Source organism: Streptomyces sp. SID13031, from assembly GCF_010548305.1.
Classification (GTDB): Bacteria; Actinomycetota; Actinomycetes; order Propionibacteriales; family Kribbellaceae; genus Kribbella.
This window is the reverse complement of the sequence record NZ_JAAGLV010000015.1, coordinates 115,344-172,131: the sequence shown is the minus strand read 5'-3', so window position 1 is coordinate 172,131 and position 56,788 is coordinate 115,344. Positions and strand designations below refer to the sequence as shown.

Below are 56,788 nucleotides of genomic sequence, written 5' to 3'. Positions count from 1 at the left end.
GTGTGCTCGTCGTCCAGGTCGAATGCAGTGTGCGCCGCGGTCACGGCGACGTCCACCAGGTTCTCGTCGATGACGACCGAGATCCGGATTTCGGATGTCGAGATCATCTCGATGTTGACGCCGACCTCGGCCAGCGCGGAGAAGAACTTCGCCGAAACACCCGGGTGCGAGCGCATTCCGACACCGACCACCGAGATCTTGCCGATCTGGTCGTCGTACAGCAACTGCTCGTAGCCCACCTCGTCCTTCAGCCGGGCGAGCGCGGACATCGCCCGGGCGCCGTCGACGCGGGGCAGCGTGAAGGAGATGTCGGTGCGGTTGGTGGCGACCGCCGACACGTTCTGCACGATCATGTCGATGTTGGTCTCGGCACCGGCCACCGTCTCGAAGATCCGGGCCGCCTCTCCGGGCTTGTCCGGTACGCCGACGACGGTGATCTTGGCCTCGTTGCGGTCCTGGACCACGCCGGAGATGATCGCCTGTTCCATGTTGTTCAATTCCTTCGCATCGACGACCCAGGTGCCTTCCTTCTGCGAGAAGGAGGAGCGCACGTGGACGGGGACGTTGTAGCGCCGCGCGTACTCGACGCAGCGCAGGTGCAGGACTTTCGCACCGCAGGCAGCCATCTCGAGCATCTCCTCGTAGGAGATCTTCGGGATCTGCCGAGCGGCCGGCACGATCCGCGGGTCCGCGGTGTAGATGCCGTCCACGTCGGTGTAGATCTCGCAGTAGTCGGCCTCCAGCGCGGCGGCCAGCGCGACCGCCGTGGTGTCGGACGCGCCCCGGCCCATCGTGGTGATGTCCTTGGTGTCCTGCGCGACCCCCTGGAAACCGGCGACGATCGCGACGTGCCCCTTGCCGAGGGCTTCCTCGATCCGGCCCGGCGTGATGTCGATGATCCGGGCGTTGCCGTGCCGCGAGGTGGTGATCACACCGGCCTGCGAGCCGGTGAACGACCGGGCCTCGTAGCCCAGGTTCGCGATCGCCATCGCCAGCAGGGCGGCGGAGATCCGCTCACCCGAGGTGAGCAGCATGTCCAGCTCACGCGGTGGCGGCAGCGGTGAGACCTGCTTGGCCAGGTCCATCAGTTCATCGGTGGTGTCGCCCATCGCGGAGATCACCACGACGACGTCGTTCCCGGCCTTCTTAGTCGCGACGATCCGTTGGGCCACGCGCTTGATGCAATCGGCGTCAGCGACCGAAGAACCGCCGTACTTGTGCACGACGCGTCCCACAGAGTCTCCTCATAGCTTGAATCCCCAGCGATACTGCGCTGGTTGCGGTACGCCGTGCAGCGCTGCACGGGGCGTAGTCGTTCGCCTCATTCTAGCCGTGATCTCCCCGTTGCCTACGGCCCGACCACCGACTGGTCCACCCGTTCGGCGGCTCGCCGAGCCGCCGAGAGGAACACCAGCCCCCCGCCCTGCCAACCGCAGACCTTCCGCCCGATCCCCCCGACGACGAGTTCGCCGTCAGCCGGCCTCAACCGCTCTGGGAGGCGGCTGCCGCCTACAGGGCCTCCTGAGGCACCGGTTGTAGGTCGAGCGACTCCGGCTCGTCGACCGGGAGGTGTGGCGGGATGTGCAGGAGGGAGACGGCGGCGGCGAGGGTGAGGAGTGCCGCCATCACCCACACGTAGCGGACGCCGAAGGCTTCGACCACGAGCCCTGCGACCGCAGAGCCGACAGCGCCGCCCGCCATGCCCGCACTGCCCATCCACCCGAACACCTCGGTCTTGACCGAGGACGGAGTCATCGCACCGAGCCGCTCGTACAGGGCACCGACAGTAGGCGCCAGTGCGAGCCCCGAGAGCAGCAACGCGATCCCGAGCGAGACAGGCGACGAGGTCGCGAAGACACAGAGCAGCATGCCGGCCGAGACCAGCACTGCCCGCCGCCACACGTACGACCTGCGACGGCCGGGCAGGGCACCCACCAGTACGCCGCCGGCGAGGCTGCCGATCGCCCAGACCGTCTCCAGCACGCCAGCGATCAGCCGGTTGCCGTGTGCGTCGGCGAAGGCGACGATGCCGAGCGAGACGGAGGCGAAAGCCGTTACACAGAAGGCGAAAGACAGGATCATCGGAAACCTGTACCGATGCCAGAGCAGCTGCGGAGCCGTCAGCCGCGCACCTCGCGACTCGTCATGCGGAACGGCAGGCGACTGCAGCAGACCGAACCACCAAACAGTAATCGCAGCCCCCACCGCAGCACCCAGTACTCCGGCCCGCGGGCTGGCGAAGCTGACCACCAGCGCACCCAGCATCGGGCCGATCGCGAACAGCACCTCTTGCGCGGTCGCGTCCAGCGCGTAGACCGCCCGCAGGCGCGAGCCCTGGACCACGCGCGGCCAGGAGGCTCGCAGGATCGCAGTGACGGGCGAGACGAACGCCCCGGCGAGACCGGAGATCACTGGCATCAGGCGGTACTGGTCTGACGGCAGCAGAGCGAGGACAGCCATCGCCACGCTCCAGGCCATACCCGTAGCTATCAAGACCCTCTTGCCGCCACGGCGGTCGGCCAGCCGCGACCACAGCGGTCCCCCGACGGCCATACCGACGGAGTACGCGCCGGCGACGACGCCGGCCCAGCCGAAGTTGCCCGCTGCGTCCTTGGCCAGGAATGCGACCGGCACCATCGAGGCGATCACCGGGATCCGGGCGAGGACAGCCGAGGTCAGCAGGGCGAAAACGCCCCGCGTCTGCCAGAGCGCGCGGTATGCCGACAGGTCCATAAGCCACATTCTGTCCTGTCAGACCACTGGAGCGCCTCGGGAATTCTCCCTATTCGCCTGCTGTCCGCCGGCCCGAGAGTATGCGAACATATGTTCGTGCCCGACGGCGAAGCGACCATCCTGCATGCCGACCTGGACGCTTTCTACGCGTCGGTCGAGCAGCGGGACGACCCGCGCCTGCGCGGCCGGCCGGTGATCGTCGGCGCCGGCGTCGTGCTCGCCTGCAGCTACGAGGCCAAGGCATACGGCGTCCGGACGGCGATGAACGGCGGCCAGGCGTATCGGCAGTGTCCCCAGGCGATCGTGGTCCAGCCGCGGATGTCGGCGTACTCCGAAGCGTCAAAGGCCGTTTTCGCCGTCTTCGAGAACACCACGCCACTGGTCGAGGGGTTGTCGATCGACGAGGCGTTCCTGGACGTCGGCGGGCTGCGCAAGATCGCCGGTACGCCGGTGGCGATCGCCCGGCGGCTGCGTACCGAAGTACTGGCCGAGGTCGGGTTGCCGATCACGGTCGGGATCGCCCGGACGAAGTTCCTGGCGAAGGTGGCGAGCGGGGTCGCCAAGCCCGACGGGCTGCTGCTGGTACCACCGGATCGCGAGCTGGAATTTCTGCATCCGCTGGCGGTCGAGCGGCTCTGGGGCGTCGGCGCGGTGACCGCCGAGAAGTTGCGCAATCGCGGGCTGACGACGGTCGGGGATGTCGCGATCCTGCCGGAGGCGGCGTTGGTCGCGATGCTCGGGCGGGCGTCGGGGCGGCACCTGCACGCCCTGGCGCACAACCGCGATCCACGGCCGATCGAGGTCGGCCGACGACGGCGGTCGATCGGGTCGCAGCGCGCGCTGGGCCGATCGCCCAAGTCGGCGGAGACGCTCGACGCGATCCTCGCCGGGCTGGTCGATCGGGTGACCCGGCGGATGCGGTCGGCTGGGCGGGCCGGGCGGACCGTCACGCTGAGGCTCCGGTTCGACGACTTCACCCGGGCGACCCGGTCACACACGTTGCCTCAGGCAACTGGTCAGACGCGGGCGATCCTGGTCACCGCGCGCTCGCTGATGGCCACGGCGCGACCGCTGATCGAGAAGCAGGGCATCACCCTGGTCGGTATCTCGGTCGGCAATCTGGAGAACGAGTCGACCGTCCAGCTCGCCCTGCCCTTCGACAAGGCCGCCAACAACGAGCTCGACTCGGCCCTGGACGGCGTCCGCGACAAGTTCGGCAGCAACGCCATCACCCGCGGAGTCCTGCTCGGCCGCGACCAGGGCCTCACCGTCCCAATGCTGCCGGACTGAGTTGGTCTCTGCCGGGCTCGATGCGTGGCTTCGGCGGAGTGCGGAGGGCGACGACGACCGTCAGCAGAGCAAGGATGCCGATGCCCGCGCCGATCCAGCCGAGTGAGGCATAGCCCGCGCCCGCGTCGATCGCCAGGCCACCGAGCCATGGTGCGACCGTGATGCCGACGTTGAAAGCAGAGACGTTCACGGCCGCGGCCAGAGTCGGCGCACCCTCGGCCAGGCTGAACACCCGAGTGTTCACCGCCGGGTTCGTGGCGAACCCGAAGCCACCCAGCGAAACGATCAGCACGACGGCCGCGATCGGCTGGCCGGCCCAGAAGACCAGCGCGACCGACAGGATGACCAGGCCGCCGAGCCCCACCAGGAGGGTGCCGAACGGGCGGCTGTCAGAGGTGCGGCCACCGATGGTGATGCCGGCCAGCGCGCCCACGCCGTACAGGGCCAGGACGGCAGGGACCCAGCCTGAGGACAAGCCGGTGACCTCGGTCAGCAACGGTGCGAGGTAGCTGAAGACCACCAGTAGGGCGCCGACCGACAGAGCCGTCGTCGAGTAGGCGAGCCACAGTCGCGGGTTCGCCATAGCGCGAAGTTCGGCGGATATGCGTGGCCTGGCCGCCGGATCCGGCCGCGTTCCGGGGATCGTCACGAATACCGCGGCCATGACGCTGATCGACATGGCCGCGACGGCCCAGAAGGGTGCCCGCCAGCCGAACTGCTGGCCGAGCAGGGTGCCGGCCGGTAGACCGACGATGGTGGCCAGGCTCAGTCCTCCCGCCACGATGCTCATCGCCCGGCCCCGTCGGTCGGCCGGGACCAGGCTCAGGGCGGTGACCGCGGCCACAGCCCAGAATCCGGCGTAGACGAAGGCGCCGGCGATTCTTGTTGCCACGAGCAACTGATAGTTCGGCGTCAGCGCTCCGATCACGTGGGTGAAGGCGAAGATCGCGAGGAAGACGAGTAGCGCGGTACGGCGTCTCCAGCGCAGGGTGACGACTGCCAGCACCGGGGCTCCGACCAGCATCCCGACCGCGAAGGCCGAGATCAGCAGGCCCGCGTCCGGAATGGTGACTCCCAGGTCCGATGACAGCTCCGGCAGCAGGCCGGCCAGCATCAGCTCCGAGGTCCCCTGGGCGAAGATGGCAAGGCCCAGCACATAGATGGCAGCCGGCATCGGGGCTTGTCTCCTTGACGGTAGGCGGCGAGTCAGAGGGCGGTCAGGGCAGTAGTCGCGATCGCTTCCAGGGCAGGCCGATCGGCGCCGCCGCGAGCCATTACCCGCATCCCACTGATGGTGGCGACGACGAACTGGGCCAAGGTCTCCGCGTCCTTGTCCGCGGCGACCTCCCCGGTACTCCGGCCGGCTTCGATCGCGGCCACCAGCGCGACCAGCCGGATCTCCTGGTCGCGGCGCAACTGGTCGGCGGCTACCGGGTCGTGCGGACCGAGCTCGACCATGGAATTGACCACCAGGCAGCCGATCGGGTCAGCGGGATCCGAGTCCACCACCCACCACAGCAGGGTGCGAACCTTCTCCCGCACCGGCTTGTCGCCGGCCAGCAACTCCAGGGCGGCGGCGGTCTTCCGGTCGATGTAGCGAGCGAGCGCCTTCTCGAAGAGGTCCCGCTTGCCGGCGAAGGTGTTGTAGATGCTGCTGCGTCCCAGCCCCGTGGCCTCACACAGGTCCTGAGTGGAGGTTCCTTCGTAGCCGTTGGCCCAGAACGCGCGCATGGCGGCGTCGATCGCGGTGTCCTCGACGAAACTCCTCGGCCGGCCCATGGCACGACCGTAACACGTTTTGGAACGATTGATGCAAAATGATTTCCGGGTGGCCGCTCAGGGGCGCGGGTAGCCGATCTCGGCGATGTCGTCCTTGAGGTCCTTGAGCAGGACTTCCGGGTTCAGCGCCGTGACGAGCTCCTCGGTGAGAGGCATCAGCGCGTAGACGTGACGGATGGCGTCAAGCTCCAGCGCGATGTCGTAGTAGTGCTCGGCGAAGGTCAGGTAGGCCTCGGGGCGCCCGTCGGCGATCAGATTGAACAGCCAGTCGGCGCCATCCTTCTCGACTCCTTCGACCGGCCCGCACTGCCAGCGCTCGTCCACCGGAGTGCGCCAGAAGCAAACGGTCACGTTGCGATTGCCCTGGTCGTCGGTGAAGGCTGACTCGTCCAGCGCCGGCGCCAGCTCGTCGGGAACGCCGATGAAGAGGCCCGGCCAGGTGCCACTCAACTGGGGTTGCCAGGGTGAGATCGGCGACTCGTGATCGAACCCCTGGCCGATGGCGCCGGCGGGCGAGAAGACGATCGAGTAGTCGTCCCCCATGCCGCTGCGCATCAGCGCCGCCTCATCGGTCGGCGACCAGCGTGAATCGAAGGTGTAGACGCGATACTCGGGCTCCGGGCTGAGCACGGCGTCGAGCATGGCGAGGGCGCGACTGGTCCGGCGGACCTGGTCGATATCGGGCAGTTTGCCGAGCAACTCGTAAACGGACACCCCGACATTCAACCGGTTTGCGGCTCCGACCGCGAGCCCGGTCGCCGCTCCCTGTGGACAACTTCGCGGCGGCGACTCGCCTTCCGTACTTCGTTGCCGGAGGCCCCTGATCCCGAGTACGCGAAGCTGCCGTTATAGCCGCAACCTTCAAGCTGGTAGCGAAAACCTTTCAGCAAGTTCGGAATACCCGCCCCGGTCGACATGCTGAGCTGAAGCGATTGGTCGTTTCACGCGAAAGGGAAGACGCGAGATGGGTACGAGTAAAGCATTTCCATTCCCCCTGTTCGGGATCGCGTTCGGTCTGTCCGGACTGGCCGGCACCTGGACGGTGGCGAGCGAAAGCCTCGGCATCACTGCAGGCGTGGCGAATGCCTTGTGGATCCTCGCGGCCGTCGCCTGGGTGATCAGCCTGGTCCGCTATGGATTGGGAGCCCGTACTGCGCGGCAGGTGCGCTCGGATGTGAACCATCCCGTGCTCGGGGTGTTCGTGGCGTTGATCCCGGCCAGCGGCCTGTTGCTCGGGGCACACTTGAGTCAGTACTCAGCGATCGCCGGCAAGACGGTCGTGGTGATCATGATCGTGATCACCGCCGCACTCGCCACGTTCTTCGTGCGCAGGCTGATGCTCGGTGGTCTCGAACTCGACCAGCTCCACCCGGCCTATCTGCTGCCGACGGTCGCGATCACCTTCATCGGCGGCCAGGCCCTGGCGACGGTCGGGCTGCGCGAGCTCGGCTTCGCGTCGTTCGGGATCGGGCTACTGCTGTGGCTGCTGATCGGCGCCGGGGTCACCGTCAGGCTCGCTACCCGGCCGGCCCTTCCGGACGCGCTGATCGCGACGTTCGCGATCTACGCCGCGCCACCGGCGGTCGCCGGCAACGCGTACTTCGCGCTGAACGGGCACCCCGACGTCTTCCAGCACACGTGGCTGGGCACGTTCATCCTGTTCCTGCTGGTCCAGGTGGCACTGATCCCGACCATCGCGAAGCTGCCGTTCGCCTTGACCTTCTGGACCATGACCTTCACCACGGCAGCCGCCGGCACCTACGGCATCCACTGGCTGACGGCGACCCAGGCTCCGCTGCTTGACCTGTGGACGATCGCGATCCTCGCCGTCGTCACCCTGTGGATCGGCTGGGTCGCGGTTCGCTCAATCCTGCTCGTCGCAGCCAACCACCGCAGCCAAGCCGAGCCAACGCCCGTACACCGGTAACCACCCGGCCGACCCGCACCGCCCGGGCCTACCCGGCATCGCCCGGCTTGCCCGCCAGTCGCAGTACGGCGGGGGCCGGGCGGTCGTCGTACGGGAGATCAGCGGCGCTGGACGGCTTCCTCGGCGACCTCGACGAGCTCGCGGTCGGTGGCCTCGGTCTCCGCGTCGTGGGCCGGCTCCAGCCGGTCGTGCGCGATCAGCGACTGGATGGCCCGCAGTACCGCGCTCGCCGCCGCGCCCCAGGTGGACACGTAGGAGAACTGCCACCACCACAGCGCCTCGACGACACGACCCTCTTCGTAGTGCGCGAGTCCGTGCACCAGATCGGTCGCGATCGCGGTCAGGTCGTCGGAGAGCCGGTTGACGGTGATCTCCGGCGGCGCGGCATACGGGTCGAAGACCTCGGCGTACTCGTCGAGGCCCTCGAACAGGATCGCCAGCCGGTCGCGCATCGCGTCCAGGTCCGGATCCGGACCCGCGTCGCTCTCGAACCGCTCCTCGGGGACGAAGTCCTCGAAGGCACCCAGCCGCCCGCCGGCCAGCAGCAGCTGGCTGACCTCGAGCAGCAGGTACGGCAGCGAGGCGAGACCCTCGTCGACGCCGTCCTCATCGGGCTGTGCGGCGATATCGCGCACGGAGATGAGGAAGCTCTGCACCTGGTCGGCGATCTGTTCGGCGAATTCCAGCAGGTCCTCAGAATCCGTCGCCAGAGCGCGCTCTGCAATATCGGTTGATTCAGTCATCGATCGATCGTCGCCCTTCAAACGCCCGTCCGAGTGTGACCTCGTCGGCGTACTCGAGGTCACCGCCTACTGGAAGTCCACTAGCCAAACGGGTGACGCGCAACCCCATGGGCCGTAACAACCGGCTCAGATAGGTCGCTGTCGCCTCACCCTCGAGGTTCGGATCGGTGGCCAGAATGATCTCGGTCACCTCTCCGTCGGCCAGCCGCAGCATCAGTTCCCTGATCCGCAGCTCGTCCGGCCCGATCCCCTCGATCGGCGAGATCGCGCCGCCGAGGACGTGATAACGGCCGCGGAACTCGCGGGTCCGCTCGACCGCCACGACGTCCTTGGCTTCCTCGACCACGCAGATCAGCGCGAGGTCGCGACGCGGGTCGCGGCAGATCCGGCACAACGTCTCCTCCGAGACGTTGCCGCAGATCTCGCAGAACTTGACCTTCTCCTTCACCTGCACGAGCACGTGCGCGAGCCGGCGAACGTCGGTCTCGTCGGCCGCGAGCAGGTGGAAAGCGATCCGCTGCGCGGACTTCGGACCGACGCCGGGCAGCCGGCCGAGCTCGTCGATGAGGTCCTGGACGGCCCCTTCGTACACGTCAGCCCGGGTTCTGACCGGGCGAACCGGTCCCGTCGGGCTTGCCGAAGCCGATGCTGGGCCTGCTGGAACCGTCGTTCAGGCCGTCGATCGCGTCGTCGTCCGCGTCGGTGTCGGCGCCGCCGAACATCCCGTCGAGGCCGGGCAGACCGCCACCGAGCCCACCGGCCAGCGGGCCCATCGCGGTGGCCGCGACCTGCTTGGCATTCTCCGAGGCGTCCCGGACGGCAGCCACGATCAGGTCGGCCAGCGTCTCGGTGTCGTCGGGATCCACGGCCTGCGGCTTGATGGTCAGGCTGAGCAGCTCACCGGTACCGGACACGAGCGCGGTCACCAGCCCACCGCCGGCACTGCCCTCGACCTCCTGGCTCTCCAGGTTGGCCTGAGCCTCCATCAACTGGCTCTGCATCGCCTGCGCCTGGGCCAGCAGATTGGACATGTCGAAGCCACCAGCGCCCTGCGAACCGCCACCGTCGAACACCGAGATCTCCCGTCCGAACTGCTTCCCAGTTTCCACTTGCTCCCCGAGCCTAGCCGGTCACCCGGACAACCCACCCCTGCGGGAGCACAGACCAGGAAACCGATAAGTCTCCCAAGCCCCCTCCACAAGTTGTGGACACCTTTATCCACAGCCTGTGGACGACCCACCCCCACCCCCAAGCCCCCCGCCTACAACCCCTCCCCCGCCACCCCGACCGTCAGACGCAGGCACAGGCACTGCACCTGGCACTAGGCCTGGCACCGTCGTCAGGCGCGGAATCGGTCGCCCAGCCGTCAGGCGCAGGCCCGTCTCGGTCGCCCAGTCGCCGGGCGCAGGCCCAGTCACCAAGTCGTCGCGTACTGGCTCGACTGCGCGGTTGACCAGGCGCGGGGCGATCACCCAACCTCAGGCCCGCACTCGACCGCCCGACAGCCCGGTTGTCAGGTACGGGCCCGCCATCCAACCCTCAGGCACGGGCTGAGCGCCCGGTTGGTGGGCGCGGCTCGGTGGCTCGGTGCTGGCGTTGGGTGTCGCGATCGGACGGGGCGGGCGGCTGTTGGGTGGGTTAGTTGGGTTCTTCGCTGATGATCTGGGCGCCGAGGGTTTCGCTGAGGAGGTCGGTGTGGCTGCGGGAGTCCTCTTCGAGGATCACGTCGTCCTCGGCGACCGCTTCGGCTTCCTCCTCGGGAGTGAGGGGGGCTTCGTCGACCTGGACCTGGGCGGCACGCAGGCTCTGCTCAGCCGCGACCGCAGCTTCAGCGGCGCGACGCTTGCTCGCCGTCTGCTCTGGGCGATCCTGCGTACCCTGCTCGGGGTTCGCGGCCGGCGCCGGTGGTCCTCCGGCCTGCTGATCCGACTGCATCCCGGTCTGGCCGGTCTGGTCGGCCTGCTGAGTCACTGCCGCGGTTTCCTGTACTACGACGGCTTGCCCGCCGGGCGTTGTCTCCGGCTCGCGCACCGCGGTGGCCACCGCGCCACCACCCGTATCTCCGCCGGCAGAAGCGTTCGCAACGCCGGGGGCTGAATAGTTGCCCGTCTGGCCTGAGGGCTGCGCATTGCCCGTCGGGGCACCCATGCCGTCGCCGGTCGGAGCGTTGCTCGTCGGGGCGCCCGTGCCGTCGCCGGTCGGAGCATTGCCATTGCCGGTCGGCGCGTTGCCGGGCGAAGCGTTGTCATTGCCGGTCTGAGCATTGCCAGTCGGAGCGTTGCTGCCGCTGGACGGGGAGTTGCCGTCGCTGGTCGGGCCGTTGCCGGCCTTTCCGGAGCTGGGCTGGGCGTTGCCGGGGTTGGCTGGGGCGGTGCCGGTGCTGGGTGGGGCGGACGGGGGCTGGGCGTCCCAGGACGACGCGGGCGGCGCACTCGGTGGCGGCGATGCCAGGGGGCGTGCCCCGCCCGGCGCGGCCGGCGCGGTCGCGCTGGGATCGCTGGACGGGTCGACGACCGCTTCGACGCGGCGGTCGATCCCGATCGTGGCGACCATCGCCTCCCGCAGGATCTCGTCGCTGCCGGATCGCGCGAAGCTCTCCCGCGCACCGGCGTTCACCAGACCGAGCGTCAGCGTCTGCTCGTCGATCGCGATCACCTGAGCGTTCTGGCTCAGCATGATCCACGCGAACCGCCGCTTCGCCTTCACCGCCTCGAGAATCTCCGGCCACAACCGCCGGACATCAATCAGTCCCATCGACCCCGAAGACGTCCCAGCCACCGCAGGCCCCCGACCAGGAGCACTCTGAGCAGCCACACCTCCGGCAGATCCACCCACAGCAGCATTCGTGCCAGCCGGACTCCCGGCCGGTCCACCCGCTGTAGGCGCATTCGTGGCAGGCGCGCTTCCAGCAGGCGCACCGGCAGCACCACCTGGGGCCGTCTGCGAGTTCCAACCACCCTGTACCGCCCCAGCGGCAGGCTCGTCGCCCCACGCACCGGAGCGCGATCCAGAGTTGTCCACCGCAGCCGCCTGCGCAGGCACGGCAGTGGACGCGGCCGCAACCGCCTGCGTCGCCGCAGGCTGCGAGCCTGCTTGCTGCGAGGGTGCGGACTGCGACGCTGCCCGGTCCTGGCCCTGAGCATTCGCCGGAGCTGCCGACCGCGGAGCGCCCGGATCCTGCACTTGAGCGCCCTCGTCGGGCTGCGCCTGCACCGACAACTGAGTCTGCCCAGGAACCTCACCCTGGCCCTGGCCTGCAGCCGGGTTCGACGCCGCACCCTGCGACTGGTCTGAAGCCCCCGACTGTCCGGCGCCGTGCGACTGACCCGATGCCTGCGGCTCTCCGGACCTTTGCGGCTGTCCAGCACCCTGCAGTTGGCCCTGTACCTGCGGCTGTCCCTGCGCCTGGGCGGGGGCCGGGCCCGACGCCTCGGGAGGCGACGGCGGGGCACCGGCGGGCGCAGTACCGGCGGCTGGGGTATAGGCACCGGCGTTCGAAGTACTGGCTGGGGCGTAGGCGCCAGCGTTCGTTGTACCGGGTGGGCCGGCTGGTGCTGTGCCGACTCCGCCGGTGATGGTTAGGCGGCGTTCCATTCGGTCGAGGCGGGCCTGGATGCCGTTGGTGGAGTCGTCGGCGCCGGGGAGGAGGACCTTGGCGCAGATCAGCTCCAGCTGAAGGCGGGGGGCCGTCGCGCCGCGCATCTCCAGCAGGCCGGCGGCGACGATGTCTGCCGCGCGGGTCAGCTCGGCTGGACCGATCCCCGCGGCCTGCGTCTGCAGCCGCTGGCCTTGGTCTTCGGAGGCCTCGATCAGCCCGGAGGCGACCGCGTTCGGCACCGCGGACAGGATCACCAGGTCGCGCAACCGGCGGAGCAGGTCTTCGGCGAAGCGCTTCGGGTCCTGCCCGGTCTCGATCACCTTCTCGATCGTCTCGAAGACCGTCTTGCTGTCGTGCGCCGCGAACCCGTCGACACAGGCGTCGAGCAACGAGTCAGGCGTGAAGCCGAGCAACTGGACGGCGAGCCGATACGTCACGCCCTCGGCATCGGCGCCACCGATCAGCTGGTCGAGGACGCTCAGCGAGTCACGCACCGACCCGGCGCCCGCGCGGACCACCAACGGCAGCGCGGCCGACTCGATCGTGACGGCCTCCGCCTCGCACAGGGTCGCCATGTAATCGGCGAGCGCCTTCGGTGGTACCAGCCGGAAGGGGTAGTGGTGGGTGCGCGACCGGATCGTGCCGATCACTTTTTCGGGCTCGGTCGTCGCGAAGATGAACTTCAGGTGCGGCGGCGGCTCCTCGACCAGCTTCAGCAGGGCGTTGAAGCCCTGCGTCGTGACCATGTGCGCCTCGTCGATGATGTAGATCTTGTAGCGACTCTCGACCGGCGAGAAGAAGGCCCGCTCACGCAGGTCGCGCGCGTCGTCGACACCACCGTGGGAGGCGGCGTCGATCTCGATCACGTCGATGCTGCCAGGGCCGCCGCGGGCCAGGTCAGTACAGGACTTGCAGACCCCGCACGGCTCGGCGATCGGGCCCTTCTCGCAGTTGATCGCGCGAGCCAGGATCCGGGCGCTGGTGGTCTTGCCGCAGCCGCGTGGACCGGAGAACAGGTAGGCGTGGTTCACCCGGTTGTTGCTCAGCGCGTTCCGCAGCGGAACGGTGACATGGTCCTGCCCGATCACCTCGGAGAAGTTCTCCGGGCGATACCGGCGGTACAACGCAAGGGGTGCTTCCACGACGGCAACCCTAGCGCCGCGCTCGGACATTTCCTCCCCGCCCATCCGCGGGGTCAGTGCAGACCCTCCTCCAGGAGGCCGAGGAGGTAGTCGCCGTAACCGGACTTGGGCAGCGCGTCGGCGCACCGCTGGAGCCCGGCGTCGTCGATGAACCCGCGCCGCCAGGCGATCTCCTCCGGGCAGCTGATCTTCTGCCCCTGCCGCGTCTCGACCGCGCGGACGAACTCGCCGGCCGCCATCAACGCGTCGAAGGTCCCGGTGTCGAGCCACGCCGTACCGCGCGGGAGCACCTCGACCTGCAACCGCTTGTCCTCCAGGTAGCTGGCGTTGACGGCGGTGATCTCCAACTCGCCGCGCGCCGAGGGCTTGATCTCCTTGGCGACCTCGACGACGTCGCTGGAGTAGAAGTACAGCCCTGGTACGGCGTACTTGCTCTTCGGCCGCTCCGGCTTCTCCTCGATGCTCAATGCCCGCCCGTCCGCATCGAACTCGACCACCCCGTACGCCGAGGGGTCCGCGACGCGATACGCGAAGATGACGCCGCCATCCACCTCGTTGAACCGCTGCAGGTGCAAACCCAGACCCGGCCCGTAGAAGATGTTGTCGCCGAGCGCCAGCGCGACCGGATCCGAGCCGATGAACGACTCCCCGATCAGGAACGCCTGGGCCAGACCATCCGGGCTGGGCTGTTCGGCGTACGAGATCTCCATCCCGAACTGTGAACCGTCCCCCAGCAACCGCTGGAACTGCGCAGTGTCGTCCGGCCGGGTGATCACCAATACCTCGCGGATGTTCGCCAGGATCAGCGTCGACAACGGGTAATAGATCATCGGCTTGTCGTACACCGGCAACAACTGCTTGCTGGCACCCATCGTCAACGGATGCAGCCGGGTCCCGTTCCCGCCGGCCAGGATGATCCCTCGCACCCCGGCCACGATACCGACGCCCGCACCCTCCGGCGGCGCCCGGGCGATTCGCCCGGCCACCCCATCGACCGGCCGGTGAGGCGGAGCCGCCTCACCGGGCGCGGGTCAGCTGAGGTGGTAGTCGGCGAAGCGCGTCCTCAGGTCCTTCTTCGAGAACTTGCCGACGCTGGTCTTGGGGACCTCGTCGATGAATTCGACGGCGTCGGGGAGCCACCATTTGGCGACCAAGGGCGCCAGGTAGGCGAGGATTTCCTCCGAGGTGGCTGAGGCGCCTTCCAGCAGTACTACGCAGGCCAGCGGTCGTTCGTCCCACTTCGGGTGCGGGACCCCGATCACGGCCGCCTCCTTGATCGCGGGGTGCGCCATCAGGAGGTTCTCGAGCTCTACCGAGCTGATCCATTCGCCACCGGACTTCACCAGGTCCTTGGTCCGGTCGACTAGTCGCACTGAGCCGTACTGGTCGATGGCGGCGACGTCGCCCGTCTTCATCCAGCCGTCTTCGGTGTTCAGCTCGACGCCTTCGTCGGGGCGGTAGTACTCCGCGGCGATCCACGGCCCGCGCACCTGCAGCTCGCCTGTCGCCTCGTCGTTCCAGGGCAGCGGTTCGATGGATCCGGGCTCGACGATCCGGACCTCGACCCCCGGCAGCGGCAGTCCTTGCCGGGCGCGCAGCTTGGCTTGCTCCTCCTCGGGCAAGCCTTGGTCGCGCGTCGGGACGTGCGATGACGTCGCCACCGGGCTCGTCTCGGTCATGCCCCAGGCCTGCAGGATCGGCTTGCCCAGCTTCGCCCGGAAGGCTTCGGACAGCGCGAGCGGCACAGCCGAGCCACCACACGGAATCCGCCGCAGCTTGGGCAGCTCCACCCCGTCCAGCAACGGCAGCAGGCCCTGCCAGATCGTCGGGACACCTGCGGCGAGCGTGACGTCCTGCTCCTTCAGCAGCTTCAGAATGCCTTGTGGCGACATGTCCGGCCCCGGGAAGACCAGGCTCGCCCCGGCCATCGGCGCCGCGTGCGCGAGACCCCACGCGTTGGCGTGGAACATCGGCACCACCGGCAGCACCGTGTCGGTCTCGTGCAGCCCGATACCGGCGTTGGTGAGCACCCCGATCGAGTGCAGCCAGGTCGAGCGGTGCGAGTAGACGACGCCCTTGGGGTTGCCCGTCGTCCCGCTCGTGTAGCACATCGCCGCGGCCTGGTTCTCGTCTTCGACGTGGAACTCGACCGGCGACGCGGCGGCGAGCAGCTCCTCGTAGTCGTGGAAGCGCGGGTCGTCCGGCACCTCGACGCTCGGGGCGCCGTCCGGCAGGTCGTTCATCACCACGACGTGCCGAACCAGCGGCATCCGGTCGAGCAGCGGCAGGAACAACCCGAGCAACGACCGGTCGACGAAGACGACCTCGTCCTCGGCATGGTTCGCGATGTAGACGACCTGGTCGGGGAAGAGCCGGATGTTGAGCGTGTGCAGGACGCGACCGGTGCACGGCGCCGCGAAGTACAGCTCGAGGTGGCGGCCCGAGTTCCAGGCGAAGGTGCCGACCCGGCCGTCCGAGCTGATGCCCAGCGTGTCGAAGACACCGCCCAGCCGTCTGGTCCGCGCGGCCCACTCCGCGTACGTAGTACTGGTTGGGGCGGGGCCGCCGGTGTAGACGGTCTTGTCCGGGAAGAACTGCTCAGCCCGGCGGAAGATCGTGTCCAGGGACAGCTGGGAATCCTGCATCAGACCCTTCATGGACACACTGTGCCAGTACCGGTGTCAGCTTGACCATGACCGCAGACTGACCTGCAACTGCACTGAGAAGGAACTCACACCCCCTCCGACCACGCCTCCGAGGTGGTTTTCACCGCCGCGCCGGAAGCGACAGACTCGGAGATCGCCAGCGCGATCAGGTGATCCTGACTAGCAGCAGCGAGCGGATACGGCGGCTCCCCCTCGCCCCGGCACCACTCGATCATCCGAGCCAGCAATGACCCGATCGCAATATCCTCGTCCGCCAGCCGAACCCCCGGGAACGGATTCCGGTAGACCACCTCACCGTCGAGGCTGAGATGGTCGAGCGCAAACCCCTCGAGGTTCGCCCCAAGCCCCGTCTGCCGCCGAACCAACCGCGACTCGACCGCGGTCGACGGATCGACGAGTCGTACCAACCGATCGTCGACCAGCTCGCCATGACTGCCACGGATGACGATCCGGCTGCCACGCAACGGGTTGTGCCACTGGTTGTCGGTGAAGTCGTACAGCCCGACCAGCCCGCCGAAATCCAGCGTCGCCAGCGTGGTGACGGCATCACGCACCGAACCATCGCCAGTCCAGCCGTCACGGGTCATCGGATCGACCAGCGGCGCCACGAACTCCCTAGCCTCGACGCGAACCGGCGCCATCCCCACACCCAACAGGAGCCGGATCACCGCGACAGCGTGGTACAGGTGCGTCGACGACAACTGCACGGAGCTGACCTGCCCGAGCGCACCGCCCTGGATCACGGACAACTGCGCCGCGCGCGACGGCAAAAACGGATTCTGCTCAGCGACCTGTACCAACCCGCTGTCACCCACCGAGGACCAAAGCCGCCGCAGCCCCTCCACATCCGGCGCCGGCGGCGTCTCGGTCAACACCGGGATGCCCTCGGCAACAAGCTCCGCAGTCACCACCGGCGCGACCTCCCACGGCACCGACACGATGACGAAGTCAGGCAGCCCTGCCGCGAGCAACGAATCCACCCACTACCGACGATCCCGTACCGCCCCGGCCGCGACTGCTGATCAGACATCCACCAAGTGTCCCTCCGAACCTTGAGCGCACTCGACGGGCTGCTCGTCTGCATCTCAAGTACACAGGCGCTCTCGCCGTCAGTTGAAGTGAGCACCCGGCTTCCGATAGCCGCGGAGCAGGTCGCGGGAGATGATCAGCCGCTGCATCTCGTCGGTGCCCTCGAAGATGCGCCAGAGCCGGACCTCGCGGAACCAGCGCTCGATCGGGAGCTCCTTCGTATAGCCCATGCCGCCGTGGATCTGGAGAACCCGGTCGGCGACCCGGTTGACGGTATTGGTCCCGTAGAGCTTGGCGATGGCGCTGTCATGCTGAGGCGGCCGGCCCTGGTCGACCGACCATGCGGCGTACAGGACGAGCCAACGAGCCGCCTCCAGCTCGACCTCGGAGTCGGCGATCATCCACTGGATCGCCTGGTTGTCGCCGATCGGGTTGCCGAAGGTCTGCCGGGTGGTGGCGTGCTCGATCGCCAACTGGAGCAGGCGTTCGCACGCGCCGATGCCGCGCGCCGGGATGATGAACCGGCCCTTCATGATCCAGCGCATCGCCAGCTCGTACCCCTGGCCGATCTCGCCGAGCACATGATCGTGCGGGACCCGGACGTCGTCGAAGTTGAGTGTCGCCGGAACCGCCTGGCCCATCGTGACGATCGGGTCGGACGTCCAGCCGCGATCCCGGTCGACCAGGAACGCCGTGAACCCACCCTTCGAGCCCTTCTCGGCATCCGTGACGGCGATGACGATCGCGAAGTCCGCTTCGTTACCCCCGGTGATGAAGGTCTTCTCGCCCCGGATCACCCACTCGTCACCGTCGCGGCGGGCGGTGGTCCGGATCGCCCGCGTATCGGAGCCGGCGCCCGGCTCGGTGATCGCGAAACACGACCTGCGCTCACCGGAGATCGTCGGCAGCAGATACTCCTTGCGCTGCTCCTCGTTACTCTCGAAGAGGATGTTGTCCGCCTCGCCGCCGAACGAGAACGGCACGAAGGTCCGCCCGAGCTCGCTCGTGATGAGCACCTGGTCGACCGCCGTCAGGTCCATCCCGCCGTACTCCTCGGGCGTGCTCAATCCCCAGAACCCGAACGACTTCGCCTTCAGCCGGAGCGCGTTGACGACGTCGGGCTCGATCCCCGGCAACCCTTCCCGCTCCCGCTTGAGCACCTCGTTCTCCAGCGGCATCAGCTCCTTGCGCACGAACTCCCGCGTCGTCTCGCGAATCGCGCGCTGTTCCTCACTGAGCGAGAAGTCGACCATCAGCCCTCCATCGAATGGGTTTTCAACCACCGTAGGCGTAACTACGCTCGCCCACATGTCGATGGAGATTCGCGGTACCAACCTGTACGTCGATCAGCGCGGTCCCGAGGGCGCGCCGGCACTCCTCTTCATCCATGGCGGCCCGGGCTCCGGTACGTACGACTTCCTCTCCTTCCAGGGCGACGCGCTCGCGAAGCGGCTGCACCTGATCGCCGTCGACCAGCGCGGCGTACAGCACTCCGATCCGCTGGAAGGCGAAGTCACCGATGAGGACCTGATCGCCGACTTCGAGGCGGTCCGGGAAGCTCTGGGCATCACCAGCTGGTCGATTCTCGGACACTCGTACGGCGGCCGGCCGGCTATCCGGTACGCCGTGATGCATCCGTCGGTCGTCGACCGGGTGATCTTCGAGAACCCGGGCTGGGACATCGAGCTCATCACCCGCACTCTGGTCCAGGCAGGGCTGCCGCTGCTGCGTGAACTCGGTCTGGACCAAGGCGTGGAGGAGCTGCTCGAAAATCACGGCCCGGCGACCGTCCAGATGTGGAACGAACGGACCGGCGCGATGCATCGCGCCGGCGACCGCCGGATGGAGATCTACCTCGGGCCTGCCTCCCGGGACCTGAAACTGCCTGCCGACGAACTGCCCGAGGAGATCCAGAGCCGGGCCGGGCGATTCGCCGAGAGCATCATCCAGGCGCCAGGCTTCGTCGAGTCGCTGCTGCCTCTGCTCAGCCAGCTGACGCAGCCCGCGCTGCTGATCAAAGGCGGGTACGACCCGATCACCAGCCCGACGGAGATCGCCCGCTTCCAGTCCGCCGTGCCGGACGGCACCTACCGGTGCTTCGAAGGCGCCGGCCACTTCGTCCACGCGGAGGCCGCCGACGCGTACACCCAACTGGTCACAGACTTCGTCCTGGCCTGATCCTCCGGACCGCCATCACACACCAAGCCCAGTTGAGCGCCGGATAGCCGCCTCACCCAGGCGTGAGCCACGGCGCTACGTGGCCCGCGGCGAGGGTTGGTGTGTGATGGCGGTCCGGGGTGTCAGGGCGCGGTCGGTACTGCGCGCTTGTGGATGGTGCGGCGGTGGAAGGCGATGATCGTCTCGGCGGCCTTGTCGCTGACCTGCTTGCCCTCGAGGAAGTCGTCGATCTCGTCGTACGTCACGCCGAGGACCAGCTCGTCCGGGACACCCGGGTTGGACGTCTCGAGGTCGGCGGTCGGCACCTTGCCGGTGATCAGGTCGGACGCACCGAGCTTCGCGCCGACGGCTCGCACGCGGCGCTTGGTGAGGCCCGCGAGCGGAGTCAGGTCGCAGGCGCCATCGCCGTACTTCGTGAAGAACCCCATCACCGCCTCGGCCGCGTGATCCGTGCCGACGACGAGCCCGCCGCGCGCCCCGGCGACGGCGTACTGCGCGACCATCCGCTGCCGGGCCTTCACGTTGCCGGTGTGGAAGTCGGCGCGATCGCCGAGATCCGAGTGCCGGACCGAGTCGACCAGCGCGTCCGTGGCCGGCTTCACGTCGACCGTGAGCGTCTCGTCCGGGCGGATGAACTCGAGCGCCCGCTGCGCGTCGTCCTCATCGGCCTGTACGCCGTACGGCAGCCGCATTGCGACGAAACTCGCCTGGCCGCCTTCCGCCCGGACCCGCTCGACGGCGAGCTGGCAGAGGCGGCCCGCAGTACTGGAGTCGACGCCGCCGGAGATGCCCAGCACGTACGCCGAGGCACCGGACAGGCGGAGCTGGTCGGCCAGGAAGGCGATCCGGCGCTCGATCTCGACGCCGACGTCGAAGGACGGCGTCACGCCGAGCTCGCCGATGATCAGTTCCTGCAGGTACCGGCGGTCGAGCTCGCTCATCGGACTCCCTTGTAGGCGTGGATCGTTCGATCACAGCCTATTTCGCGGGCCTGAGCGGTGGCGGCGAAGGGGTCCGGACATAAGGATTCCCCGCGCACCCGGAAGAGCTCACTTACCCTTGCTGCCTTCCGGCCCTGGGGGAGTTGGGCGAGATACCGCCACGCGGGGAACCAGCCAAGAGTGTACGGGATCGAGGGCCGCACTCCAGAATCCGGCCCCTCCGCTCCGCCGAAACCCCGACCGCCTCACCCATCACCTCTTCCGCCTCCCGCCTGCTTTCTCGCGCGTCGCCCGTCGCCGGAATGCCGGCGGCCGCTGACCGGTTGGCATCGTTATGACGAGCCTTGACTTCGGTCCCTTCGGGATCGCGACCGGCCTGACCAGCAGCCCCGAATCCCTGTCAGCTGCGAGGGTGGCGGAGGAGCTGGGTTACCCGGCCATCTGGCTGTCCGGCGGACCGCTGCCCGGCCTGCAGACCATCACGGATCTCATCGAGGCGACCTCGACGATCAGGTTCGTGAGCGGGATCCTGTCGGTCGACAACTACAGCGCCGCGGACGTTGCTTCGGCGTACGCCGGTTTGGAGGCCTCCGCGCCCGGGCGATTCACCGTGGGGCTCGGGGGTGCCCACGGCGCTCATCCGATTGCGACGCTGAACGGCTACCTCGACCAACTGGACGCCGTACCAACCGAGGGCGACCCGGCTCGCGGCGTACCGGCTGCCGAAGGCGGGTCGGCCCAGGTCGTACCGGCTGAGCATCGGCTGTTGGCTGCGCTCGGGCCGCGGATGCTGGAGCTGGCTCGCGAGCGGACCGCGGGGGCGTATCCGTTCCTGATCACGCCCGAGTACACCGCCGAGGCGCGCAAGACGCTCGGGCCCGACAAGCTGCTCACCGTCTCCCACCTCGCCGTCCTCGAGACCGACCCGGACCGCGCCCGGGCGATCGCACGGGGAACGATCAGCTTCTTCCCGCGGATCCCCGGCTACGCGGCCTCGCTCAAACGCCAGGGCTTCACCGACGCGGACCTGACCGACCTCCCCGACCACCTGGTCGACTCACTGGCCGCCTGGGGCACCCCCGCCCAGATCGCCGAGAAGCTCCACGCCCACCACACCGCCGGCGCAGACCACGTCGCCGTCAACGTCATCACCGGCGTGACCGGCCCCCAACCGATCGACGAGTGGCGAGCCCTGGCTCCCGCCTTGTTGCCCTAAACAACGACTGGCCGCGATACCTCTACTCGGCGGTCTCCAGGTCGGCGACGGTGCCGGCCATGATGGCGGGGAGGTGCCTGGTCACCTTCTCAGCCGGCCAGTCCCACCAGGCGACCTGTAGCAACCGGGCGATCTCCTCGTCGGGGAAGCGCTTCCGGATCAGCTTGGCCGGGTTGCCGCCGACGATCCCGTACGCCGGTACGTCGTCGACCACCACCGCCTTGGCCGCGATGATCGCCCCGTCGCCGATCCGCACCCCAGGCATCACCGTCGCGCCGTACCCGAACCACACGTCGTTCCCGACGACCGTGTCCCCCCGCCCGGGCAACCCGGTGATCAGCCCGAAATGCTCCGCCCAGGCCCCACCCATGATCGGAAACGGGAACGTCGACGGCCCGTCCATCCGGTGGTTGGCCCCGTTCATCACGAAGGTCGTCCCCTCGGCCAACGCACAGTACTTCCCGATCCGCAGCAGCTCGGGCCCGTAGTGGTAGAGCACGTTCTTCTCGAGAAACCGCTCGGGCTCCACCGGATCGTCGTAGTACGAGTAGTCCCCCACCTCCACCAGCGGCGACTCCACCACCCCCTTGAGCAGCACCACCCGCTCAACCCCCACCATCGGATACACAACCCCCGGATCAGGCACGCTCTCCATCCCCCAACCCTAGGCTCGCGCCCACCCTCCCCACCCCCGATTTTCATCCCCACCCCCTCCTCGCGTATTCTCGCGCCTGGAGGATTCGCCTAGTGGCCTAGGGCGCACGCTTGGAAAGCGTGTTGGGGGCAACCCCTCACGAGTTCGAATCTCGTATCCTCCGCCACTCCGAGCGGCCGACCGACCAGCTTTCCACCTGGTCAGAGCAACATTCGGCCGCGCAGAGAGAATGAAGTGAGAACGACCCGGCCGCATCAGCGACCGGGTCGTTCTCGTTCGTAGTCTCAACGGCAGTCTCAACAGGCTCGCTCAGGCCGGTACTTTGACCCCTGCAGCTCCGCGCCGAGCTGGAGAAGGTCTAAGACCGGCGAGGCGTACGCGCGGAGCCCTGAGAACCGCTTGCGCCTCGCCTAAGCCCCCGGTCAGATGCGCCCGGCCGGGCAAGGCGCGGAGCCAGCTGGACCGCTGCCTCCGCGCACAATGCTGGTCCCTGAGTCCTGAGACGCCTCCCTCGGCCGCCGGTGGCGCCGCGACTGGGAGGCCGAGCTGGTCCCCGCATGACGGGTAAGACAAGGCCCCGCGCGCGGTACGGGTGCGGTACGGGCAGAGAGATGTCAGCGACAACGCCTACCGTTCGGGACGCATTCAGCGGGCGGGCACAAGCCTGCTCGGGGGACATCTCCTTGGAGGGTATCGATGAAGGCAAGCATTCTGAGGGCAGCGGTAGGAGTCGTGGCGGTGCTGGGCGGACTGTTGATCGCAAGTCCTGCGCAAGCAGCCGACGGACCGGACTCAGTTCGCGTGCGCTACCCGAGTTGGACCTCCATCAGTGGTGGGCTCGCCACGGCGAATCTCGACTTCGTCGGGCAGAAAACCGTCATCTTTCGCAACTTCACGGTGCGCGACATTTGTCCCAGTGACGGCCGTCCGGTGCGGGCCTACGTGACGACGTGGGGGACCGACGGAGTCCGCAGGACTTGGGCCGCCGCGAAAGCGGACACCAACGGCTGCGGCCCCGACGGCACGAACTTCGGGACTGTCACCCACAAGACCAGCTTGACCGTGGCGCGAGCAGGCCTGACGGTGTGCGTCTACACAAACTCGGCCGGCAACCTGCGCTGTGTGCACAGCGGCGGCCGAGACAACCCGTACGTCAGCGCGCCGGGGACGGGGCGCTGACGGCCGCCCGCTGTCTGAATAATCTGACAAGCCGTTTACACGCCCCGGCGGTGGAACACCGGGAAGGCTTGCGGCCCCCCGAGAGCCGCTCTGACGGCGGCTAGGAACCATCGTGCGCAGTCTCAAAACTAGTCTCATCCGCCCACGTTCGGGGACGTTCGGGGAGGATCTCAGGCCTGTGGTCCCCCGCTCCCGCGACTCTTGAAAGACCTCCCTGAACGCCGAATCGAGGGATTGGAAAGCGTGTTGGGGGCAACCCCTCACGAGTTCGAATCTCGTATCCTCCGCCACTCTCCGAGTGACCGATTGACCAGTGTTTCCGCTGGTCAGAGCCCAGTACCGGCACTCAGAGGGACAAACACAAGGTGGGCCGGTCGCAACTGCGACCGGCCCACCTTTTTGCCGAGGGTCACAATGGCCTTTCTCAGGCCGACATCAATGCACCTCCGGTGCCGTCCTCGGGGTCTTCTTCCGCATCCTGGCAACGCCCGCCGCCGGTAGGCGTGCACGTCTGGCCGCGGCGGGGGCGGGATGGCAAGCTGCTGTCCCCGCCCACAGTGAGGATCGACATCATGAACCGACACTCCATCCGCCGGCCGCTCGGCGCGTCCGCCGCGCTCTTCATCGCGCTCGTGTTGCTGCTGGTCAGCCCGGCCGTCGCCTCCGCCGCCACGATCAACAATCCGCCGATGTTCCGGGCGACCGAGGTCAGCATCATCCAGAACGACGTGTGCACCGGGAACTTCCAGGCGTACGTGTGCTTCCAGAAGTACGGCGACAACTTCTTCGTCGTGGACCAGCATGAGGACAGCTCCTCGGCTGTGGCGTACTTCGAGACCGGCTACGGTCGCACCGGCGCGTGCTACAACCCGTACGGCCAGGGGCACGCCGGGGTCTGCAACCTGGACCTCAAGGAAGGCTCCCACGTGTGCATGTACGCGGGCATCGTCGACCGCAACGGCGCCAACATCGTGATCATCGCTCTCGACACCAAGAAGTGCTTCTACAACGACCACTGATCAGGGCTGTGGCAAACACCTGCCATGTCGCCATGCTCACCGACGGTCGGGCGCCAGTTCGTCGACCGGTGCCGGACGGCCCCGTTGCGGGGCGCGCTCGTAGGGGTCTCAATGAGGGTCTCAATCGCCACGGTTCAGGACCGTTCGCGACCGTCCATCATCCGCGCAAGTCAGCCTCAGAAGACTCCCGCCGATCGACCGCGAACTTCGAATTTCGGTCTTGGAAAGCCGAGCTTTGGGTCTTGCCGAGTCTTGCTGAGCCCTGGGACTAGAGGGTGCCGGTCAATGCCAGGACTCCCGGGTCGTTGGTCAGACCGGTGGCGCGGACGGTCTTGACCGGCGTCCACGAACCGTCGGAGCGGCGGATGTTGTGCCTGATGATCTGGCTGGCGTTTGCGGTGAAGTCGATGATCGCGACCTGCAGTTCGGCGCCGACGTTGGCTGCGCTGACGAAGAAAGGCGAGTAATTGGAGAAAGCGGTCACCTTCTTGAACCGCTGCCAGGATCCATCCGCTCTACGGATGGCGTGGTAGACGTCGCTGGAACCGCTCAGAGCTACGACGTGGAGCTGCGAGCCGATCCCGGCCAAGGCCACGTGGAGGACGTCGTTGGCGATCTCACCGGCCACGCTCTCGATGTTGCCCCAGTTGCTCCATGTCCCATCCGAGGCTCGAATGGCGTGGAAAAGTTTGCCATCTGTGACGACCGCGGTATCGATCGTCGTGCCGACTCGGGTGGTGGCGACATGATTGATGATGCTCCCGAAGGTTCGGAGATTCACCCAACGGGGATGCCAGCTCCCGTCTGCGTTGCGGCCGGTGTAGTACAGGGCATTGCCACGTTCGGAAGCGCCGAAGACGTGCAGCTTGCTTCCGGCGGAGCTTCCGAGGGAAGTTACCGCGACGTGGGGCGCGCCCGGGGTGGGGCCCGATTGCGAGGGGATGGGGCTGAACGCCGTCCAGGAACCGTCGGAGCGGTTCCGGACGCCGTGGCTCGGAGCCCCGCTGTTGAGCGCTGCGACCACGTGGAGGTCATTGGACATACCGACGCAGGAGACGCGGTAGACCGAGACGGCAGGAATGCCGACTTCCTCCCAGCTCGGCTTCCAGGTGCCGTCTCCAGCTCGCGTCTGGTGCATGAGGTGGCCGTTCGCCTGGCCCGCAAGAAGATGCGCGTTCCAGTCGGCGGGGGCGGCCGAGGCCGCTGCTGGGGCGAGTGCGTCAAGGCCCGTGCCGACCAGAGCGGCGGCGGGGACGGCGAGGAGCGCACGGTTGAATTGACGGCGGTTGAGCGAGGTCATGTCGATTCCTTGATACTTGAGCGAGCGTGCGGGCCAATGCATTGCGCAGTTCGCTGTGCGTCCCTGCGCAAGGCGTTGGCTGATCAGGAAGGCACCGAAGACCGATGCCCCCGGAGATGCCCTCGATGCATTGTGGTGACTAGCCCTTACACGCCACTGCCCGTACTCCGCCCGTACCGCTCCAGCTGCGAGGACTTGGAAGGGGTGTTGGGGGCAGCCCCTCACGAGTTCGAATCTCGTATCCTCCGCCACTCTCCGAGCGGCAAGAAGCCGCAGTTCAAGCGCGGTTTCACCCTCTGAGAGGAACGACAAAGCCGCCCCGGACCTGCTTGGTCTCAACGCCAGTCTCAACGGCCCGTGAGCTGTGCCCTTGGGACGTAACCCGCGGCGATCAGGCGGCGGGAGCCAGAGACGGGCATGCGCTCCTGTACAGCATTGTGTGGGTGCCGGGGCGAGTGGTGTCTCAAAACGAGACAGTTGGCGGGGGCGCGGCGCCATAAGTTTCACAGTCCAGGATGTGCCTGAAAGGAGCTTGCCATGGCCGCTGTCGATGCCGAGGTTCAAAGCACACAAGAGGTACGTGCCCAGCATTCCGCTGAGGCTGCGGTGCCAGCGGTGACCGGAGATCCGTCCCTGATTGGTCTGCCCAGTTTTATCGTGGGATCGGTTGCGCTTGGGCTTGTTCTTGTCGGGTACGTGCCTGCGGCGGCCGTTGGGGCTTCGCTGCCCGTGATCGTCGCGGCCACGGGGCTGGGGCTGGTGATCGCGGCCATCTGGTCGGCCGCTATCGGACAGAGTGCGGTAGCCGGGGTTTTCGGTATCTTCGCCGGGTTCTGGTTGAGCTACGGGATGCTCGTACTGGGCCTGACGCACAACTGGTTCGCCATTGTCGCTGCGGACGCCGTCGATACGCAGGGGCTGTTCCTGATCTCGTGGCTGGTGGTGATCGGGATGCTGACGCTGGCCACGCTCCGGCTGCCGATCGCCTACACGGTGCTCTTCGCGCTCATCGAAATTGCCTTGGTGCTGGTCTTGGTCGGCACGCTGCAGCAATCAGCCGGCACGCTGAAGGTCGGCGGCGTGGTGGTCTTCATCTTCGCCGCGGTGGGTGTCTACCTGTTCTTCAGTTCGTCCTCGCAGGCGACAGGCGGTAAGGCACTTCCACTCGGACAACCGCTTGTCCACAGCTGAGCCAGAAGTAGAACCGGACGAGCGGCGCCAGCGGCGGGTCCGGCCGGTCTACTTCAGCGCAGCGATGACTCGCATCGAACCGCTGGTGACACGGATCCGGCGGTCGCGGAAGAGGCGGGTCCGCTCGAAGGGCGGTATCAGCCGGGATGCCGGGTGCAGGAGTTCGCGCACCCGAGACGTGACGAACGGCAGCGCGTAGTACTGGTAAGCGCTGTCGATCGCGGTCACCTGGAACGCGGTTCGCCGGAGCAACTCGGTCATCGTCTTCGGGTCGTAGTAGCTCACGTGTTCGGGGATCTTGAACGACACCCAGCGGGAGCCGGAGACGCGCGACAGCAGACTCCTGATGTTTGGCGTCACCATCACCACCAGACCACCCGGGGTGAGCAACTGGCTCGCACTACGGAGGAATGCAGCCGGATCGGTGACGTGCTCGATCAGGTGTGAGGCGAAGATGACGTCGTACTTCTCGCCCTGGATCTCGGGCACCTCCTCGACGAACCCACAAAACACCCGACCGGGGTAACGCTCGTCGGCAAACTTGACCGCCGAGGGCGACAGATCTACGCCGTACGCGTCGTACCCAGCGTCGAGGGCGGCCTTCAGGAAGTACCCGTAGCCGCAACCGACCTCGAGGATCCGGCCGGTCGGCACGAATTCACCGATCCGGCGGACATCCTCACGGAAGGTCGCCAGGTATTCCTGTTCCTGACTCTCGTACTGCGAATAGCCGGAACCTTCGCCGCCGAAGTACGACTCTTCCTCGTAGAGCGCACGCAGCGTCTCCGGAGTGGGTGTCGGCACCAGTTGCACCAAGCCACACCCCGGACACTCCTCGATGCCATAGCCATCCTTTGCGCCCCGCGGCCGGAAAGGCCCACCGGCACCACACAAAATGCAGACGACGTCGGCCGACGCAGCGGTCATTGATCAATCTCACCTTCTGATCACGCCCTGAATAACGCGAGATCAGGACGGTACCGCGTTCAAGGTTCCCCGTCTCGATGCCAGGGGTGCCCGATGTCCCTGCGCCGTACGGTGGTTCGAAGGATCGTGTTGGGTCATGGTTCGGTTGAGTTGCGGGAAATGGCGGCGGTCGGGGCGTACTGGTCGGGTAAGGATGGCCAGCGCTGCGAGGCCCACTCCGACCAGGTCGTGTGCTCTGGTGGGACGGGTGGAATCTGAGAGCCCAGCAGTTCTTCGTCGTCCGGCGCTTGGAACTGAGCCCGCCACTGCTCGAGTTCACCGTCGCTCATGTGCCACGTTTGAGCGGGCGTAGTTGCGAACCGATTGGTGACACGCCTGCGTTGCTCCTCGTGGTCTATCGGCAGGTAGACGACTTGGCTACGCGCGCCGACGGTGCCGGCGATCCAGCGGAGCGCGGATCGTTCGTCCTTGCCCCAGAATCCGAAGTCGAAGACGACATTGGTGCCCAGCTCCGCGGCCCGCATGCCGAGCTGAACCAGCTTGCCTTCGACGAGGTCACGCTTGTCTGATGGGTTTCGTTCGCCGAACAGCGCGATCTGCCACTCGTCCGGCGTTAGCCGTAGGGCTGACGCGCTGGTCTCCAGTTCCTTCGCGCGAGTTGTTTTCCCTGCGCCGGGAAGGCCGACGATCAGGTAAACGGTGGCAGATCCGACGCGCGGTCCGGGGTGCTTGGGTGCGTACATGTGACGGCTCCTGAGGGATGGCAGGGACGAGTCACGGACGCACCAGCACACATGCCCACAACAGAACGTTGGCTGAAGGCAACAAAAAAGGCAAGGAGTAGAAGTTCTCCCTGCCGTGTCTAATTTATAGCGTAAGGGTGGGCTTGCCGCAAGGCCCCCGTCATGCCTCAGAATCACTCCCCGTAGCCAAAATCTACGGAACTGGGGAGTGGCCGACTAGATGGAACAACCTCTGACCACCAGCGCATTCGAGCTGCCTGGCAATCTCAGTGCCAAGGCCGACCCGACTCTGATCGGCGGCGACGAGCAGCACTTCGCGGCGATCGAGACCAGCCTCGCGCAGTCGGTCGCCGACCTGTCCGAGCGGCTCGACGAAGCGCGGAAGGCGCCTGGCGGTGAAGGCCAGGAGGCGCTTGATCGCGACCTGGAGGTGCACCGGCTGACCGGACGCCTGCGCACACTCAAACGCTTCGGGCTCGACCTCTGCCTCGGGCACATGGTCAACGCCGAGGACAACCAGCCCGTGTACGTCGGAAGGCTCGGCCTCACCGACAGCGAGGGGCAACGCCTGCTGATCGACTGGCGTTCCCCCGCAGCTGAGCCGTTCTTCGGGGCGACCCACGCCAACCCGATGGGCCTGGCCAGCCGTCGCCGGTATCGCTGGACCCGCGGCCGGATCAGCGACTACTGGGACGAGGTGTTCACCGAGGGCGGCTTCGAGGGCCACGCGGCGGCGCTCGATGACCAGTCCGCGTTCATCGCCAGCCTCGGCAGCAACCGATCGCCACGGATGCGAGACGTGCTCGGTACGATCCAGGCCGACCAGGACGAGATCATCCGGGCCGGCTCGCGTGGCGCCCTCGTCGTCGACGGCGGTCCGGGTACCGGCAAGACGGTCGTCGCGTTGCACCGTACGGCGTATCTCCTGTACTCCGATCCGCGCCTCGGCCACAGTCGTGGCGGCGTACTGTTCATCGGCCCGCACCAGCCCTACCTGGCCTACGTTTCCGACGTCCTCCCCAGCCTCGGCGAGGAAGGCGTGCAGACCTGCACCCTGCGGGACCTCCTCCCCGAGGGACCCACAGCCCCGGACGAGCTCGACCCGGAGGTGGCACGGCTGAAGTCGACCGCGGAGATGGTGAAGGCGATCGAACCGGCCGTTCGGCTGTACGAGGAGCCGCCCACCAAACCGATGACGGTCGAGACCCACTGGTCCGACATCCGGCTCAGCGTGGCCGATTGGGCCGAGGCGTTCGGCTCGGCGGACCCCAGTACTCCGCACAACGAGGCGCGCGACCAGGTCTGGGAGGAGCTGCTCACGATCCTGCTGGACAAGCACGAAGAGGCGTACGACGACGAGGACCTCTCGATCGACCTGGTGCGTAGATCCCTTGAGCAGAACGAGGATCTGGTCGATGCCTTCAGCAAGGCTTGGCCGCTGATCGAACCGACCGATCTCGTCGGCGACCTCTGGTCCGTGCCCGCCTATCTGCGGATGTGTGCTCCCTGGCTCAGCCCCGACGAGGTCAAATTGCTGCAGCGTAAGGACATCCAGGCCTGGACCACGTCCGACCTGCCCCTCCTGGACGCGGCGCGACAGCGTCTGGGCGATCCCGAGGCCTCCCGGCGGAAGCGCCGGCAGAAGGCCGCAGCCGCGGTGGAACGCGAGCGGATGTCCTCGGTCATCGACAACATCATCGCGGCCGACGACGACAACGAGGGCTGGGTACCGATGCTGCGCAGCAGCGACCTCCAGAACGCCCTGGTCGATACGACCGCGCTGCCCACCGCGGATCCGGATCTGCTGGCCGGCCCGTTCGCGCACATCGTCGTGGACGAGGCCCAGGAACTGACCGACGCCGAGTGGCAGATGCTGTTGCTCCGCTGCCCGTCGCGGAGTTTCACCATCGTCGGAGATCGAGCCCAGGCCAGGCACGGATTCACCGAGTCGTGGCAGGAGCGGCTCGAGCGGGTCGGACTCGACCGGGTCAAGCTGGCATCCCTGAGCATCAACTACCGCACCCCGGAAGAGGTGATGGCCGAGGCCGAGCCGGTCATCCGGGCCGCGCTCCCGGACGCCAATGTGCCGACCTCGATCCGCAGCAGCGGCATCCCCGTCGTCCACGGCTCCGCCGACCAGCTGGACTCGATCGTCGGCGCGTGGCTTGCCGAGCACGCGGAAGGGATCGGCTGCGTGATCAGCACCGACCGCGGCGTCTTCCAGGAGACCTCCCGCGTACGGTCGCTGACGCCCGTGCTGTCGAAGGGACTCGAGTTCGACCTGGTCGTACTCATCGATCCGGACACCTTCGGCGAGGGCATCGAAGGAGCTGTCGACCGGTACGTCGCGATGACCCGCGCGACCCAGCAACTCGTGATCCTCACCACGGCGCCCGACCAGCGTCACCCCGGCGTCAGGTGACAGTTCGGTGGCGGTACCAGGTGTAGGCGAGTAGGGCGCAGGTGAGGCCGTTGAGGATGCCGGCGGCGATGTCCGTGGGGTGGTGCATTCCGCGGTAGAGGCGGGCGTAGGCGACCAGGAGCGGCATGACCAGGCAGGCGATGATCGTCAAGGTACGGAGCCAGCTGCGGTGGATGGCCAGGGCCAGGAGCGCCAGGGCTACGTACAGGCCGGTGGAGGCGCCGACGTGGCCGCTCGGGTAGCTCGCGGTCGGGGGTGACGGGTCGAGTTTGGGGACCGGCGGGCGGTCGCGGTCGACGACTCTGGCGGCGATGAGGAAGACCAGGCCCTGCATGGCGATCGCGATCACCGGTACGGCGGTCAGGCGCCAGTCGCGGGTGCGCCACAGCAGGAGGGCGGCGACGATGACGCAGACGCCGATCACGCTCTCGGTGTTGCCGATGTGCGACCAGACGAGCGTGATGGTGTCCCAGCTGCCGGTGCGGTGGTTCGCGACGTCCTTGTTGACCGACTCCTCGGAGTGCGCGAGACCCTCCAGCGGTCCTTTGAGCGCGAAGCCGAAACCGATGACGAGACCACCGAGGGCTACGCCGGGTGCGACGGCCCGGGTGAGGAGGTCGCCGCCGTCCTGCCGATGAATCCGATCCATGATGAGAACACGATCCCTATGCCGAGGATTGATCCCGCGACCACGTCGGACGGGAAATGCGCGCCGATGAAGATCCGGTCGAGCCCGACAGCGACCACCGCGACAGTCGCCACCGCGATCCCGATCCGCCGGGCGGCCACGGACAGCAACGGCCACAACAGGAAGACCATGACGCCGGCCGCCAAGGTGAGGTTGAGGACGTGACCTGAGGGAAACGAGTACCCCGCGGCATGCGGCACCGGATCATCGACGATCGGCCGCTCACGCTGGACGACGAGCTTGGCCCCGGCCCCGATCGCCCAGCCGGCCATCATCGTGACGAGCGCCCACAGCGCCCGCCCCTTCAGCTTCTTAGCCCGCCAGACCCAGCTCACGACCCCTACCGCGACGACGTACACGCAAACCGGCTGGCTGATCACCTGCACCGCCTCCAGTGCCGACACGAGTCCATGCCGCACGGAGAAACTCGTAGCATCCCTGATCGCCGTCTGATCGACCTCAATCAACGGATCGAACTGCTGCCGGACAGCAAACCCAAGCACCACCACAGGCAACGCGAACGCCCCCATAGCCAACACCCCACGCACCAACCGCCAAGCCCGCGTACGGAGCACGGTCCTCGCGTCATCCTGGGAAGCCGTCATCAGAAAGTCAGTGCCCCCGCTCCCCCATCCGAAACGCTCGGGGTACGGGTCAGGGCTGGAGGCCGGGTTCGAGTTTCTGCTTCGGTACTGCGGCCCGTGCCCGGGCGATCGTGGTGTCGTTCGGCACCGCGATCTCCCCGCGGCTCACCCATTCGGCGATATTGGCCACCATCGTGCCTACTGCTTGCTGGGAGCTCGCGGATGGCGTGGGCACGGCCCAGTTGGAGGGACAGCGGGCGATGAGGAAGCAGCCGTAGGCGAAGGAGGAGCCGTTGAGGACGCGGGCGCCTGACGGCGCGGTGTACGTCGTCACGTGCATGGCTGCCGACCGGCCGTTCGTCCGGCAGGTACCGGTGGAGGTCGCGGCGATCGTTTGTCCCGCCTGCTGGTAGAGACCCGGTTGGACCGTATCGATCTCGCCTGCGACGAATCCGGGCAGCGCCGTGCCTGCCGGAACTCCGTCGAAGACCCAGCTGGTCCCGGTGGTCAGGGTGTCGCCGACGACTGCGCACACGTATTCGGCGCCGAGCAATGGTTGTGACGCATAGCCATCGCCCAGGTACCGCCAGGTGGTCGAGCTGTAGCCGGCCGTGTAGCGGTCGATGTCCCAGGAGCGCCTGCTGGCGTCGGTGAAGGTGATCCTCCGGTACGCCGTATTGGCACCCAGGTTCGCCACGTTGACCCCACTCGCGATCGCCTGGCTCAGGGCCGCCCGCATCGGCAGCGAGTAGTACTCGTCGTGTCCGGGCAGGAAGATCGTGCCGGCGCGATCAGGCAGCTGGCCACCGAACTCGTCCAGGTCCTGGTTGGTCCAGTAGGTGACGTCGAGCCCTTTGGACTCGGCCCAGAACACCAATCCCTGCTCCAGTGGGAGAAACTGTCCAGACCCCTGTCCCTCGGCGTACGGGCGGTCGAAGGTGAGCCGGCCAGAGCCGCCGGCCTCGCCACCGCTGTAGAAGCCAATGCCACCGTAACTGTTGTAGGCCTCCCAGGTCGCCGTCGCCTGCTGGATCAGCAGGTCGTGCTTCGTCCCGCTGTCGTCGCGGATCGTCAGCGGCGCGTACGACGCGAACCCGCCACCACTGACCTTGATGAGATAGGTGCCTGGAACCCAGGAGGCACTCACCGGGATGTCGGCAGTCGTGGTCCAGTTCGCGGCGGACGTCATCCGCAGGTCGTGACCATCGGCCGTGCCGCCCGTGGTCGGAGCCGGCTGAACTACGGTCGGTACGGCGTCCTGACGCCAGATCTCCCGAGCACCGAGGCCCTGGTAGTAGCCCATCCGGTACGCGACGATGCTGACCGGCTCTCCCGATGTCACCTTGAGTTCGACGATGTCCCCGCAGGTGGCGGAGGACCGGGTCAGGTAGGCGGCGAGAGGGCCGTTCATCGAGGACGGGATCACCCAATCGTCAGTCCCCGGTTCCGCGTTCTCCGTCCCGGTCGTCGGCCAGTTCGACGGGCAACCGACCCTGACATTCGGCGGGCCACCGACAGGCACCACGGGCATGGCGGCCGGGGGTGCGATCAGATTCAAGGTCGCAGAGCCGGACATCAAGCTTGCTCCCGTCGAGGCCGTGGCTGACATCGCCAGCGTCAGGATGCCGCCGTACTTCGACAACACCAGCCCGTTGACCGGGATGGACAGCCGCGCGCCGGCGCCGACGCTGATCGGAGCGAGTGGCCGCCAGGTCGCGTAACCCCCAGAGGTCGTCAGCGTGCCGTTGATGCTCGTCACGGCGCCTGACGCTCCCGCCGGCAGCTGCATCCGGACGGCGGCCAGGACGCCGGCCCGCGCGACCGTACCGGCGTACGAGAGCGTCGTCATCTGCCCTGGTATCGGGTTGCTCGCGAGGATCAGCACCTTCGCCGGGAACGTTGCCGGCGGCACCAAAGTGCCGGTGCCCGCGGACAGTACCCTGCCGGTGGTACCGGTCGCCTTGAAAGTAAGGCTCCACGGTCCGCCAGTTGGCAGCCGCAGTCCATAGAACGGGATGGAGAATCGCGCCCCCACCCCCATGACCACAGCCTTGCTCGGCCGCCAGCGCAGTACGCCGGGCGAGATCGTGCTGACAGTTCCGTTGATCGAGGTGATCTTGCCGGTCGAGCCGGCCGGGATCGACACTACGACGTCGCGCACGGAGCCGGCCTGGGTCGTCGTGGCCCGATAGGTCAGCGTCACCGTACCGCCGGAGCCGGCGGTGGACGTGACGGTGACATTGGCACCCACCACCGAAGCAGCAGGTAGCACGAAAGTTGCCGATAGCAACAAGATGGCGATGGACGACGCGACCAGCCGACGGAACATGATCCCCCCAGGAACCCGTACCGTGAACTTCCCCCCCAGGAAGGTGACCAGGACAGGTCACTTCTGCGAATGTGACACGTGGTCACCCGGCAGGGAAGGGCGAGCCAGGTCACGGCTCGGTGACGTTCACTGCAGCTGGTCACCGTTGACGGCAGTAGCGATCCACCGGCTTGGCGGCAAGACCTGCCCTGCACTCAGCGCGGGGAAGTGGGCGCCTACGCCAGGGATGGTTTCCAGGCGGGTCCAGAGGCGTTGGCGGGTTCGATCGGCGGTGGTTGGATCTACGTCGCCGTACGAGTGCCAAGTGGGTTCGGCTAGTTGGATGGGACAGGTGATGGCATCGCCGAGCAGCAGGAGCTGGGCCGGGCCGGACTCCAGGGAGACGCAGAGGTGGCCGGGGGTGTGGCCGGGGGTCAGTACTGCGGTGATGCCGCCGGTGACCGTGGTGTCGTGGGTCAGTGGGTGTTGCCGGTCGGCATGGGCCAGGAAGCCGTCTCGAATGTGCGGGCGGATGTCGCCTGGCCCGTTGACGAAGTAGTCCCAGTCGGCGGCGCCGTACCAGATCATCGCGTTCGGGAAGACGGGCTCGGCGGCGAGATCGAAGAGCCAGCCCACATGGTCGGTGTGGAAATGCGTGATGACGACGTCGGTGATGTCCCCCGCGCCGACCCCCAGCGCACCGAGCCCGACGAACAACTGCCCACCGACCAGCCGCATCCCGTGCGGCAACTCGTCCTGATCCGGCCCCAACCCCGCGTCGACCAGCACCGTGCGCTCACCCGTCCGAATCAGAAAACACCCGATCGGCAACCAGGCCAGGTTGTCCCGCCCGAAGAACTCCGGCCGCGCATCCCCCGCCACCCCACCCCCGAAGTACTTCGGATGCACACTGAACGTCCCATCAGCGATCGCATCCACCTGCATCGCACCGAGTTGCATCTGAACCCCTCCGGAAGGTCAGGCGTACATGTCCGCGACAGTCACCAGGACGACATCCTCGCGCTCCGACTGAGCCGCCCGAAGTGCATCGGTGAATCCCGCACCACTGAAGCAGGCCAGGACGCAGCGCTCCGTGTCCAGACCCCGCGCACCGAGAACATCACGAGCACGGGCCAGCCGGTCGAGTTGGTCGACTCCCATCGTCCCTCCCCACTTCGCCTCGCCGAGCAGCGCGACCCTCATCCCACCCTTGCCACCTTCGGTCACGGCGACGTCGATCTCGGTCTGCTTTCGCCCCACCGGGTCGGACACCACGCCGCGACCGACCTTGCCCAGCGGAGCGTCGGCGAGCGCCGCCCCGGGGCCGAGCATGAAGTCGCGGCACATCGACTCGAAGTGCGGTCCCGCGACCTGCGACGAGAACCGCTCGGTCGACTGCGCCCACACCTCGCGCCCCTGCCCGGACTCCAGCCTCGCCCAGGCCGGCCGCATCACCGCCTCATAGAAGTTGATCAACGGTTCGGTGATCCGGTACTGCGCTCGCCCGGACCGGAACAGGTCCTCCTCGTGTTCGAGCAGGTGACTGTCCTCGAGCACGTTGAGCGGATGGGAGATGTCGACCGCCTTCCGGCCGATGTAGTTGGCGATACCGCCCCGAGTCGAGTTGCCGTTGGCGACGGCAGCGAGAACCGAGTGATACAGGGCGGGATCCCTGACATCGGCTTCCTCCGCCAGCAGATAGCGGGCCTCCCGGAAGAGCGGGCTCAAGGGCGAGAGCACCGTTCGCGAGATCCACTCGTCGAACTCGCCCAGACTCCCCGGCGCGTCCTCGGCGAGAAACTGCCGCCGGTACGCCGGTGTGCCACCGAGCACGGCATGCAACCTGGCCGCCAGCGGGGGATCACCCTGAACGCCCCAGAACTCCGCGGACGCGCGATAGCCGAAGGGCCGGATGACCAATTCGAGTTGCGCCCGTCCACGAAGTGGCGCAGTACTGGCGAGCAGTCCGCCCATCACCGACATCGCGGATCCGCAGAGCAGGAGCCGGATCGAGTTCTCCTCGCGCTGGAAGCGGTCGAGCTCGCGCTGGATCAGTGAGGGCAACTCCGGTGCCGTCTTCGACAGGTACGGGAACTCGTCGATCACGGCCAGCAGCGGCCGGCCCGAGGTCGCCAGGCCGAACAGATAGCTGATCGCGTCGTCCCAGTTGGCGAAGGAGAAAGGTGACGGCGACCCCGCATGCGCGGCCAGGGCCGCTCCGAACTGGCGAAGAGATTCCCCCGCGGTTCCAGCGGTGGCCGCGAAGTAGAAGCCCGCTTGCTGTTCGACGAGGGCGCGCAGCAGATACGTCTTGCCCATCCGCCGCCGGCCGCTGACCACACCGAGCATGGCGTGCGGCAGCGGCCGGGTCGCGAACGAGAGGAGCCCGGCCCACTCGGCGTCCCGGCCGAAGACGTGAGCAGGCTTGGCAGCTGACCTGGCCACCCGATCCTCTTTTCTTAGGACTGTACTTACAAGAAGTGTACTCCTAAGAATTGCAAGCGGCTATCCGCCCAGTAGCGGGATCAGCTGTTTCTCCTCGTAGTCCAGGTGGGCGATCAGGGCCGTGGTCAGGCGGTCCAGGTCGGGGAGGAGGTGGGCTGGGGGTGCGGTGGTCAGGAGGGTTTGGAGGTGGTCCAGGAGGGTGGCGATCGAGGCGTGTTCGGCCTGGAGGCGTTCGATGGTCTGGGTTGCCTCGGGGTGTTGGTCGAGGAGGGCGGGGAAGAGGCCGATCGATTCGCCGGTGTGGTGGTTGTGCAGGCCTTGGCAGATCTTGAGGCAGTTGATCCGGAGTTGGGCGCCCAGTGGGGCGGTGGCGCCGGTGGAGGCGGCGGTCACCACCTCTTTGCGGATCAGGGCGAGTTCGCTGCGGAAGGCGCCGTGGATCTGGACCAGGTAGTCGGCGAACGAGCCGGTGAGTCGCGGCGGGCCCGGCGCCGCCTGGGTCAGGGCGACGACCGGGATGATCCGGGTGGTGTTCGCCTGGTACTTGCCCCAGCCGGGGTCGGCGCCGACCAGGCGGGCGAAGATCTCGTCGCGCTCGGCGTCCCGTAGTACGACGGCGTTGGCCTCGTACGTCTGCAGGCCGTCCTCGACGGTGGCGCGAGGGTCGGCGAGCAGGTTGTGGTACCAGTCGGGGTGCTTGGGGCCGCCGCCGGCGGAGCCGACGACCAGGACGCGGTCGGAGGTGTCGGGGTAGTACCCGAGGACCGTCGTGTGGGGCTTGCCGGAGCGGGCTCCGGTGGTGGTGAGGAGCAGCAACCGCGCGCCGTCGAACGGACCGCCGACGCGGCCGCCGTTCGCGCGGAACTCCTCGATGATCTGCTGGGTGAAATCGTTCAGGGTTCTCTCTGCTTTCCGGCTGAAGGAATCTCAGGACAGGAAATGCAGAGATGAGGGGGAGCCCTGGCGGCTCCACCGGCGCTCAGAACGCAGCCGGGTGCCTATCTGATGAATGGCCCAAGGCCGACCCGGCAGTCACAGCACAAGACTAGCCACCGATGGGGGTCAGGCGAAACCCAACACCGAGGTGAGGTGCTAGACAATTTCGGCGCGTCCGACGCCCCCACCAGAACGATCGCCCTCTGGACCAACCTCCACGGCCTGGCGATCCTCACCACCACCAACGCCCTGGCTCTCCTCGACGCCGATCCCGCCGTCTTGGTCCCCGGCATCGTTCACACCCACCCGGCCTGAAAACCCGATTCGATTACGGAGAGTTATGTCGCCGATTCCACGCGTAGTGAAATTGCGGCGAAAAGGGTGCTCGGGCGGAAAAATGCCGGGAATCGAGGAAATAGTAGAGAAAGGTGTAACGGCTCTCAGGTTGTGACGATAAAAGGTTGAGACGTCCTGGTCTTGAGGGGGGCAAGTGGACGCTCCGGTGGTTCTTCGGAAACGCCGGTGATGTGGAGGGGGCCCCAGCAGGTGCTCACCCGGGGCGGGGTGAGCACCTGCGGAGGGGACCTTCTACCCCTTGATCCCCACGTTCGCCATTCCTTCGACGAACCTCTTCTGGGCGAAGATGAACATCAGGATCATCGGCAGCGTCGCGAGCGCCGTACCGGCCATCAGGTAGGGCCACTGGACCTCGGCCGGGTTCTGGGCGAAGATCGCCAGCCCCAACTGCAGCGGCCGCAACTCATCCGACGTGGTGATCATCAACGGCCAGAGGAAGGCGTTCCAGGCGGCCTCGATCTGGAACACGCAGATGGTGATCAAGGCTGGTTTGACCAGCGGCGTCATGATCCGCCAGAAGATGCCGAACTCACTCAGGCCGTCGACCCGGGCCGCCTGGGCCAGTTCGTTCGGGATGGACACATAGAACTGCCTGGCCAGGAAGGTGAACAGCGGCGCGGCGCCGAGCGGGATGATCAGCCCCCACCAGGAGTTGAGCCAGCCGATACCGCCCTGGCCGAGGATGTTGTTGCCGCCGAACAGCGGGATCGACTTCACGATCAGGAACAGCGGGACCAGGATGATCTGGAACGGGACCAGCAGCAGCAGGATGAAGTAGCTGAGCAGTGCCTTCGAGCCGCGGATCGGCAACTTCGCCAGCGCGTAGCCGGCCGTCGTACAGACCGCCAGCGTGAACGCCGTCTCGCCGACCGCGATGAACAGGCTGTTGCGGAAGTAGCGCAGGAACGGCGCCGTCTGCATCGCCTCGACGAAGTTGCGCCAGCGCAGCTCGCCTGGCAGCCAGGAGAATTTCGCGATCTCCAGATCGTTCTTGAAGGCGGTCAGCACCATCCACAGGAACGGCGTGATCATCAGCAGCGCGCCGATGCTGAGCGCGACGTACAGCACGACCCGGCCGATCCGCAGACCCGGCGGCTTCGAGCCGACGATGGGACCGGTCATCGTTGCGCTAGTCATTGACATCCGCCTTCTGGAGCAGGCGTCCGAGCCCGATGAAGACCGCGATCAGGAGCATCAAGATCACGGTCTCGGCGGACGCGTAGCCGAGTCGTAGGTCCTGGAACGCGTTCTGGTAGATGTCGAGCACCAGCACCAACGTCTCGGTACCGGGACCGCCGTCCGTCATCACATAGACGAGGTCGAAGACCTGGAAGGTGCCGACGATCGAGGTGACGAGGACGAAGAACTGCACGGGACCCAGCGCCGGCCAGGTGACGTTGGCGAACTTCTGCCAGCGGCTCGCGCCGTCCAGCGCGGCGGACTCCAGCAGATCGCGGGAGACGCCCTGCAGCGCGGCGAGGTAGATGATGATCTTCGTCCCGAGTCCCTGCCAGATGCCGACTACCATCAGGGAGGGCAGCGCCGTGTCAGGGTTGGACAGCCACTGATTCGGTGCGAAGCCGAAGAGGCTGAGGAAGCCGTTGGCCAGGCCTGATCCCGGGTTGTAGATCCACAGCCAGATGGTGGCGATGGCGACCGTGGCGGTCACCGTCGGCACGTAGAAGGCGGTCCGGAAGAAGCTGAGCCCGCGGATCTTCTGGTTCAGGCCGAGGGCGATCGCCAGCGAGACCGCCATCGACACCGGGATCACCACGACGGCGTACATCACGGTGTTGACGAAGGCGGCGCGGAAGTTCGCGTCGCTGAAGAGGACCGTGTAGTTCTCGAAACCGACCCAGGCCCAAGAGTCGCCGAAGCTGTAGTCGGTGAAGCTGAGCGCGACCGCGAAGATGATCGGGATCACCAGGAAGATTCCCGAGTGCAGCAGCGCGGGCGCGAGCAGCAGCCAGCCGGCTCGTACCTGACTCCGGATCAGTCTGCGGCTGTCCTTTGCCGGAGCCGGGCGACGGGGACTGGCGATGGCGGGCGTGGATTGTTCCAGAGTGGCGCTCATCGGGACTGTCCTGACAGGTTGGCCAGCGTCTTGGCGGGATCCTTCTGACCGAGGACCGCCTGGGTGAGCTGGGTGTCGAAGTTGCCCCGCATCTCCAGCCAGTTCGCCGAACCGCCTTCGTAGATGGCGAGTTCGAGACCGCCGGCGACGAACTTGCTGAGCGGGTTCGACTTCGCCTGCGGAGAGTTGACCGCGTCTTTGTAGGCCGGGATCTTCTTGTTCAGCTTGGCCATCGCGTCGACCGCCGTCGGCTTGGTCAGGGACTGGATGAAGGCCCAGGCCGCGTCCTTGTGCCGGGCGCGGGAGCCGATCGAAGCCAGGTCGCCGCCGACGAACTGCACCTCTTTGCCGCTGTCGAACCGGAAGAACCTCAGGTCGTCACAGTTGGCCTGACCGATGCCCTTCTCGGAGCAGTCGACGGCACCGCCGGTGATGCCCATCGCTGCCTCACCGGTGTAGACCAGCGGCTGCTGCGCGGCATTGCGCTGACCATAGACCTGGACGTTGTTGATCATCGACTTGATCCACTCCAGCGTCTCCACGCCCTTGGCGTTGCTGTAGTTCGGCTGACCATCGACGTACAGCGGCGTCCCGGTGGACGCGAGCAGGGTCGTGTACGTCTGGCGGAAGCTGGTCGGCGCGGCCAGATCGAACCCGGAGCGGGTGATGGTCCCGTCGGGCTTCCGCTTGGTCAACTTCTCGGCAGCGGCCTTCAGTTCGGTCATGTTCTTCGGCGGCTTGTCCGGATCCAGCCCGGCCTCCTTGAAGGCGCTGACCCGGAGCGCGACCGCCCGGGCGTCGGCGATCACCGGGTAGGCGTAGAGCTTGCCGTCGTACGTCGCGGCGGGCACCATCGCGCCGATGCTCTTGTCCTGGATCACTTCGGGGGTGACTCCGTACGGCCCGAGGTCGGCGAAGAGCCGCTTCGACGCGAACGTCTGGACCCAGCCGACGCCGGTGACCATCACGTCGTACGGGATGCCGGCCGCGATCGAAGTGGAGATCTTCTCGTTCAGGTTCGCGTACGTCGCGTAGTCCGGCTCGACCTTCATCTTCGGATAGGTCTGCTTGAAGTCGGCCACCACCTTCGCGAACTCGTCGCGGCCGGTGTTGCTGGCCGGGAACGAGGGGATCAGCACCCGCAACGTCCCGGTCGCCTCGGCCGGTGGGATGCCGTCCGTACTCTTGTCGATCACCCCGTTGCCACAACTGCTGGCGGCCAGGCCGAGTACCGCGGCCAGCACCACCAATCCACTCCGGGCACCACGTCTCACAGGGGAACTCCTTCGCTGCCGAGCGGGGCCCGCGCCAGTCAAGTGACGACCAGACCACCGAGTGCAGCGAAAGTATGGGGAAAGGGCTTTCCCGTCAATACCCCAGCGCTCGAATGATCAAATTCGATCAATAACGGAACTGCCGCGATCAGAGTTCCACGCAGCGCGCCGCTGATCACTCGCCCCGCTCGGGCCCCTGCCGCTCCGGCCCGCCCTGTCCGCCACTCCGTCGAGACCCTTGCTCCCCGGCCGCAAGTACGTGCGCAGACGACATCGGGGCCGACCCACTCAAACCCGCCCGCATCGCGTGCTGGAGATCACTCGACTGCGGAGACTGCGCCGGCTCCTGCATCTGCTGTGGATTCTGCGTCTGCTGAGGGTTGTTCTGAGCCTGCTGCCCAGCCTGCTGCTGCGCCCCACGCTCGACTCGCTGCTCGGCCTGGGGAGCGGACCACTGGCCCCGGATCGCCTGTACCTCAGCGATCCCGGCATCCGCCGCGCGACCGCCCGCTTTGGCCGACTCGCGACGCAACTCCTGGGCGTTCAGCCCCTCCAACCCCGGCAGCGGTTCGAACGGCGGTCGCATGGCCGCCGCGATGCGCTGCACCGCCGCCTCGCGCCCCTGCTCCGGCACCAGCCCGGGCAGTTCGCTGTTGTCGTACAGCGTCTCCGCCGCCACCTGGAACTTCTGCTCCGCGTTCACGACCGCCAGCCGGCGGACGACCTCGTCCTTGTCGACGCCGCTCTCCCGGGCGATGCCGTTGGTGAAGGTCTCCGCGGCCGGCACGTACTGCTTGTACGACCGGTTGGCGTCCGCGGAGCCGATCCCGGGAGCGACCTCCTCCAGCCCGAGATCGTCGATGTAGCGGTCGACGTTGGCGTAGCTGTAGAGCTCCGTGACCCCTTCCTCGAGCGATTTCACGCTCGGGTTCTGGAAGGCGTCCTTGGCATCGCTGTGCTGGGTTCCCTCGGCCGCGAGCACGTGGGTGTTCTCGTGCAGCACCGTCTTCACGGCTTCGCGGTACGACTGCAGAGTCCGCGGATCCTGGTTGTGAACCCGCGCATTGTCGAACATCTCGCGCAGCGGCTCGTTCACCGACCGGTCGGAGTACTCGATCGTGTTGTCCCACTTCACCGCGCCCCGGACCTTGCGAGCGGGGTCGGTGACGTCGAGCTTGCCGTTCCAGGACGAGTGGTCCGCGCCGGAGATGCGGACGGCGGCGTTGGCCTGCTCGTCCATCATCCCCTTCAGGCTGGTGACCTTCACTGCGGGTCGGGCTCCAGCGCCATGATCAGCATGTAGAGCGACTCGTTCATGTCCAGGATGGACGCCTGCTCGGCCGGGTCGGCGGCGTCGGCGATCCGGCCGATCTCGGCCATCGCCGCCTCGGCGCGGGCGATCCGTTCGGCCGGCGTGCCGTCGGCGGCGTTACCCCGGGCGTGGGCGCGGACGGCTTCGACCATGGCCGGGGACAGCGGCGGCTCGTCGTCGTACGAGAGCACGTCCTCGATCGTCGCGATCTGGTTCTCCGCGGTACGCCGGTCGACCGGCGAATCGATCGCGGCGGCCATCGACCTCAACCGGACCAGGTCGGGGGCGAAGTGGGCAGCGGGCTGGTTGTCGATCGAGTCGAAGACCTGCTGGTACTCGGTCTTGAACTGCTCGTAGTCCATCCGTGCCTCCTGATCGTGACTCTGTCGGCCCAAATGTAGCTGTGCGTCAGGCCCAGGTGGTGGCGGCCAGGGCTCCGCAGGAGGCGCGGACCCGGAGTTCTGGGAGGAGGGAGAGGTGTTGGGTGGGGGCCGGCTGCGGGGAGGCGGACTTGAGTTTGCGGAGGAGGATTTCGCAGGCGGTTTCACCGAGGGTGAGTTTGGGTGGGCAGACGGCGGTGAGGGGGACGACCGCCATTGCGGCGGTTTCGTCGTTGTAGGCCACCACGGCCAGGTCGTCGGGGATCCGCAGGCCGTGTTCCATTGCTCGTTCGATCAGGCGGGCGGCGTGTTCGTCGGAGTGCACCAGCGCCGCGCGGGCGCCGAACGCCTCGCACTCGGCCAGGAACGCGTCGTGCTGGGCGAGGGTCGTCGGGTCCTCACCGCGGGCGGGTAGCGCGACCGGCGAGACGAACAGCTCCACCCCGAGCGACTCGGCCGCCGCCGCGATCCCGTGCCGCAGCCAGTACGCCGTGACGCTGGCGTTCAGGTTGATCCCGATCTTGCGGTGCCCGAGCGAGACGAGATGCCGCAGCGCGAGCATGGCGCCGTACGCGTGATCCGTACGGACGTGGTCGTACTCGCGTCCGACGTTCGGGAACCCGAAAGCGCGCTCCATCAGCACGACCGGTACGTCGATCGCGTCCAGCGTCCGGCGGAGCTCGGCCGCGCGGCCGTCGCCGAGGGCGGTACTGAGCAGCAGGCCGGCCACGCCGATTCCGAGCACCTTCTCGAGGCGCTCCTGCTCGACGGCCACGTCGTACCCGGAGACCCCGAGCACCAGGCGGGCGCCGTACCGGTCGGCCATCGCCTCGGCGCCGCGGATCACATCGGCGTAGTAGAAAGTCGAGCTCGGGACGATGATCCCGATGGTCAGCTGGCTGCTCTGACCGGCGTGAACCGGCGCCGGAGTGGTGCCGACCGCGCCGCCGTGCACCCGGCGCAGGAGTCCGGCCGTATCGAGCTCGGCGAGATCCCGGCGTACTGTGATCGCGGAAACGCCCAGCTCGGTCGCCAGTTCGGCTACCCGCAGCCGGCCGTGCCGGCGCAGGCTGCGCAGGATCAGCTCGTGGCGTTCCGGTGCGAGCATGGGGACCCCCGGGGTCTTGTGATCCGGATGTGATTGTTTGTGATCATACGATCATGAGCTTCGAGGTGAGGGAGAACCAGTGAGCGAGACCGGTGGAGCCGGCCGGACCAACGCCGTGCTGTCGAAGCTGTCGGTGATCGGCGATCTGCTCATGCTGCAGATCGTCTTCCTCGTCCTCAGCATCGGTATCGTCACGCTCTACCCGGCGGCGTTCGCGTTCCAGCGGGTCCTGCCGGACGCCCTCAGCCAGGACCACCCGCAGCTGCTGCGCCGGTTCTTCAAGCAGTTCAGGTGGGCCTTCCCGCGCTTCTGGCTGTCCGGCCTCGCCCTGTACTTCGGCAGCATCGCGCTCGCCTTCGGACTGCTCTTCTGGGCGAACGCCAACGGCCCGATCCGGATCGTCGCGCTGGTCATCCTGGTTCCGCTGACCGGGATGATCGTCGGGCTCTATCTGAGCGCGCTCGCCGTCCTTCCAGGAGCGCCTGCGGACAGTACGCCGAAGAGTCTTTTCCGCGAGGCCAACCTCTTCCTGCTGCGCCGGTCGCTCTCGGTCGCCGGTGGCGTGATCGCGCTGCTCACCTGGTTCGCGCTGGTCTCCCAGTTGCCGACCCTGTTCGCGGTCGGTTCGGGACTCGTCCCGGCGCTGATCGGCTACTGGATCTCGCGCACCCGGAACGTACGGGAGAAGAAAGATTCGCCGGACGTGTCAATCTGAGCCCTGCTGGTTCGACGTAGAGGTGTAAGGCCCACCTCGGACCAGAAGGAGTACCCAGATGTACGCGACGACCGACACCCGGGCGACGACGCCGGCCAAGCAGGGCGGCCGCTCGCGCTGGGCGGCTCTCTACGTGCTCTGCGCGGGCATGCTGATGATCGTTCTCGACGTCACCATCGTGAACGTGGCGCTGCCGGCCATCCAGGATGATCTCGGCTTCTCCAGCTCCAGCCTCGCGTGGGTGGTGAACGCGTACCTGATCGCCTTCGGGGGTCTGCTCCTGCTGGCCGGCCGGCTCGGCGACCTGCTCGGGCGGCGGAACATCTTCGTCAGCGGCCTGGTCGTCTTCACCGTCGCCTCCGTGCTCTGCGGCCTGGCCACCTCGGCGGAGGTCCTGGTCGCCGCGCGCTTCCTGCAGGGCATCGGTGGCGCGCTCACCTCGGCGGTCATCCTGGGCATGATCGTGACGCTGTTCCCCGAACCGCGCGAGCAGGCCAAGGCGATCGGCGTCTACGCCTTCGTCGCCTCGGCCGGCGGCTCGATCGGGCTGCTCGCGGGTGGCGCGCTCACCCAGGCGATCAGCTGGCACTGGATCTTCTTCGTGAACCTGCCGATCGGGATCGTGGCCGTGGTGCTGGCGGTCAAGCTGATCGAGAAGGACAAGGGCATCGGGTTCGGCCGCGGTACCGACGTACCAGGCGCTGTACTGATCACCGCCGCGCTGATGGTAGGCGTCTTCACCATCGTGAAGCCCGCCCCCGAGCTGGGCTGGACGGCTCCCCGGACCATCGCTTTGTCGTTGCTGACCCTGACGCTGCTGGCCTGTTTCATCGTCCGGGAGGCGACCGCCGCGAACCCGCTCGTCCCGCTGCGGATCTTCCGGTCGCGCACGCTGACCGGCGCGAACCTGATCCAGGCGCTGTCCAGCGCGGGCATGTTCGGCATCTTCTTCCTCGGCTCGCTCTATCTGCAGCGCGTTCTCGGGTACGACGCCCTGGAGATCGGGCTGGCGTTCCTGCCGACGACGCTGGTGATGGGGCTGCTGTCGGTGCGCTACTCGGAGAAGCTGGTGATGCGCTTCGGTCCGCGCCGGCCGTTGATCGGCGGGCTGTCCCTGATCGTGGCCGGGCTGGCGCTGTTCACGCAGGCTCCCGTCGACGGCAACTACTTCATCCACGTGATGCCGGTGCTGTTCTTGCTGGGACTGGGTGGCGGCATCTGCTTCCCCGCGCTGATGGGTCTGTCGATGGCGGACGTGAAGCCCGAGGACGCCGGCCTGGCCTCCGGCCTGATCGGCACGATGGGCGAGGTCGGCGCCGCACTCGGCCTGGCCGTCCTGGCCACGCTGTCCGCCACCCACACCGAGAGCCTGACCAAGGCGGGCAAGCCGGTCCTGGAGGCCCTGACCAGCGGCTTCCAGCTCTCCTTCGCCATCGCCGGTCTACTCGTCGCCATGGCAGTCGTCATCGCCTGCACCCTGATGCGCCCGGCCCGCGGGACCGACGCCGCGTAGTACCGGATTCGGGGCGGTTGTCCACAGGGTGGGGGCGGTGGTCTTGTTCTGTCGGGGGGATAGGGAAGGATGTGGGGTGTGACGAGCGGGGCAGAATGCTCGTCTGTCATTCGGATGTAGAGGGGATGCGGGACAGTGGCATTGCAGTCGGTCGAGCAGAGGATCGCGGACGAGCTGGAAGTCGGCGTGGGGCAGGTCCGGGCAACCGTCGGGCTGCTGGACGAGGGCTCGACAGTGCCCTTCATCGCGCGGTACCGCAAGGAGGTCACCGGCGAGCTCGACGACGCGCAACTGCGTACCCTCGAGGAGCGCCTGCGGTACCTGCGCGAGCTCGAGGAGCGCCGGACGACCGTGCTCGAGTCGATCGAGAGCCAGGGCAAGCTGGACGACGCGCTGAAGGCGTCGATCCTCGCCGCGGAGACCAAGTCGCGGCTGGAGGACATCTACCTGCCGTTCAAGCCGAAGCGCCGGACCAAGGCGATGATCGCCCGCGAGGCCGGCCTGGAGCCGCTCGCGGACGGGCTGCTGTCCGACCCGAGCGTGCCGCCGCTGGCCGCGGCGACGGTGTTCGTGAACGACCAGGTGGCCGACCCGCAGGCCGCGCTCGACGGCGCCCGGTCGATCCTGGTCGAGCGCTTCTCCGAGGACGCCGACCTGATCGGTGAGCTGCGCGAGCGGGTCTGGACGCGCGGCCGGCTGGGGTCGAAGGTGCGCGAGGGCAAGGAGACCGACGGCGCGAAGTTCTCGGACTACTTCGACTTCGACGAGCCGTTCACCAAGATGCCGTCGCACCGGATCCTGGCGATGTTCCGCGGTGAGAAGGAAGAAGTGCTCTCGCTGACCATCGAGTCCGAGCCCGCCGGGGCCGAGGCGCCGGAGGGCCCGACGGAGTACGAGGCGACCATCGCCCGCAAAGTCGGCGTGGAGAACAAGGGCCGTCCGGCCGACCAGTGGCTGGTCGAGACTGTGCGCTGGGCCTGGCGGACGAAGATCCTGGTCCACCTCGGCATCGACCTGCGGACGCGTCTGCGGCAAAGCGCTGAAGACGAGGCCGTCCGCGTCTTCGCGGCCAACCTGCGCGACCTGCTGCTCGCTGCACCGGCTGGGACGCGCGCGACGATGGGGCTCGACCCGGGCTTCCGTACCGGCGTGAAGGTCGCCGTTGTCGACGCGACCGGCAAGGTCGTCTCCACCGGGGTGATCTACCCGCACGTCCCGCAGAACCAGTGGGATCGATCGATCGCCACGCTGGCCGCGCTCGCCGCCGCCCACAAGGTCGATTTGATTGCTATCGGCAACGGTACGGCGTCACGGGAGACCGACAAGCTGGCGGCCGAGCTGATCGCCAAGCACCCGGAGCTGAAGCTGACCAAGGCGGTCGTGTCGGAGGCGGGAGCGTCGGTGTACTCGGCGTCGGCCTTCGCGTCGGCGGAGCTGCCGGGGATGGACGTGACGCTGCGCGGCGCGGTCTCGATCGCGCGGCGGTTGCAGGATCCGCTCGCCGAGCTGGTGAAGATCGACCCGAAGTCGATCGGCGTCGGGCAGTACCAGCACGACCTCCCGGAGAACTCGCTGTCGCGGTCGCTGGACGCTGTCGTCGAGGACTGTGTGAACGCGGTGGGTGTCGACCTCAACACCGCCTCGGCGCCGCTGCTGACCCGGGTCTCCGGGATCACCCAGGGGCTGGCGGACAACATCGTCATCTACCGCGACCAGAACGGCCCGTTCAAGTCGCGGACCGCGCTGAAGGAGGTGCCGCGCCTCGGCCCGAAGGCGTTCGAGCAGGCGGCCGGCTTCCTCCGGATCCCCGATGGCGCCGACCCGCTCGACTCGTCGAGCGTGCACCCGGAGGCGTATCCGGTGGTGCGCCGGATGATCGACTCGACGAAGACCGACCTGAAGTCGCTGATCGGCTCGTCGGCCCTGAAGTCGCTGAAGGCGGCTGACTTCGTCGACGACATGTTCGGTCTGCCGACGGTGACCGACATCCTGGCCGAGCTGGAGAAGCCGGGGCGCGACCCGCGACCGGCCTTCAAGACCGCGACCTTCGCCGAGGGCGTCGAGAAGATCGGCGACCTGAAGCCCGGGATGCGGCTGGAGGGCCAGGTCACCAACGTGGCCGCCTTCGGCGCCTTCATCGACATCGGCGTGCACCAGGACGGCCTGGCCCACGTCTCGGCGCTGTCGAAGAACTACGTCAAGGATCCCCGCGAGGTCGTCAAGCCCGGCGACATCGTCAAGGTCAAGGTGCTCGAGGTAGACATCCCCCGCCAACGCATCTCCCTGACGCTACGGCTGGACGACGAAGTAGGCACCCCAACCTCAGGCGGCCGCCCCGGCGAAGGCCGCTCAGCCCGCACCGGCGAAAACCGAGGCGGTTCCAGTGGCTCTGGCGGCTCTGGCGGCTCTGGCGGCTCCGGCGGCTCTCGTGGCAACGGCGGTAGCGGTCCTGCCGGCGGCGGCAAAGGTCGCGGCGGTCAAGGCGGTCAGGGTGGTCGCGGTACAGGTACCTCACAACCTGCCAAGGACGTCCCGATGGACGAAGGCTCCCTCGCCGACGCCTTCCGCAAAGCAGGCTTCACCGTCCGCTAGCCCCAACCCCTGAACAACTCGGCCGGCAATCCTCACGGGTTGCCGGCCGTTTGCCTGCGCACAGACCCCACTCCGGCAGTCCCCGGAGGTACGAAACCAGGTGGCGGCGGGGAAGGTCAGCTGGAGGTGCTGAGCTGGCCGGCGGCGTCGTAGGTGGCGCGGGCGGTGGCGATCTCCTGCTGATGGGATTCGGTCCAGGTGACCAGGGACTGGATGGTGGCGTGCAGGGTGACGCCCAGCGGGGTGAGCTCGTAGTCGACGCGGGGTGGGACGACAGGATGGACGGTACGAAGTACCAGGCCGTCGCGCTCCAACTGGCGAAGCGTCACGGTGAGCATCCGCTGGCTGATGCCGTCGATCGTCTTCTTCAGTTCGGTGAAGCGCAGCTTGCGGTCATCGAGCAACGCGATCACCAGCAGGGACCACTTGTCGCCGATCCGGTCGAGGATCTGCCGGACCTCGCAGTCCTCGCGGGTGTCCCACTGGAACGCATCCTCGGTGCAGCAGGAGTAACTCGGTTCCTTTGAAGTGCCTTCTTCCACAATCCCTGATGGTTCCTCAAGATGGGGTCAGTTACAAGAGATAACCAACCTCACTTCCAAGAACCGGAGCATGTCCGTGTCATCAACCATCACCCAGCAACGGCTCACCGGCCGGGCCTGGGCTGTTCTGTTCGTCCTCTGCGGCGCGGTCTTCCTGGAAGGCATCGACGTCTCGATGATGGGCGTCGCGCTGCCCGCGATCCGGACCGAGCTCGGCCTGTCCACCAGCGAACTGCAATGGGTGGTCAGCGCCTACGTCCTCAGCTACGGCGGATTCGTCCTGCTCGGCGGCCGGGCCGCGGACCTGCTCGGCCGGCGGCGGATGTTCGTCGGCTGGCTGATCGTCTTCCTCGCCTTCTCCGGTCTCGGCGGTTTCGCGACCGAAGGCTGGGTGCTGATCGTCGCCCGCTTCGTCACCGGCATCGCCGCCGCCTTCATGGCCCCGGCCGGCCTGTCGATCATCACCACGACCTACCCGGAAGGCCCCCAACGCACCAAGGCCTTGCTGGTGTACGCCGGTACTGCGGCCGCCGGGTTCTCGCTCGGCATGGTGGCCGGCGGACTGCTGACCGCGATCGACTGGCGCTGGGTCTTCTTCGCGCCCGTCGTGCTCGCCGCCGTGATCCTGGCCGGCGCGATCACGCTGCTCCCGCGCGAAGCGGCTCCGGACCGGCAGCACGGCGGTTTCGACCTCGGCGGCGCGATCAGCCTGACGGGAGCGATGCTGCTGCTGGTGAGCACGGTGGTCCGGGCACCCGAGGTGCCGCGGCTGCAGACCACGCTCACCGCGATCGCCGGCCTGGCACTGCTGGTCGCGTTCATCGGCATCGAGCGCCGGGTGCGGGAACCTCTGGTCCGGCTCGGCATCTTCCGCAACGGGGCTCTCGTCCGGGCCAATCTCGGGGCGATCCTGCTGGTCGGCTCGTTTGTCGGCTTCCAGTTCATTGCGGTGCTCTATCTGCAGGAACTGCGATCCTGGACCGAACTCCAGACCGGACTGGCATTGATGGTGATCGGCATCGACTCGATCCTGGCGCCGACACTGACGCCCTGGCTGGTGGGCCGCTTCGGCAACGGCCGGGTGGTCTTCGGCGGATTCGCCTTCGCCGCGGCGGGCTACGCCCTCTTTCTGCCGCTCAGTGCGGACTGGAGTTATCCGGCGATGTTGCCGTCACTGATCCTGCTCGGGCTCGCGTTCTCACTGGCCTACGGACCGCTCACCATCGCGGCCACCGATGGGATTTCCGAGCAGGAGCAGGGATTGGCGAGCGGCGTACTGACGACGTCGTTCCAGTTCGGCTCGGCGCTGGGCCTGGCCGTGGTCGCCGCGATCCTGGCCGCCGCGGACGAACTGACGGTGGACGACTTCCGATCCGCGCTGCTCGTCCCACTCGTCGCGGCCGGTCTGGGACTGCTCGCGGCACTTCCCGGACTGACTCGCGGCGCTAACGCAAGTCGGTGAGGTGGCCGCCGGGGTCGCCGAGGTGGACTGCGGTTGCCTTGGGTTCGTAGCCGATGCGGCGGTAGATACGGTCGGCGCCGTCGTCGCCTGGGGTGAGCCAGGCGAGGGTTGCGCCGCCGGTCTCGAAGGCCTGCCGGGTCGCGTACGCCGTTGCGATCGCGCCCAGACCGAGGCGTCGGTGCGAGTGGAGGGTGCCGACGCCGGCGATCTCGGTGACGCCGTCGGCGACTGCGGTCCACGCGGCGGTGGCGACCGGTACGCCGTTCTGGCGGATCAGTACTGCGGCGCCGTTCGCCGGGTCGGGCTGGAAGGGGTTCGTCGTGTCGTCGGTCTCGTAGGCGTCGGCGGCGACGGCATTCGCCTCGTCCTGTTCTTCGGGCGAGGTGATGACCGAGGCAGTGACGCCTTCGGGGAACTCGGGGAGCACGAGTCCGTCAGGCTCGACCACCAGCAGCGGCGGGCGCGAGACGATCGTCATGCCCTCTGCTGCGAGGGCCTCGGCCAGGCCGGGGTTGGCCTCCTCGATCAGCTCGGCGTGCAGCCAGCGCCCTTCGGCAGCGAAGGCTTTGCGGATCGTCTCCAACGCCCACGACACCTCTTCGGGGTCGAAGGCCGTTCCCGGGTCGGCCGCGACGGCGCCCGACAGGAACCAGACCTCCTCGTCGTGCAGCATCCCAACCAACGGACCGGCCACGATCTGCCGCCGCGAACGAGCCAGACCGGACAATTGAGCGGACGCGATCCGCGCAGCAATCTCCACCCTCCGACCCTAGCCCGACGACCAACCACCCGCCCGCCTTTGTCGAGACTCCCCACTTTGAGCACCGGCTGAGCGTTCTACTCGCGAGTACGTGCCTACGCCGTGCACAAAGTGGGGGCCTGGAAACGCAAAGTCCGTCGACCCAGTTACGGCTCCGCGGTCAGGGCCTGTGGGAGAGAAGCAAGAGGTCGAGAAGCCGGTCGAGGTCGGCGAGGGTGGGCTCGTCGGGGAGGAGCCCACCAAGGGCGTCGAGGGTGGTCGTCAGTTGGCGTTCGATGGAGCGCTTGGTGGTACCGCGAGCGCCGGCCAGTTCGGCGATGACGCCGCGGGCGCGGGGTGACTCCGCCAGCAGGTCGGCGGCGTTCGAGGGCAGCAGCGACTTGACCGGCGCTTCGTCGACGATGGTGAGCTGCAACTGCGCGCCGAGGGCCGTGGCCAGGCGATCCAGGGCGGCGACGGTGGGATTGCCGCGCCCGTTCTCCAGGTTGGCGATGTACGGAACGGAGAGGCCCGCGTCGACGGCGACGGAGGCGATCGTGCGATTGGCCGCCTTCCGGCGGTCTCTCAGTTCGGCGCTCAGATCCACAAACCACACACTATCCTGACAGAACACTATTGCCAAGAAGTGTTCTGACAAGATAGCTTCCGTCGTCGTGAGGATCTTGCGGAACACCGACTTCCGGCGACTCTGGATCAGCAACGGGATCTCCGGTATCGGCTCCTGGCTGCTGGTGATCGCCATCCCGGTCCACGTGTTCCAACTGACCGGCTCGACCGCCGCAACCGGGCTCACGGTTGCGCTCGAAGCAGTGCCCGCCTTGGTCGTCGGGCCGTGGGCCGGCGTGCTGCTCGACCGCTGTAACCTCTCGCGCGCCATGTGGCTCGCCGATCTCGCCAGCGCAGCCGCCGTCGCCTTGATTCTGTTCGCCGACTCCGCCGACCGCGTCTGGCTCGTCTACGTCGCAGTACTGGCCGAGAATCTGGCGACCACGGTTTTCAGACCGGCGTCCCGGGCACTCACGCCGGCGGTGGTGGGGACGGGCGAAGAGCTGGTTGCGGCGAACTCTCTCACCGCGTTCTCCGGCAGCGTGATCCGGCTGGCCGCGCCGCCTCTCGGCGCGCTCCTGCTGACGGGACCAGGAATCACCTTCGTCCTCCTCCTCGACATCGCCAGTTACTTGTTGTCCGCGGCAATCATCGCGTCGATCAAATACCACCACATTGCCGTAAAGGGCGAAGTGGTCAAGGGATTCCGAGCGCTCAAAGAAGGACTGCGAGGCGTTGCCCGGAGCAAGATCCTCTCGGGCATCTTGATCGCCAACGGCGTCTTCCTGACCGCCAATGCCGGAGCGACGGCACTCCTCGTTCCCTTCACCGTCGAGCGGCTCGACGCACCCGGGCAGGCCGTCGGCTATCTGATCTCAGGCCTAGGCGCCGGCTTCCTACTGGGCGCCGCGCTCAGCCCGAAAGCCCTTACCTGGTTAGGGATTCGCGATCTGCTCATCGTCACCCAGGTGGCGACCGGCGTCGGCTTCTTCGCCCTGTTCAATGCCCCGAGCGTGCCCTGGGCGATTGCCGCGGCGGCCTTGATCGGCTTTCCCGGCAGCATTCTGCTGATCACCGCGGAAACCACCGTCCAGCGAGTCGCCCCCACCGAACTCCTCGGCCGGATCGGCGCCCTCTTCTTCGCGATGGACTCACTCACCGTGGTCATCGGCGCCCTCGCCGCACCCGTTCTCGTCAAAGCCACAGGCCTGCCGGTCGCACTCAACGTGATCGCGGCGTTCGCAGTACTGGCCGCACCGGTGACGCTGTTAGCAGTACCAGGCCATCCGGCGAAGCTCAGCCGGATGAAGCACCCGACACCGTGACGGTATGCCCGTCCGGCAGCCGAAAGGCGAACTCACGCCGAGACCACGGCGTATCCGCCGGCGCCGCATCGACCACCAGACCCGCCGCCACGACAGCCTCATGAACAGAATCGACCGGTACGCCGATATCGAGCCCGAGCGTCACTGGCGAGATCTCCGTCGAACGCTGGAGGTCTAGCACCGGAGCACCGTTCCACCGGGAAACGCCGAGCCGGGCGAACTCCACCTCCGGCTCCCCGAACTGGTAGATGACCTGTAGCCCGAGCAGCTGGACCAATAGGTCGGCCGTCTTGGCCACGTCACTGACCGGCAGTTGCGGCCGAATGCTGACGACCGCCTGGGCGACCGGCTCAGCAGCACGCGCCATCACCATCCACTGCGAGACCTCGCCGAGATTCCTTCGCGGCAGTCGACCCGCGAGTTCGAGCTGGGCCCTGCGGGCGACGCCGATCGACCGGGCATTGCGGGCGTCGATCCAGGCCTCGATGCCGTCGATCTCCGGCAGCGCCAGCAGGTGTTCGACGACCACGCGCGCGGCCTCACCCATCAGCCCCCGACCCCAGAGGTCGCGATGGAGGTACCAGCTGATGCCGCGGATCGAGGTGCCCTGGTCGGAGTAGACGCCGATCAGGCCGATTGCCCGAGAGGAACCGTGCAGCCGCAGTGCCCAGATCAGGCCGACGTTGTCGCCGTAGTCCTCGACGATGCGGGCATTGGAGGCAGCGAGGTCAGCGGTCGGCTCCGCATAGGCGGCGGCCGCCCAGATCGGGTCCATGAACATCGTGTGCAGGTCGGCGAGATCCCGTTCGACGTCGAGGGGGACCAGATCTAGCCGTTCAGTGGTCAGCTGCATGGTGGGCATTCTCTCCCAGCAGTGAGCCGATCACGGTCCGTGGTCGGGGAGGCGCTACGGGCAGTAGTTACGGCCCTGGGCGAAAGTCGCGGCGGTAGAGGTCCGTGAAGGGAATCCTGCGGTGTGCCGAATGGGTCGTTCAGCCGACTGAGGGGAGGCAACCAGAGCGTGGCCGGAGCGTGGCCGGACGTGCGCCCGGAGTTACCAGGGCGTCCTACATTTGCGGCTGCGCCGAAATAGTCGGGTGTTCGAATCGTTATTGGCAAATTCCTGCAAACATTCTTGACAGGCCATAAAGACGAACTCTTCCCGGAACCGCTCCCGGTGCTCTGACCAGCACTTTCACCGCAGGAACTCCGGCGGAACCGGCACAGCGTAAGGCCTCTGTAAAGGTCCTTGCCAGTCTATTCCGGGGCCCGGCTTTATACGGTGTTCTTTCCATATGCCCAGCGTCGGGCAGCCCCCTCGAGAACTGAAGGACCACCGATGACCGAGTCGATCGAGATTCCCGCCTCGCACCGCCGCGTGCGGGTCTGGTTCGGCGCCACCACGATCGCTGATCACACCGCAGATGCCGACCAGGCCGCGCAGTACGAAGAAGCCATGCGCCGCCGGTTCGCCTCGCTGCGAGTGACCAGCGAGCCGGTCCTGGTCAACGCGGAGCTATCGCGATGACGACTCGTCCGACGCTGCTCGGCTACGTCCGGGCCGACGCGCTCAGCTGCGCCGAGGAACTGGCCGCAGCCACGAACTCGCTCGCGGCGTTCGCCAGCGCCGAGGGTTTCACCCTCGGCACGGTGTACACCGAGCGCGATGCCGCCGAGTCCGCCGCGTTCCACGCGCTGCTGGACGAAGTGAAGCGGTCGGATGTGCGTGCAGTGGTCGTACCGACGCTCCAGCACCTGGGCGCGAACGGCGCACCGGTCGGAATGCAGAAAGACCTCGAGTTCCACCAGGCGCACGTCTGGGCGGTCGACGCGAGATAACCCCATAGCAAGCGGAGCTGGCGTCTTGACCCCTGCATCGGCGCCGGTTCCGCTCTCCACCTCCACAGCTGCACCGAAATGTCGGGCGGTAGTGGACCAATCAAGGCCCCACCGGCTGCTACCGGTGGGGCTTTGTCGTTGATCGGAGCTAAGCGGTGATCGTGTAGCCGTAGCGCTTCATCAGCGTGGCCATCCCGTCGTTGAAGATCCCGGTCACCGGCAGCTGGAACTTCATCTGCACCTTCCGGATCACCCGCTGGAAGTGCAGGTGCCACGACACCCCGGCCCGCGGCAAGGTCTCGGCCTTGGTGATCGCCCCGACCTTCGGGTGCGCCGCCCAGGCGATCACGCGAGCCCGATCAGCACCCCACGCACCGGTCATCACGTCATGCGTCCGCGCATAGGCCATCGCGGCGAGCGAGATCGACGAGTCCGGTACTGCGGGCGGCACGGGCACCGGATGCGCCTTGAGGTAGATCTCCCAGGTCATCGCGTAGTAGCCGGGCGGCCCGTCGTCCTTGCCCCGGTTGGCCAGGCCGTTGCGCTTGCGCTTGTACTCCAGTACCTGGGTCGCCGCGCCGCGGGACAGGTCCTTGTCGCCGATCGCGATCGCATGCACGTGGTACGGCCAGCGGCCCTGGGCCGGCGTCCGGAGCCAGGCGGCGAACCCGACCTGGCGCAACGCCAGCACGACCGCCCGGCGCTGTGCCGGGCTCTTCTTCACCACGTCGATGTCGACCGCGCCGCCACCGTCGTGGGTCCCGGCCGAGGCCTCGACGCCACCCTTGTTGTAGGAACCCTGCAGGAACCCGAACTGCGACTTGTAGATCTTCTCGGCCGCGATCAGCATCGCCACGGTCCGCTGGTTCAGCTGCGTCTTCCGCCAGACGATCCTTGCCTCAGGCATCTATCTGCCCGAGGATCAGGTCCGCGTCCTCGGCGGCGCCGAGTGCTTCCAGCTCGTCCAGCTCGGCCTCGGTCAGTTCGTCCTCGTGGATCTCGTCGAAGACGTCCGTCATCGGTTTACCCCTCCCCCTGTGACGCCCACGGCCTCCCCCGGCCACGGAATCGCTTCAGGTTAGGGCGGCCCGGTGTCATCCGTCCATGTCCGGGAGGGCAGCGGGTTGTACGAGAAACGTCAAGTTTTCCGACAGTGCGCGTGTGAGCGGCGTGGACTGGGGTACGAGTAGATGGTCCCGCGGTTCGGTCGGCCCCATTCGGGCATGGGTGGTGCTCACCGAGCCGCGAGTTCTCCCACTGAGGGGCGGGAGAGCGACCGACGGCGGCGGGCGCATCCCACGATGCGCCCGCCCCTGGCCGTCACCCCCAGACCACAGCCACGCACCGCCG

The 56,788-nt window shown here is 67.4% G+C and carries 50 protein-coding genes, 1 tRNA gene, 1 other RNA gene and 1 pseudogene (1 of these 53 running past the window's edge); 17 read left to right on the top strand and 36 right to left on the bottom strand.

All coding sequences use genetic code 11. The features are described 5' to 3' along the window. Both G3I17_RS27985 and G3I17_RS27980 read right to left on the bottom strand, forming a co-directional pair. On the bottom strand, window positions 1-1,235 hold the 5' portion of the coding sequence (locus G3I17_RS27985; RefSeq protein ID WP_164600592.1) for an aspartate kinase. It extends 34 nt beyond the left edge of the window; the window shows 1,235 of its 1,269 coding nt (coding positions 1-1,235); it begins with the start codon at window positions 1,233-1,235; its stop codon lies beyond the left edge, outside the window. 274 nt (window positions 1,236-1,509) lie between these two features. Continuing rightward, complete coding sequence (locus G3I17_RS27980; RefSeq protein ID WP_203590841.1) at window positions 1,510-2,733, bottom strand: MFS transporter; 1,224 nt, start codon at window positions 2,731-2,733, stop codon at window positions 1,510-1,512. Between the two features lie 96 nt (window positions 2,734-2,829). Between G3I17_RS27980 and dinB the strand changes: the two genes are divergently transcribed. Then, complete coding sequence (gene dinB / locus G3I17_RS27975) at window positions 2,830-4,023, top strand: DNA polymerase IV (protein WP_343238438.1); 1,194 nt, start codon at window positions 2,830-2,832, stop codon at window positions 4,021-4,023. On the opposite strand, the gene G3I17_RS27970 is transcribed toward dinB, so the two are convergent. From G3I17_RS27970 to G3I17_RS27960, 3 genes are read right to left on the bottom strand one after another with little or no spacing between them, the layout of a single operon-like run. Next, window positions 3,998-5,197 carry a Cmx/CmrA family chloramphenicol efflux MFS transporter gene (locus G3I17_RS27970; protein WP_164600589.1) on the bottom strand — a complete coding sequence of 400 codons (1,200 nt, stop codon included), beginning with the start codon at window positions 5,195-5,197 and terminating at the stop codon, window positions 3,998-4,000. The genes dinB and G3I17_RS27970 overlap by 26 nt on opposite strands. 32 nt (window positions 5,198-5,229) lie before the next feature. Beyond that, window positions 5,230-5,802 (bottom strand): TetR/AcrR family transcriptional regulator, encoded by a 573-nt coding sequence (locus G3I17_RS27965; RefSeq protein WP_164600588.1) that lies wholly within the window; start codon window positions 5,800-5,802, stop codon window positions 5,230-5,232. Window positions 5,803-5,859: 57 nt separating this feature from the next. Then, window positions 5,860-6,516 carry a hypothetical protein gene (locus tag G3I17_RS27960; protein WP_164600587.1) on the bottom strand — a complete coding sequence of 219 codons (657 nt, stop codon included), beginning with the start codon at window positions 6,514-6,516 and terminating at the stop codon, window positions 5,860-5,862. A gap of 250 nt (window positions 6,517-6,766) precedes the next feature. On the opposite strand from G3I17_RS27960, the gene G3I17_RS27955 reads away from it, so the two are divergent. Next, window positions 6,767-7,729, top strand: coding sequence for a C4-dicarboxylate transporter (locus G3I17_RS27955; RefSeq protein ID WP_164600586.1), 963 nt, complete (start codon window positions 6,767-6,769; stop codon window positions 7,727-7,729). 98 nt (window positions 7,730-7,827) lie between these two features. Here the strand turns inward: G3I17_RS27955 and G3I17_RS27950 are convergent, their stop codons facing one another. The 8 genes and pseudogenes from G3I17_RS27950 to G3I17_RS27910 form a co-directional block, all read right to left on the bottom strand. Further along, window positions 7,828-8,472 (bottom strand): DUF5063 domain-containing protein, encoded by a 645-nt coding sequence (locus G3I17_RS27950; protein WP_164600585.1) that lies wholly within the window; start codon window positions 8,470-8,472, stop codon window positions 7,828-7,830. Beyond that, window positions 8,465-9,064: a recombination mediator RecR gene (gene recR / locus G3I17_RS27945; protein WP_164600584.1), complete on the bottom strand. Its 600-nt coding sequence runs from the start codon at window positions 9,062-9,064 to the stop codon at window positions 8,465-8,467. Before recR ends, G3I17_RS27950 begins: the two co-directional genes overlap by 8 nt. Before the next feature lie 136 nt (window positions 9,065-9,200). Continuing rightward, window positions 9,201-9,503: pseudogene (locus G3I17_RS27940) on the bottom strand (YbaB/EbfC family nucleoid-associated protein); the annotation flags it as partial. 607 nt (window positions 9,504-10,110) lie between these two features. Continuing rightward, on the bottom strand, window positions 10,111-13,212 hold the full coding sequence (locus G3I17_RS27930) for a DNA polymerase III subunit gamma and tau (protein WP_343238437.1): 3,102 nt from the start codon (window positions 13,210-13,212) through the stop codon (window positions 10,111-10,113). A 53-nt stretch (window positions 13,213-13,265) separates the two neighbouring features. Continuing rightward, window positions 13,266-14,138 (bottom strand): glucose-1-phosphate thymidylyltransferase RfbA, encoded by an 873-nt coding sequence (gene rfbA, locus G3I17_RS27925; protein ID WP_164600582.1) that lies wholly within the window; start codon window positions 14,136-14,138, stop codon window positions 13,266-13,268. 105 nt (window positions 14,139-14,243) lie between these two features. After that, window positions 14,244-15,869, bottom strand: a complete 1,626-nt coding sequence (locus G3I17_RS27920) for a long-chain fatty acid--CoA ligase (RefSeq protein ID WP_203590838.1) — start codon at window positions 15,867-15,869, stop codon at window positions 14,244-14,246. Between the two features lie 74 nt (window positions 15,870-15,943). Next, the gene (locus G3I17_RS27915; protein ID WP_164600581.1) at window positions 15,944-16,858 is read right to left on the bottom strand and encodes a gfo/Idh/MocA family oxidoreductase; all 915 of its coding nucleotides are present in this window, start codon (window positions 16,856-16,858) and stop codon (window positions 15,944-15,946) included. Window positions 16,859-16,987: 129 nt separating this feature from the next. Then, window positions 16,988-18,160, bottom strand: coding sequence for an acyl-CoA dehydrogenase (locus G3I17_RS27910; protein WP_164600580.1), 1,173 nt, complete (start codon window positions 18,158-18,160; stop codon window positions 16,988-16,990). Window positions 18,161-18,215: 55 nt separating this feature from the next. Here G3I17_RS27910 and G3I17_RS27905 point away from each other — a divergent pair, with 55 nt between their 5' ends. Beyond that, the gene (locus tag G3I17_RS27905; protein ID WP_164600579.1) at window positions 18,216-19,085 is read left to right on the top strand and encodes an alpha/beta hydrolase; all 870 of its coding nucleotides are present in this window, start codon (window positions 18,216-18,218) and stop codon (window positions 19,083-19,085) included. Window positions 19,086-19,207: 122 nt separating this feature from the next. On the opposite strand, the gene nadE is transcribed toward G3I17_RS27905, so the two are convergent. After that, a complete protein-coding gene (gene nadE, locus G3I17_RS27900; protein ID WP_164600578.1) occupies window positions 19,208-20,026 on the bottom strand; it encodes an ammonia-dependent NAD(+) synthetase in 819 nt (272 codons plus the stop codon). A 78-nt stretch (window positions 20,027-20,104) separates the two neighbouring features. Beyond that, window positions 20,105-20,201: signal recognition particle sRNA small type (gene ffs, locus G3I17_RS27895), an RNA gene on the bottom strand. Between the two features lie 159 nt (window positions 20,202-20,360). Between ffs and G3I17_RS27890 the strand changes: the two genes are divergently transcribed. Beyond that, a complete protein-coding gene (locus tag G3I17_RS27890; protein WP_164600577.1) occupies window positions 20,361-21,242 on the top strand; it encodes a TIGR03620 family F420-dependent LLM class oxidoreductase in 882 nt (293 codons plus the stop codon). A 22-nt stretch (window positions 21,243-21,264) separates the two neighbouring features. Here G3I17_RS27890 and G3I17_RS27885 read toward each other — a convergent pair whose 3' ends face one another. Then, window positions 21,265-21,897: a CatB-related O-acetyltransferase gene (locus G3I17_RS27885; RefSeq protein WP_164600576.1), complete on the bottom strand. Its 633-nt coding sequence runs from the start codon at window positions 21,895-21,897 to the stop codon at window positions 21,265-21,267. Between the two features lie 78 nt (window positions 21,898-21,975). Here G3I17_RS27885 and G3I17_RS27880 point away from each other — a divergent pair. The 3 genes from G3I17_RS27880 (at window position 21,976) to G3I17_RS27870 (ending at window position 24,095) form a co-directional block, all read left to right on the top strand. After that, window positions 21,976-22,063, top strand: a tRNA-Ser gene (locus G3I17_RS27880). A gap of 530 nt (window positions 22,064-22,593) precedes the next feature. After that, window positions 22,594-23,076 carry a hypothetical protein gene (locus G3I17_RS27875; protein ID WP_164600575.1) on the top strand — a complete coding sequence of 161 codons (483 nt, stop codon included), beginning with the start codon at window positions 22,594-22,596 and terminating at the stop codon, window positions 23,074-23,076. A 572-nt stretch (window positions 23,077-23,648) separates the two neighbouring features. Next, the gene (locus tag G3I17_RS27870; protein ID WP_164600574.1) at window positions 23,649-24,095 is read left to right on the top strand and encodes a hypothetical protein; all 447 of its coding nucleotides are present in this window, start codon (window positions 23,649-23,651) and stop codon (window positions 24,093-24,095) included. A gap of 268 nt (window positions 24,096-24,363) precedes the next feature. Here the strand turns inward: G3I17_RS27870 and G3I17_RS27865 are convergent, their stop codons facing one another. Then, entirely contained in the window at window positions 24,364-25,395 is a 1,032-nt protein-coding gene (locus G3I17_RS27865; protein WP_164600573.1) for a hypothetical protein, read from the bottom strand. 537 nt (window positions 25,396-25,932) lie between these two features. On the opposite strand from G3I17_RS27865, the gene G3I17_RS27860 reads away from it, so the two are divergent. Then, window positions 25,933-26,586 (top strand): GPR1/FUN34/YaaH family transporter, encoded by a 654-nt coding sequence (locus tag G3I17_RS27860; RefSeq protein WP_164600572.1) that lies wholly within the window; start codon window positions 25,933-25,935, stop codon window positions 26,584-26,586. Window positions 26,587-26,634: 48 nt separating this feature from the next. Here the strand turns inward: G3I17_RS27860 and G3I17_RS27855 are convergent, their stop codons facing one another. Both G3I17_RS27855 and G3I17_RS27850 read right to left on the bottom strand, forming a co-directional pair. Then, on the bottom strand, window positions 26,635-27,390 hold the full coding sequence (locus G3I17_RS27855) for a class I SAM-dependent methyltransferase (protein WP_164600571.1): 756 nt from the start codon (window positions 27,388-27,390) through the stop codon (window positions 26,635-26,637). A 257-nt stretch (window positions 27,391-27,647) separates the two neighbouring features. Beyond that, window positions 27,648-28,256 (bottom strand): ATP-binding protein, encoded by a 609-nt coding sequence (locus G3I17_RS27850; RefSeq protein ID WP_164600570.1) that lies wholly within the window; start codon window positions 28,254-28,256, stop codon window positions 27,648-27,650. Window positions 28,257-28,476: 220 nt separating this feature from the next. On the opposite strand from G3I17_RS27850, the gene helR reads away from it, so the two are divergent. After that, window positions 28,477-30,678 carry an RNA polymerase recycling motor ATPase HelR gene (gene helR, locus G3I17_RS27845; RefSeq protein ID WP_164600569.1) on the top strand — a complete coding sequence of 734 codons (2,202 nt, stop codon included), beginning with the start codon at window positions 28,477-28,479 and terminating at the stop codon, window positions 30,676-30,678. Here the strand turns inward: helR and G3I17_RS27840 are convergent. The 6 genes from G3I17_RS27840 to G3I17_RS27815 form a co-directional block, all read right to left on the bottom strand. Then, a complete protein-coding gene (locus tag G3I17_RS27840) occupies window positions 30,671-31,327 on the bottom strand; it encodes a phosphatase PAP2 family protein (RefSeq protein ID WP_164600568.1) in 657 nt (218 codons plus the stop codon). The genes helR and G3I17_RS27840 overlap by 8 nt on opposite strands. Further along, window positions 31,264-31,896 (bottom strand): phosphatase PAP2 family protein, encoded by a 633-nt coding sequence (locus tag G3I17_RS27835; protein WP_164600567.1) that lies wholly within the window; start codon window positions 31,894-31,896, stop codon window positions 31,264-31,266. Before G3I17_RS27835 ends, G3I17_RS27840 begins: the two co-directional genes overlap by 64 nt. A gap of 124 nt (window positions 31,897-32,020) precedes the next feature. Continuing rightward, on the bottom strand, window positions 32,021-34,279 hold the full coding sequence (locus G3I17_RS27830) for a N,N-dimethylformamidase beta subunit family domain-containing protein (protein WP_164600566.1): 2,259 nt from the start codon (window positions 34,277-34,279) through the stop codon (window positions 32,021-32,023). A gap of 126 nt (window positions 34,280-34,405) precedes the next feature. Beyond that, entirely contained in the window at window positions 34,406-35,218 is an 813-nt protein-coding gene (locus G3I17_RS27825; protein WP_164600565.1) for an MBL fold metallo-hydrolase, read from the bottom strand. 18 nt (window positions 35,219-35,236) lie between these two features. Beyond that, window positions 35,237-36,703 (bottom strand): ATP-binding protein, encoded by a 1,467-nt coding sequence (locus G3I17_RS27820; RefSeq protein ID WP_164600564.1) that lies wholly within the window; start codon window positions 36,701-36,703, stop codon window positions 35,237-35,239. A gap of 60 nt (window positions 36,704-36,763) precedes the next feature. Further along, the gene (locus tag G3I17_RS27815; RefSeq protein ID WP_164600647.1) at window positions 36,764-37,600 is read right to left on the bottom strand and encodes a nitroreductase/quinone reductase family protein; all 837 of its coding nucleotides are present in this window, start codon (window positions 37,598-37,600) and stop codon (window positions 36,764-36,766) included. A gap of 192 nt (window positions 37,601-37,792) precedes the next feature. Between G3I17_RS27815 and G3I17_RS27810 the strand changes: the two genes are divergently transcribed. Then, complete coding sequence (locus tag G3I17_RS27810) at window positions 37,793-37,954, top strand: hypothetical protein (protein WP_164600563.1); 162 nt, start codon at window positions 37,793-37,795, stop codon at window positions 37,952-37,954. A gap of 273 nt (window positions 37,955-38,227) precedes the next feature. On the opposite strand, the gene G3I17_RS27805 is transcribed toward G3I17_RS27810, so the two are convergent. From G3I17_RS27805 to G3I17_RS27780, 6 genes are all read right to left on the bottom strand, one after another. Continuing rightward, a complete protein-coding gene (locus tag G3I17_RS27805) occupies window positions 38,228-39,133 on the bottom strand; it encodes a carbohydrate ABC transporter permease (RefSeq protein WP_239062963.1) in 906 nt (301 codons plus the stop codon). Next, on the bottom strand, window positions 39,126-40,070 hold the full coding sequence (locus G3I17_RS27800; protein WP_164600562.1) for a sugar ABC transporter permease: 945 nt from the start codon (window positions 40,068-40,070) through the stop codon (window positions 39,126-39,128). The genes G3I17_RS27805 and G3I17_RS27800 overlap by 8 nt, the downstream gene beginning before the upstream one ends. After that, the gene (locus tag G3I17_RS27795) at window positions 40,067-41,344 is read right to left on the bottom strand and encodes an extracellular solute-binding protein (RefSeq protein ID WP_203590837.1); all 1,278 of its coding nucleotides are present in this window, start codon (window positions 41,342-41,344) and stop codon (window positions 40,067-40,069) included. Before G3I17_RS27795 ends, G3I17_RS27800 begins: the two co-directional genes overlap by 4 nt. A 175-nt stretch (window positions 41,345-41,519) precedes the next feature. Then, window positions 41,520-42,611, bottom strand: a complete 1,092-nt coding sequence (locus G3I17_RS27790; RefSeq protein WP_164600561.1) for a hypothetical protein — start codon at window positions 42,609-42,611, stop codon at window positions 41,520-41,522. Beyond that, the gene (locus G3I17_RS27785) at window positions 42,608-43,018 is read right to left on the bottom strand and encodes a hypothetical protein (protein WP_164600560.1); all 411 of its coding nucleotides are present in this window, start codon (window positions 43,016-43,018) and stop codon (window positions 42,608-42,610) included. The genes G3I17_RS27790 and G3I17_RS27785 overlap by 4 nt, the downstream gene beginning before the upstream one ends. Before the next feature lie 46 nt (window positions 43,019-43,064). Next, window positions 43,065-44,144 carry a LacI family DNA-binding transcriptional regulator gene (locus tag G3I17_RS27780; protein WP_164600559.1) on the bottom strand — a complete coding sequence of 360 codons (1,080 nt, stop codon included), beginning with the start codon at window positions 44,142-44,144 and terminating at the stop codon, window positions 43,065-43,067. A gap of 79 nt (window positions 44,145-44,223) precedes the next feature. Here G3I17_RS27780 and G3I17_RS27775 point away from each other — a divergent pair, with 79 nt between their 5' ends. The 3 genes from G3I17_RS27775 to G3I17_RS27765 all read left to right on the top strand — a co-directional run bounded on the left by G3I17_RS27775 (window position 44,224) and on the right by G3I17_RS27765 (window position 48,964). Next, window positions 44,224-44,859, top strand: a complete 636-nt coding sequence (locus G3I17_RS27775) for a DUF624 domain-containing protein (protein ID WP_164600558.1) — start codon at window positions 44,224-44,226, stop codon at window positions 44,857-44,859. 58 nt (window positions 44,860-44,917) lie between these two features. After that, window positions 44,918-46,372 carry a DHA2 family efflux MFS transporter permease subunit gene (locus G3I17_RS27770; protein ID WP_164600557.1) on the top strand — a complete coding sequence of 485 codons (1,455 nt, stop codon included), beginning with the start codon at window positions 44,918-44,920 and terminating at the stop codon, window positions 46,370-46,372. A 135-nt stretch (window positions 46,373-46,507) separates the two neighbouring features. Next, the gene (locus tag G3I17_RS27765) at window positions 46,508-48,964 is read left to right on the top strand and encodes a Tex family protein (protein ID WP_164600556.1); all 2,457 of its coding nucleotides are present in this window, start codon (window positions 46,508-46,510) and stop codon (window positions 48,962-48,964) included. A gap of 116 nt (window positions 48,965-49,080) precedes the next feature. On the opposite strand, the gene G3I17_RS27760 is transcribed toward G3I17_RS27765, so the two are convergent. Further along, entirely contained in the window at window positions 49,081-49,506 is a 426-nt protein-coding gene (locus G3I17_RS27760; RefSeq protein ID WP_164600555.1) for a helix-turn-helix domain-containing protein, read from the bottom strand. Window positions 49,507-49,576: 70 nt separating this feature from the next. On the opposite strand from G3I17_RS27760, the gene G3I17_RS27755 reads away from it, so the two are divergent. After that, a complete protein-coding gene (locus tag G3I17_RS27755; protein WP_203590836.1) occupies window positions 49,577-50,968 on the top strand; it encodes an MFS transporter in 1,392 nt (463 codons plus the stop codon). Here G3I17_RS27755 and G3I17_RS42265 read toward each other — a convergent pair. Next, window positions 50,952-51,728, bottom strand: a complete 777-nt coding sequence (locus tag G3I17_RS42265; protein WP_164600554.1) for a GNAT family N-acetyltransferase — start codon at window positions 51,726-51,728, stop codon at window positions 50,952-50,954. The two genes, G3I17_RS27755 and G3I17_RS42265, sit on opposite strands and share 17 nt — an antisense overlap. A gap of 160 nt (window positions 51,729-51,888) precedes the next feature. Continuing rightward, a complete protein-coding gene (locus tag G3I17_RS27745) occupies window positions 51,889-52,314 on the bottom strand; it encodes a helix-turn-helix domain-containing protein (protein WP_164600553.1) in 426 nt (141 codons plus the stop codon). Window positions 52,315-52,381: 67 nt separating this feature from the next. Here G3I17_RS27745 and G3I17_RS27740 point away from each other — a divergent pair, with 67 nt between their 5' ends. After that, on the top strand, window positions 52,382-53,599 hold the full coding sequence (locus G3I17_RS27740) for an MFS transporter (protein ID WP_164600552.1): 1,218 nt from the start codon (window positions 52,382-52,384) through the stop codon (window positions 53,597-53,599). Here G3I17_RS27740 and G3I17_RS27735 read toward each other — a convergent pair. Beyond that, window positions 53,571-54,452 carry a GNAT family N-acetyltransferase gene (locus G3I17_RS27735; RefSeq protein ID WP_164600551.1) on the bottom strand — a complete coding sequence of 294 codons (882 nt, stop codon included), beginning with the start codon at window positions 54,450-54,452 and terminating at the stop codon, window positions 53,571-53,573. The genes G3I17_RS27740 and G3I17_RS27735 overlap by 29 nt on opposite strands. Window positions 54,453-54,938: 486 nt before the next feature. On the opposite strand from G3I17_RS27735, the gene G3I17_RS27730 reads away from it, so the two are divergent. Beyond that, window positions 54,939-55,127: a hypothetical protein gene (locus G3I17_RS27730; protein ID WP_164600550.1), complete on the top strand. Its 189-nt coding sequence runs from the start codon at window positions 54,939-54,941 to the stop codon at window positions 55,125-55,127. Continuing rightward, on the top strand, window positions 55,124-55,438 hold the full coding sequence (locus G3I17_RS27725) for a hypothetical protein (protein ID WP_164600549.1): 315 nt from the start codon (window positions 55,124-55,126) through the stop codon (window positions 55,436-55,438). The genes G3I17_RS27730 and G3I17_RS27725 overlap by 4 nt, the downstream gene beginning before the upstream one ends. A 148-nt stretch (window positions 55,439-55,586) precedes the next feature. Here the strand turns inward: G3I17_RS27725 and G3I17_RS27720 are convergent, their stop codons facing one another. Continuing rightward, complete coding sequence (locus G3I17_RS27720; RefSeq protein WP_164600548.1) at window positions 55,587-56,345, bottom strand: hypothetical protein; 759 nt, start codon at window positions 56,343-56,345, stop codon at window positions 55,587-55,589. Between the last annotated feature and the right edge of the window lie 443 nt (window positions 56,346-56,788).

Excerpts from the sequence above, each read along its gene's own strand:
- G3I17_RS27980 (WP_203590841.1), bottom strand. The coding sequence starts at position 2,733 with ATGGACCTGTCGGCATACCGCGCGCTCTGGCAGACGCGGGGCGTTTTC.
- G3I17_RS27970 (WP_164600589.1), bottom strand. The coding sequence starts at position 5,197 with ATGCCGGCTGCCATCTATGTGCTGGGCCTTGCCATCTTCGCCCAGGGG.
- G3I17_RS27965 (WP_164600588.1), bottom strand. The coding sequence starts at position 5,802 with ATGGGCCGGCCGAGGAGTTTCGTCGAGGACACCGCGATCGACGCCGCC.
- G3I17_RS27955 (WP_164600586.1), top strand. The coding sequence starts at position 6,767 with ATGGGTACGAGTAAAGCATTTCCATTCCCCCTGTTCGGGATCGCGTTC.
- G3I17_RS27950 (WP_164600585.1), bottom strand. The coding sequence starts at position 8,472 with ATGACTGAATCAACCGATATTGCAGAGCGCGCTCTGGCGACGGATTCT.
- G3I17_RS27920 (WP_203590838.1), bottom strand. The coding sequence starts at position 15,869 with ATGAAGGGTCTGATGCAGGATTCCCAGCTGTCCCTGGACACGATCTTC.
- G3I17_RS27910 (WP_164600580.1), bottom strand. The coding sequence starts at position 18,160 with ATGGTCGACTTCTCGCTCAGTGAGGAACAGCGCGCGATTCGCGAGACG.
- G3I17_RS27905 (WP_164600579.1), top strand. The coding sequence starts at position 18,216 with ATGTCGATGGAGATTCGCGGTACCAACCTGTACGTCGATCAGCGCGGT.
- nadE (WP_164600578.1), bottom strand. The coding sequence starts at position 20,026 with ATGAGCGAGCTCGACCGCCGGTACCTGCAGGAACTGATCATCGGCGAG.
- G3I17_RS27890 (WP_164600577.1), top strand. The coding sequence starts at position 20,361 with ATGACGAGCCTTGACTTCGGTCCCTTCGGGATCGCGACCGGCCTGACC.
- G3I17_RS27885 (WP_164600576.1), bottom strand. The coding sequence starts at position 21,897 with ATGGAGAGCGTGCCTGATCCGGGGGTTGTGTATCCGATGGTGGGGGTT.
- G3I17_RS27875 (WP_164600575.1), top strand. The coding sequence starts at position 22,594 with ATGAAGGCAAGCATTCTGAGGGCAGCGGTAGGAGTCGTGGCGGTGCTG.
- G3I17_RS27870 (WP_164600574.1), top strand. The coding sequence starts at position 23,649 with ATGAACCGACACTCCATCCGCCGGCCGCTCGGCGCGTCCGCCGCGCTC.
- G3I17_RS27865 (WP_164600573.1), bottom strand. The coding sequence starts at position 25,395 with ATGACCTCGCTCAACCGCCGTCAATTCAACCGTGCGCTCCTCGCCGTC.
- G3I17_RS27860 (WP_164600572.1), top strand. The coding sequence starts at position 25,933 with ATGGCCGCTGTCGATGCCGAGGTTCAAAGCACACAAGAGGTACGTGCC.
- G3I17_RS27850 (WP_164600570.1), bottom strand. The coding sequence starts at position 28,256 with ATGTACGCACCCAAGCACCCCGGACCGCGCGTCGGATCTGCCACCGTT.
- helR (WP_164600569.1), top strand. The coding sequence starts at position 28,477 with ATGGAACAACCTCTGACCACCAGCGCATTCGAGCTGCCTGGCAATCTC.
- G3I17_RS27840 (WP_164600568.1), bottom strand. The coding sequence starts at position 31,327 with ATGGATCGGATTCATCGGCAGGACGGCGGCGACCTCCTCACCCGGGCC.
- G3I17_RS27835 (WP_164600567.1), bottom strand. The coding sequence starts at position 31,896 with ATGGGGGCGTTCGCGTTGCCTGTGGTGGTGCTTGGGTTTGCTGTCCGG.
- G3I17_RS27830 (WP_164600566.1), bottom strand. The coding sequence starts at position 34,279 with ATGTTCCGTCGGCTGGTCGCGTCGTCCATCGCCATCTTGTTGCTATCG.
- G3I17_RS27825 (WP_164600565.1), bottom strand. The coding sequence starts at position 35,218 with ATGCAACTCGGTGCGATGCAGGTGGATGCGATCGCTGATGGGACGTTC.
- G3I17_RS27805 (WP_239062963.1), bottom strand. The coding sequence starts at position 39,133 with ATGACTAGCGCAACGATGACCGGTCCCATCGTCGGCTCGAAGCCGCCG.
- G3I17_RS27800 (WP_164600562.1), bottom strand. The coding sequence starts at position 40,070 with ATGAGCGCCACTCTGGAACAATCCACGCCCGCCATCGCCAGTCCCCGT.
- G3I17_RS27785 (WP_164600560.1), bottom strand. The coding sequence starts at position 43,018 with ATGGACTACGAGCAGTTCAAGACCGAGTACCAGCAGGTCTTCGACTCG.
- G3I17_RS27780 (WP_164600559.1), bottom strand. The coding sequence starts at position 44,144 with ATGCTCGCACCGGAACGCCACGAGCTGATCCTGCGCAGCCTGCGCCGG.
- G3I17_RS27770 (WP_164600557.1), top strand. The coding sequence starts at position 44,918 with ATGTACGCGACGACCGACACCCGGGCGACGACGCCGGCCAAGCAGGGC.
- G3I17_RS27755 (WP_203590836.1), top strand. The coding sequence starts at position 49,577 with ATGTCCGTGTCATCAACCATCACCCAGCAACGGCTCACCGGCCGGGCC.
- G3I17_RS27735 (WP_164600551.1), bottom strand. The coding sequence starts at position 54,452 with ATGCAGCTGACCACTGAACGGCTAGATCTGGTCCCCCTCGACGTCGAA.
- G3I17_RS27730 (WP_164600550.1), top strand. The coding sequence starts at position 54,939 with ATGACCGAGTCGATCGAGATTCCCGCCTCGCACCGCCGCGTGCGGGTC.
- G3I17_RS27725 (WP_164600549.1), top strand. The coding sequence starts at position 55,124 with ATGACGACTCGTCCGACGCTGCTCGGCTACGTCCGGGCCGACGCGCTC.
- G3I17_RS27720 (WP_164600548.1), bottom strand. The coding sequence starts at position 56,345 with ATGCCTGAGGCAAGGATCGTCTGGCGGAAGACGCAGCTGAACCAGCGG.